At 34.3% G+C, this 55,546-nt stretch carries 45 protein-coding genes and 4 pseudogenes; 36 read left to right on the top strand and 13 right to left on the bottom strand.

The window, feature by feature from the left end:
* Window positions 1-248 precede the first annotated feature (248 nt).
* Window positions 249-1,457: an MFS transporter gene (locus tag KFD70_RS22000; RefSeq protein ID WP_336453866.1), complete on the top strand. Its 1,209-nt coding sequence runs from the start codon at window positions 249-251 to the stop codon at window positions 1,455-1,457.
* 171 nt (window positions 1,458-1,628) lie between these two features.
* Here KFD70_RS22000 and KFD70_RS21995 read toward each other — a convergent pair whose 3' ends face one another.
* Complete coding sequence (locus KFD70_RS21995; protein ID WP_336453867.1) at window positions 1,629-2,531, bottom strand: LysR family transcriptional regulator; 903 nt, start codon at window positions 2,529-2,531, stop codon at window positions 1,629-1,631.
* A 151-nt stretch (window positions 2,532-2,682) separates the two neighbouring features.
* Between KFD70_RS21995 and KFD70_RS21990 the strand changes: the two genes are divergently transcribed.
* A complete protein-coding gene (locus KFD70_RS21990) occupies window positions 2,683-3,372 on the top strand; it encodes an MOSC domain-containing protein (protein WP_336453868.1) in 690 nt (229 codons plus the stop codon).
* 182 nt (window positions 3,373-3,554) lie between these two features.
* On the top strand, window positions 3,555-4,457 hold the full coding sequence (gene gnd / locus KFD70_RS21985) for a phosphogluconate dehydrogenase (NAD(+)-dependent, decarboxylating) (protein WP_336453869.1): 903 nt from the start codon (window positions 3,555-3,557) through the stop codon (window positions 4,455-4,457).
* 152 nt (window positions 4,458-4,609) lie between these two features.
* Here the strand turns inward: gnd and KFD70_RS21980 are convergent.
* Both KFD70_RS21980 and zwf read right to left on the bottom strand, forming a co-directional pair.
* A pseudogene (locus KFD70_RS21980) lies at window positions 4,610-4,803 on the bottom strand (cyclase family protein); the annotation flags it as partial.
* Entirely contained in the window at window positions 4,790-6,310 is a 1,521-nt protein-coding gene (zwf, locus tag KFD70_RS21975; RefSeq protein ID WP_336453870.1) for a glucose-6-phosphate dehydrogenase, read from the bottom strand. The pseudogene KFD70_RS21980 and the gene zwf, both read right to left, overlap by 14 nt.
* Before the next feature lie 239 nt (window positions 6,311-6,549).
* Between zwf and KFD70_RS21970 the strand changes: the two genes are divergently transcribed.
* The 5 genes from KFD70_RS21970 (at window position 6,550) to KFD70_RS21950 (ending at window position 12,283) form a co-directional block, all read left to right on the top strand.
* The gene (locus KFD70_RS21970) at window positions 6,550-7,434 is read left to right on the top strand and encodes a GNAT family N-acetyltransferase (RefSeq protein WP_336453871.1); all 885 of its coding nucleotides are present in this window, start codon (window positions 6,550-6,552) and stop codon (window positions 7,432-7,434) included.
* 99 nt (window positions 7,435-7,533) lie between these two features.
* Window positions 7,534-8,136: a DUF1349 domain-containing protein gene (locus tag KFD70_RS21965; RefSeq protein WP_336453872.1), complete on the top strand. Its 603-nt coding sequence runs from the start codon at window positions 7,534-7,536 to the stop codon at window positions 8,134-8,136.
* 251 nt (window positions 8,137-8,387) lie between these two features.
* A complete protein-coding gene (locus KFD70_RS21960; protein WP_336453873.1) occupies window positions 8,388-10,142 on the top strand; it encodes an ABC transporter ATP-binding protein in 1,755 nt (584 codons plus the stop codon).
* Complete coding sequence (locus tag KFD70_RS21955; protein ID WP_336453874.1) at window positions 10,135-11,931, top strand: ABC transporter ATP-binding protein; 1,797 nt, start codon at window positions 10,135-10,137, stop codon at window positions 11,929-11,931. The genes KFD70_RS21960 and KFD70_RS21955 overlap by 8 nt, the downstream gene beginning before the upstream one ends.
* A gap of 148 nt (window positions 11,932-12,079) precedes the next feature.
* Window positions 12,080-12,283, top strand: a complete 204-nt coding sequence (locus KFD70_RS21950) for a hypothetical protein (protein ID WP_336453875.1) — start codon at window positions 12,080-12,082, stop codon at window positions 12,281-12,283.
* Between the two features lie 43 nt (window positions 12,284-12,326).
* On the opposite strand, the pseudogene KFD70_RS21945 reads toward KFD70_RS21950, so the two are convergent.
* The 3 genes and pseudogenes from KFD70_RS21945 to KFD70_RS21935 all read right to left on the bottom strand — a co-directional run.
* Window positions 12,327-12,434, bottom strand: a pseudogene (locus tag KFD70_RS21945) (CsxC family protein); the annotation flags it as partial.
* Window positions 12,435-13,285: 851 nt separating this feature from the next.
* A pseudogene (locus tag KFD70_RS21940) lies at window positions 13,286-13,510 on the bottom strand (recombinase); the annotation flags it as partial.
* A gap of 87 nt (window positions 13,511-13,597) precedes the next feature.
* On the bottom strand, window positions 13,598-14,323 hold the full coding sequence (locus KFD70_RS21935) for a MurR/RpiR family transcriptional regulator (RefSeq protein WP_431613344.1): 726 nt from the start codon (window positions 14,321-14,323) through the stop codon (window positions 13,598-13,600).
* A 262-nt stretch (window positions 14,324-14,585) separates the two neighbouring features.
* Between KFD70_RS21935 and KFD70_RS21930 the strand changes: the two genes are divergently transcribed.
* Window positions 14,586-16,022, top strand: a complete 1,437-nt coding sequence (locus KFD70_RS21930) for a glycoside hydrolase family 1 protein (RefSeq protein WP_431613343.1) — start codon at window positions 14,586-14,588, stop codon at window positions 16,020-16,022.
* Between the two features lie 922 nt (window positions 16,023-16,944).
* Here the strand turns inward: KFD70_RS21930 and KFD70_RS21920 are convergent.
* Window positions 16,945-19,269: a S9 family peptidase gene (locus KFD70_RS21920; RefSeq protein WP_336453878.1), complete on the bottom strand. Its 2,325-nt coding sequence runs from the start codon at window positions 19,267-19,269 to the stop codon at window positions 16,945-16,947.
* A gap of 391 nt (window positions 19,270-19,660) precedes the next feature.
* Here KFD70_RS21920 and KFD70_RS21915 point away from each other — a divergent pair, with 391 nt between their 5' ends.
* The 7 genes from KFD70_RS21915 (at window position 19,661) to KFD70_RS21885 (ending at window position 27,569) form a co-directional block, all read left to right on the top strand.
* A complete protein-coding gene (locus tag KFD70_RS21915) occupies window positions 19,661-20,377 on the top strand; it encodes a response regulator transcription factor (RefSeq protein ID WP_336453879.1) in 717 nt (238 codons plus the stop codon).
* The gene (locus KFD70_RS21910; RefSeq protein ID WP_336453880.1) at window positions 20,367-21,797 is read left to right on the top strand and encodes a HAMP domain-containing sensor histidine kinase; all 1,431 of its coding nucleotides are present in this window, start codon (window positions 20,367-20,369) and stop codon (window positions 21,795-21,797) included. The genes KFD70_RS21915 and KFD70_RS21910 overlap by 11 nt, the downstream gene beginning before the upstream one ends.
* A gap of 545 nt (window positions 21,798-22,342) precedes the next feature.
* On the top strand, window positions 22,343-22,651 hold the full coding sequence (locus KFD70_RS21905; RefSeq protein ID WP_241817078.1) for a luciferase domain-containing protein: 309 nt from the start codon (window positions 22,343-22,345) through the stop codon (window positions 22,649-22,651).
* A 237-nt stretch (window positions 22,652-22,888) separates the two neighbouring features.
* On the top strand, window positions 22,889-23,392 hold the full coding sequence (locus KFD70_RS21900) for a GNAT family N-acetyltransferase (RefSeq protein ID WP_336453881.1): 504 nt from the start codon (window positions 22,889-22,891) through the stop codon (window positions 23,390-23,392).
* A 239-nt stretch (window positions 23,393-23,631) separates the two neighbouring features.
* Window positions 23,632-25,272: a family 14 glycosylhydrolase gene (locus KFD70_RS21895; protein ID WP_336453882.1), complete on the top strand. Its 1,641-nt coding sequence runs from the start codon at window positions 23,632-23,634 to the stop codon at window positions 25,270-25,272.
* Between the two features lie 126 nt (window positions 25,273-25,398).
* Window positions 25,399-26,682: a phytoene desaturase family protein gene (locus KFD70_RS21890; protein WP_336453883.1), complete on the top strand. Its 1,284-nt coding sequence runs from the start codon at window positions 25,399-25,401 to the stop codon at window positions 26,680-26,682.
* Window positions 26,683-26,699: 17 nt separating this feature from the next.
* Window positions 26,700-27,569: a sigma-70 family RNA polymerase sigma factor gene (locus KFD70_RS21885; protein ID WP_336453884.1), complete on the top strand. Its 870-nt coding sequence runs from the start codon at window positions 26,700-26,702 to the stop codon at window positions 27,567-27,569.
* 54 nt (window positions 27,570-27,623) lie between these two features.
* Here KFD70_RS21885 and KFD70_RS21880 read toward each other — a convergent pair whose 3' ends face one another.
* Window positions 27,624-27,782 carry a hypothetical protein gene (locus tag KFD70_RS21880; protein ID WP_098492135.1) on the bottom strand — a complete coding sequence of 53 codons (159 nt, stop codon included), beginning with the start codon at window positions 27,780-27,782 and terminating at the stop codon, window positions 27,624-27,626.
* Window positions 27,783-28,100: 318 nt separating this feature from the next.
* Here KFD70_RS21880 and KFD70_RS21875 point away from each other — a divergent pair, with 318 nt between their 5' ends.
* From KFD70_RS21875 to KFD70_RS21860, 4 genes are all read left to right on the top strand, one after another.
* Window positions 28,101-28,682, top strand: a complete 582-nt coding sequence (locus KFD70_RS21875; RefSeq protein ID WP_420792375.1) for an O-methyltransferase — start codon at window positions 28,101-28,103, stop codon at window positions 28,680-28,682.
* 39 nt (window positions 28,683-28,721) lie between these two features.
* The gene (locus KFD70_RS21870) at window positions 28,722-30,158 is read left to right on the top strand and encodes a class I adenylate-forming enzyme family protein (protein ID WP_336453886.1); all 1,437 of its coding nucleotides are present in this window, start codon (window positions 28,722-28,724) and stop codon (window positions 30,156-30,158) included.
* A gap of 212 nt (window positions 30,159-30,370) precedes the next feature.
* On the top strand, window positions 30,371-31,480 hold the full coding sequence (locus tag KFD70_RS21865; RefSeq protein WP_336453887.1) for a toxic anion resistance protein: 1,110 nt from the start codon (window positions 30,371-30,373) through the stop codon (window positions 31,478-31,480).
* A gap of 24 nt (window positions 31,481-31,504) precedes the next feature.
* The gene (locus KFD70_RS21860) at window positions 31,505-32,338 is read left to right on the top strand and encodes a DUF3974 domain-containing protein (protein ID WP_336453888.1); all 834 of its coding nucleotides are present in this window, start codon (window positions 31,505-31,507) and stop codon (window positions 32,336-32,338) included.
* Here the strand turns inward: KFD70_RS21860 and KFD70_RS21855 are convergent.
* Window positions 32,325-32,801: a hypothetical protein gene (locus tag KFD70_RS21855; RefSeq protein ID WP_336453889.1), complete on the bottom strand. Its 477-nt coding sequence runs from the start codon at window positions 32,799-32,801 to the stop codon at window positions 32,325-32,327. The genes KFD70_RS21860 and KFD70_RS21855 overlap by 14 nt on opposite strands.
* A gap of 195 nt (window positions 32,802-32,996) precedes the next feature.
* On the opposite strand from KFD70_RS21855, the gene KFD70_RS21850 reads away from it, so the two are divergent.
* Together KFD70_RS21850 and KFD70_RS21845 are read left to right on the top strand one after the other, a co-directional pair.
* Entirely contained in the window at window positions 32,997-34,307 is a 1,311-nt protein-coding gene (locus KFD70_RS21850) for a WD40/YVTN/BNR-like repeat-containing protein (RefSeq protein WP_336453890.1), read from the top strand.
* A gap of 22 nt (window positions 34,308-34,329) precedes the next feature.
* Complete coding sequence (locus tag KFD70_RS21845) at window positions 34,330-35,466, top strand: DUF6688 domain-containing protein (RefSeq protein WP_336453891.1); 1,137 nt, start codon at window positions 34,330-34,332, stop codon at window positions 35,464-35,466.
* 65 nt (window positions 35,467-35,531) lie between these two features.
* Here KFD70_RS21845 and KFD70_RS21840 read toward each other — a convergent pair whose 3' ends face one another.
* On the bottom strand, window positions 35,532-37,091 hold the full coding sequence (locus KFD70_RS21840; RefSeq protein ID WP_336453892.1) for a glycoside hydrolase family 10-like protein: 1,560 nt from the start codon (window positions 37,089-37,091) through the stop codon (window positions 35,532-35,534).
* Between the two features lie 252 nt (window positions 37,092-37,343).
* On the opposite strand from KFD70_RS21840, the gene KFD70_RS21835 reads away from it, so the two are divergent.
* From KFD70_RS21835 to KFD70_RS21805, 7 genes are all read left to right on the top strand, one after another.
* Window positions 37,344-37,649 (top strand): PTS sugar transporter subunit IIB, encoded by a 306-nt coding sequence (locus tag KFD70_RS21835; RefSeq protein ID WP_336453893.1) that lies wholly within the window; start codon window positions 37,344-37,346, stop codon window positions 37,647-37,649.
* Between the two features lie 13 nt (window positions 37,650-37,662).
* Complete coding sequence (locus tag KFD70_RS21830; protein ID WP_336453894.1) at window positions 37,663-38,952, top strand: PTS sugar transporter subunit IIC; 1,290 nt, start codon at window positions 37,663-37,665, stop codon at window positions 38,950-38,952.
* Window positions 38,953-39,074: 122 nt separating this feature from the next.
* Window positions 39,075-39,341 carry a hypothetical protein gene (locus KFD70_RS21825; protein ID WP_336453895.1) on the top strand — a complete coding sequence of 89 codons (267 nt, stop codon included), beginning with the start codon at window positions 39,075-39,077 and terminating at the stop codon, window positions 39,339-39,341.
* 20 nt (window positions 39,342-39,361) lie between these two features.
* Window positions 39,362-40,516: an anhydro-N-acetylmuramic acid kinase AnmK gene (anmK, locus tag KFD70_RS21820; protein ID WP_336453896.1), complete on the top strand. Its 1,155-nt coding sequence runs from the start codon at window positions 39,362-39,364 to the stop codon at window positions 40,514-40,516.
* A gap of 18 nt (window positions 40,517-40,534) precedes the next feature.
* Window positions 40,535-41,434, top strand: coding sequence for a BadF/BadG/BcrA/BcrD ATPase family protein (locus tag KFD70_RS21815; protein ID WP_336453897.1), 900 nt, complete (start codon window positions 40,535-40,537; stop codon window positions 41,432-41,434).
* Between the two features lie 396 nt (window positions 41,435-41,830).
* Window positions 41,831-42,379: a glycerol-3-phosphate 1-O-acyltransferase PlsY gene (gene plsY, locus KFD70_RS21810; protein ID WP_336453898.1), complete on the top strand. Its 549-nt coding sequence runs from the start codon at window positions 41,831-41,833 to the stop codon at window positions 42,377-42,379.
* A gap of 13 nt (window positions 42,380-42,392) precedes the next feature.
* Window positions 42,393-43,970: an aminotransferase class V-fold PLP-dependent enzyme gene (locus KFD70_RS21805; RefSeq protein WP_431613342.1), complete on the top strand. Its 1,578-nt coding sequence runs from the start codon at window positions 42,393-42,395 to the stop codon at window positions 43,968-43,970.
* A gap of 46 nt (window positions 43,971-44,016) precedes the next feature.
* Here the strand turns inward: KFD70_RS21805 and KFD70_RS21800 are convergent, their stop codons facing one another.
* The gene (locus KFD70_RS21800; protein ID WP_336453900.1) at window positions 44,017-44,346 is read right to left on the bottom strand and encodes a YkvA family protein; all 330 of its coding nucleotides are present in this window, start codon (window positions 44,344-44,346) and stop codon (window positions 44,017-44,019) included.
* A gap of 182 nt (window positions 44,347-44,528) precedes the next feature.
* Here KFD70_RS21800 and KFD70_RS21795 point away from each other — a divergent pair, with 182 nt between their 5' ends.
* From KFD70_RS21795 to KFD70_RS21765, 7 genes are all read left to right on the top strand, one after another.
* On the top strand, window positions 44,529-44,798 hold the full coding sequence (locus KFD70_RS21795) for a hypothetical protein (RefSeq protein ID WP_336453901.1): 270 nt from the start codon (window positions 44,529-44,531) through the stop codon (window positions 44,796-44,798).
* A 74-nt stretch (window positions 44,799-44,872) separates the two neighbouring features.
* Window positions 44,873-46,183 carry a DEAD/DEAH box helicase gene (locus KFD70_RS21790; RefSeq protein WP_336453902.1) on the top strand — a complete coding sequence of 437 codons (1,311 nt, stop codon included), beginning with the start codon at window positions 44,873-44,875 and terminating at the stop codon, window positions 46,181-46,183.
* Between the two features lie 262 nt (window positions 46,184-46,445).
* Window positions 46,446-47,081 carry a TetR/AcrR family transcriptional regulator gene (locus KFD70_RS21785; protein WP_336453903.1) on the top strand — a complete coding sequence of 212 codons (636 nt, stop codon included), beginning with the start codon at window positions 46,446-46,448 and terminating at the stop codon, window positions 47,079-47,081.
* A 66-nt stretch (window positions 47,082-47,147) separates the two neighbouring features.
* A complete protein-coding gene (locus KFD70_RS21780) occupies window positions 47,148-48,410 on the top strand; it encodes an MFS transporter (RefSeq protein WP_431613341.1) in 1,263 nt (420 codons plus the stop codon).
* Window positions 48,407-50,746, top strand: coding sequence for an ABC transporter permease (locus tag KFD70_RS21775; RefSeq protein ID WP_336453905.1), 2,340 nt, complete (start codon window positions 48,407-48,409; stop codon window positions 50,744-50,746). The genes KFD70_RS21780 and KFD70_RS21775 overlap by 4 nt, the downstream gene beginning before the upstream one ends.
* Window positions 50,747-50,758: 12 nt before the next feature.
* Window positions 50,759-51,526, top strand: coding sequence for an ABC transporter ATP-binding protein (locus KFD70_RS21770; RefSeq protein WP_336453909.1), 768 nt, complete (start codon window positions 50,759-50,761; stop codon window positions 51,524-51,526).
* A 156-nt stretch (window positions 51,527-51,682) separates the two neighbouring features.
* A complete protein-coding gene (locus KFD70_RS21765) occupies window positions 51,683-52,093 on the top strand; it encodes a VOC family protein (protein ID WP_336453906.1) in 411 nt (136 codons plus the stop codon).
* A 638-nt stretch (window positions 52,094-52,731) separates the two neighbouring features.
* On the opposite strand, the pseudogene KFD70_RS21760 reads toward KFD70_RS21765, so the two are convergent.
* Together KFD70_RS21760 and KFD70_RS21755 are read right to left on the bottom strand one after the other, a co-directional pair.
* Window positions 52,732-53,196: pseudogene (locus KFD70_RS21760) on the bottom strand (hypothetical protein).
* Between the two features lie 464 nt (window positions 53,197-53,660).
* Window positions 53,661-54,233 (bottom strand): DJ-1/PfpI family protein, encoded by a 573-nt coding sequence (locus KFD70_RS21755; RefSeq protein WP_431613340.1) that lies wholly within the window; start codon window positions 54,231-54,233, stop codon window positions 53,661-53,663.
* Window positions 54,234-55,546 lie beyond the last annotated feature (1,313 nt).

The raw sequence follows: 55,546 nt of genomic DNA, 5'->3' as shown, positions 1-55,546 counted from the left end.
TGCAGGGTTTTTACAAGAAAATTGTAGCTGTTTTACTGCTGAAGAAGAACAAAAGCTGCAAGAACTATTGTTAAAATGGAAGCATCATTTAGTTTAAGTGCGATATATAAGAAAAAGTGTAACACTCTGTTACATTTTTTTTTATATAAATAGTTCACATATGAAATAAATTGACATGTATAAAATTGGAGGTGTAAGGGTAATTTTAAATATTTATTTCATATATGAAATAAAGGGGAGGAATCAAGATGCAAGTAAAATCAACGTTACGTATTTTAGCAATTATCGCTTTTTTTATCGGTTTAGATTCTTTAATTGTTTCACCATTATTGCCTGCGATTTCACTAACAACAGGAATACCTACTGAAAAGGGTGGGCTTTTCATTACAGCGTACGCACTATTCTATGGGATAACAGCTCCATTTTTTGGACCATTATCTGATAAAGTCGGTAGAAAGCAAATGATTGTCACGGGTCTTATCATTTTTTCGGTTGCTACATTTTGCACGGGACTTACGAATCATTTTGGAACCCTCTTATTGTTCCGTGGACTGACTGGTTTATCAGGAGCAATGATAATGCCAAGTGTATTTGCATTAGTAGGAGATAAAGTACCGTACCAGTCACGAGGAAAAGCAATGGGTATGATTATGGGAGCTATGGTTGGATCAACAGTATTAGGTGTCCCTATCGGTGCTTTTTTATCTGAGGTAGGGAACTGGCAATGGACATTTTCTATCATTGGATTACTAGCCGTGCTTGTTACGCTAATTGCAAGTCAAGTGTTAGAAAAAGAGATTCCGAAAAATCAGTTATCAACTTCTGCAACGAGAGCAATGATTCAATCATGCAAAGTCGCATTTACAAATTTCTCTGTTTTCTTTGCGTTATTATCAACGCTTTTATGGACTGTTGGACTACATGGTATGTTCTCATACATAGGTGTGTACTACGATAGGAATTTTGGATTTACAATTGGACAGATTGGAATTGTTATTTTCTTTGCTGGTTTAGGGAGTGTAGTTGGTAATATAGGTGGTGGAAAATTAGCAGATAAAATGGGGAAAAAAGTAGTGGTTTCCATTGCAAGTATCATTACTTCAGTTAGTATAATTACATTTTCACTCTATATTGATAATATAAAAATCGCGATTATGGCACACATGGTTTGGAGTATATTCATTGGATTTGGTCAAGCATCATTAACAGCTTTGATTTCTGAATTAAGTTCAGCAGTAAGAGGGACTGTTATGGCGTTGAATAGTTCTGCAATGTATGTTGGAATGACGATCGCTTCGAGTGTGGCATCGTTTGCTTTGAGTAAAGGGTTTTCATTTGTTACTTTAGGGATTTTTTGCGCATTTGCTAGTTTGCTTGTTTTGCCGATGGTTCATTTTCTTATTAGGGAGAAGGTTGCACCTAAGAAAAATCAGATCGGCATGATGGAAAGAGAATAGGGGGTATGTCTGATAAGTTAAGGAATTAATGGAATTTCAAAAAGAAAAAAGAGTTGATTGTCTCTAGTGAAGGACATCAACTCTTTTTTCTTTCATCGACTCACCTACGTTTATTCACCTATGCGTTCTTCTAATAGAATAAGGAGAGATTGTAGTACGGGAGATATCTATCTAGATTGGAAAAGAATCTACAATGTTTTTTAACTGCTCAATAAAAGCTCGTGTAGCAGCCCGCATATATTTATCTTTTCTATAAATAATCCCGATTTCTATCGTGGGCGTAGGATTCTTGATTTTAATAGCTTGAATAGAGTCACTCTGTAGAAAGTCTATATATGGTTTAGGCAAAACTGTTATTCCCATTCCTTTTGAAACCATGTGAATTAATGATTCCATTGTACTTATCTCTAAAATTGGTTTTGGTGTAAAGTTAAAGTTTTGGCAATGTGAATTAATAAGCTGTGTTAAAAAGAAATTTTTGGGTAGGAGGATAACAGGATATTTCTGTAATACTTCCATCGTCACGGTAGTGTGTTGTGTTAATTCGTGCCCAGTTGGTACTACTAAAGTAAGTTCGTTTTGATAAAGCGGAATAGATATGATTTCTTTATTTTGAACAGGAAGAAATGTAATGCCAATATCTAATTCATTTTGCAATAATTTTTCACGGATTTCGCTAGTACGAAGACCTAATATAGAAAGTTCAATATTAGGATATAACTCATTAAAATTCAAAATGGCTGGTGGTAATAAGTAGTTTACGGTCGTCAATAGGGTGCCAACGGTTAACTTTCCTTGCTGGAGCCCGTTTAAATCTTGAATTGCAGCATGCGCTTGTTCTACTTCGTGAAAGACTTTTTGACTATGTGAAAGTAAAATTCTTCCCGCTTCTGTTAAAGAGATTTTTTTGCCAATTCGATCAAAAAGAGGCATACCAATTTCATATTCAAGTGAACGAATTTGTTGACTTAGTGAAGGTTGCGAAATATTTAATTTTTCAGCTGCTTTTGTAAAATGTAATTCGTTTGAAACAGCTACAAAGTATTCTAACTGTCTTAACTCGATAAGAATCACCTCTAATGATAGGTTTTACCTATCATTATCATACAAATAATTGAATTGAACAATGAATGTTTTGACATTATACTCACATTGATAAGGAATTTGAGATAATAAATCAAAATTTTGAAGAGCTTTGTCAAGAAAGTGAAAGGAGTCGGGAATGATGCTAAAGTCATATAACTTAATGTCTCTTAATATAGGTATGCCAAAAGAAGTGTCATATGGCGGGAAATTAATTCAAACGGGTATGAATAAATCGCAAGTAAGTGAGCCTGTCTTTTTATCATCATTAAAATTTAATGGAGATGGTCAAGCTGATTTAGTCCATCATGGTGGAATTGATAAAGCAGTTTGTGTTTATTCCTATAATCATTATCCGTATTGGGAAAAAGAATTGAATCAAAAGCTTGTATATGGTGCTTTTGGAGAAAATATGACAGTACAAGACATGCTTGAAGAAGATGTTTGTATAGGTGATATATTTCAAATTGGCGAAGCAATAGTACAAGTAAGTCAACCAAGGCAGCCTTGTTTTAAACTAGCAAAAAAGTATGATATACCGCAATTACCACTTTACTTCCAAAACACAGGATATACGGGATTTTATTTTCGTGTTCTAAAAGAGGGGTGGGTATCACCAACAGATTCTCTCACACAGCTTGAGACTAATCATCAAGGTATTTCAATTGCTTTTGCAAACCACATAATGCATAAAGAAAAACGTAACTTTGAGGGAGTACGAAGGATTTTAGGAGTAGAGGCTCTTTCAACAAGTTGGAGAAAAACATTTGAAAAGCGTTTAAAAGGAGAAGAAGTAAATACGAAGGAGAGGTTAGAAGGGATTAGTGAATAACGAAGGCGGAAACTACAACGCTTTTATAAATATTAAGTAGCTCCTATGCATCTACCAGAGCAGATTCGTGCAAAATATATCTGTAGTGGAAAAATTTTGGGGTAAATATCGGTTGTTGAAATGCAGCAGGATAAACAAAGGATGAGCGAATCTACTTAGGTATTTTTTAGGAGGAATGAAAGATGAGAATAGGGTTAATTGGTTTAGGGAAAATGGGGTTGAATTTAGGTCAAAATTTAATGGATAAGAATCATGAAGTAGTGGCGTATGATGTAAATGCAGATGCTGTACAAGAAATAAAAGGATATGGTGCTGTAGGCACATCTAGTCTAGCTGAACTTATTCAATCTCTCGAAACACCAAGAGTTTTATGGATTATGGTGCCACATGCTGTTGTTGATAATGTAATTAATGAAATTACACCGCTTTTAAGTGGGGGAGATATTGTGATTGAAGCGGGTAATTCTTATTATAAGGAATCCATTCGTCGCTATGATGAGCTTAAAAAAGCTGGTGTGCATTTTATGGATGCGGGAACATCTGGTGGGACAGAGGGTGCTCGTCATGGTGCTTGTTATATGGTTGGAGGAGATCCAGAAGCGTGGGGAACTGTAGAAACTGTATTTCGAGATACAGCTGTAGAAAATGGATATTTATATGCAGGAAAAGCGGGAAGTGGTCATTTTTTAAAAATGGTTCATAATGGGATTGAATACGGTATGATGGCTGCTATTGGTGAAGGATTTGAAGTGTTAGAGAAAAGCGAGTTTGATTATGACTATGAAAAAGTAGCAAGAGTATGGAATAATGGTTCAGTTATTCGTTCGTGGCTCATGGATTTAACGGAACGCGCATTTTCAAAGGATGCAAAGTTAGATGACATTAAAGGGATCATGCATTCCTCAGGGGAAGGGAAATGGACAGTTGAAACAGCTCTTGATTTACAAACAGCGACACCTGTTATTGCACTTTCCTTATTAATGCGGTATCGTTCACTAGAAAATGACACATTTACAGGTAAAGTAGTAGCTGCACTACGTAATGAATTCGGCGGCCATGCGGTAGAAAAAAGCGATAAAAAATAAGTTATCATCACAATGTAATCGGAAAATCTTTTCTACATAAAAACAACCTCGTTCTTATAAGGACGAGGTTGTTTATTATTTATTTCTCTATTCGCGGACAAGAATGTAAAAGTGAAGAAGTTAGGAAGGCGATCATGACCTGTAAAACTCCCAATACTCTCAAAGGCCGCTCCTTCAATAATCATATGTAAAGATTAATATGTGTACCTGTACGGACGTCTAATTTGATACGTGACTCGGTAACATGCGCATTTGTTATTCTTGAAAACTGTGGTTGTTTTTTAGGCTTATTTTTGTAAATAGTCATTCCTTCAAATATAGGGACTGTAATATCATATATTTTCATTGTAGCTTTCTCCTGTCAAATGAGAGGTTATCGTTGGCCACCAATGAAAACCATCTTTTTCTAATAAAGCATCAGATTCTTTAGGACCCATTGAGCCGGATTCATAGTTAGGAAAATGTTTAGCTGATTTATTACTCCAAACATTTGAGATTGTATCAACGAATTTCCAAGAAAGGGATACTTCATCCCAATGAGTAAAGTTAGTTGAATCACCACGCATACAATCGTATAGAAGTATTTCATATGCTTCCGGTGTATTCATTTTATCCATACAGTTATTACAATAACTTAATTGTATAGGTGTCGAAGTAGTGCCACTATCAGTTTTTTGTGCATTTAAATGAAGTGTGATACCTTCTTCTGGTTGAATATGAATGACCAATAAATTAGGATGAACTTTTTTTTCCTTATTAAAATATAGATTCATTGGTAAATTTTTGAATTGTATGACAATCTCGGTTGATTTTTCTTGCATACGTTTCCCAGTTCGAATATAGAAAGGAACGCCTGACCATCTGAAATCTTCAATCATTAGCTTACCAGCAACAAATGTTTCCGTATTTGATTCTGAATTTACTGCGTTTTCTTCACGGTAACTAATTACTTTTTGCTCGTCTACGATTCCTGATCCGTATTGTCCCCTTACAAAATCACGTTCTACCGTCTCTTCTGAAAGTGGTTGTAAAGCACGAAGTACTTTCACTTTTTCACTTCGAATTTCATTTGCAGTTAGCTTGATTGGTGGTTCCATTGCAAGGAGTGCTACCATTTGTAACATATGATTTTGAACCATATCACGTAGTGCGCCTGAATCTTCGTAATAGCGGCCGCGCTCTTCTACTCCTAAAGTTTCACTTGAAGTAATTTGGATGTTTGCTATATACTGATTGTTCCAAAGAGGTTCAAAAATCGCATTCGCAAATCGAATAACTTTAATGTTTTGAACCATTTCTTTCCCTAAATAGTGGTCAATACGATAAATTTGATCTTCTGTGAAGGCATGACGAATTTGATCATTTAATGCTTGTGCTGATTCATAATCATGTCCAAATGGTTTTTCAATTACTAAACGAATCCAACCTTCCGTTGAAGTTAGCCCTTCTGATTTTAAATTTGTAGCAATTGTGCCAAAAAAATCAGGAGCCATAGCTAAATAAAACATACGATTTCCTTCAGTAGCATACTTTCCATCTAGAGTGCTTAACAAACTGTTTAGCTCCTGATAAGAAGATAAATTTGTTACATCAAAAGGATGATAATAGAAATGGGAAGCGAATGTATCATGAGTTATATTTTTCTCTTGTAAATTGTGAATAGATTGTTTAACATTCTCACGAAATTCCTCATTAGATAATGGCCTTCTTGCCACACCAACAACGGCAAAATTTTCGGAGATTTTCCCTTGTCGAAAGAGCCTGAAAAGAGAAGGGAATAATTTGCGATTTGCTAAATCGCCTGTCGCACCAAAAATAACGATAATACATTTAGGGGTAGTATAATTTTCCATAGTTAAATAGCCCTCACTTTTTACGAAATTAGCTCTCACTTAGTATGTTGATTATTGAATAATACATGTAAGAGGAATATAAAATAATTTTTATTGGAAGTTGTATTCGCAGTTATCTTGAAAATCTTAACTTATTTTGGTATATTTTGTGAGGGTATGTTGACCTGAAAGAAACTTCTTTCATTTAAACACAATAGAAAACGATTACACTAATAGGAATGAACTTATGGAGGAACAATATGGGGAATCTTATTCTTTCTGAAAACTTTTTTGTGGAAGAACCGAAAAAGGAATTGTTGTTTCAATTATTTGAAGAGGTGTTTCATATTCCTGTTCAAACGTTACAAAATTTTGAATCCAATGGATTTTGGGACAATACATACAAACCTTTTTCCTATTTACAAAAAGGTCAAGTAATAGCAAATGTATCTATGTTTGCGCTACCAATGTTAGTAAATGGAGAGGAAATTCATGCTGCTGGTATTCAATCTGTCATGACACATCCAGAATATCGTAGAAAAGGCTTGATGAAGCAGCTATTTTGTAAAGTATTACAAGAAATAGATACAAAATATGAATGTGCAATATTATTTACAGAGAAGCCGGAATTATACGAGTCATTTGGTTTTCGAGTCGTACAAGAACATCTGATGACATTATCTTATGATAATAAGCAACCTTGTTCATCTTCACTTCGAAAATTAAACTTTCATGTTGAAAAAGATATGCAACTTATAAAAGAAATAATGGAGAACTCTCAACAGCTTTCAATGGAATTTTCCACACTAAACTATCAGTCTTCTTTTTATTTTAATATGTACGATACGAAATGGAATGGAAAACTATACTATTCAGAGAAGTTAGACGCATTGATTGTATATGAAGTGAAAGATAAAGTGCTACATTTATTTGGGGTTTTTGCACAAATTATGCCGATTTTAGATGAAATATGTGCTGAAATAGCTGAATCATTTACAGCGATTGTATTTTACTTTTATCCTGATGAACTAGGGATAGAAGCGGTAACATGTAAAGAGTTTCAACCTGAAACATACTTGATGATTCGCGGTGGTGAAAAGATTAATTTTAAAGGATATAAATTTCCAATTGCAACTGAATTTTAACCCCCAAATCGCCATTAGTAGATTCTTTATGATTGGATTGCAGCAAATAATCATGAGTGAATCATGAATGCTTAAGAAACATATTTTTATGGAGGTCCTATGAAAATATCCTATATACCAAATCATATGAAACAACTAAATATTATAAATGAACCAAAAAATTATGAGATACAAGAAAAAACTTTTCTCGTTCATTCGAAAGAAGAAACCGATTTTTGGTTAAAAACACACTATGGATTCGAGGTAATGAACGGACACGTTTTTTATGAAGAACTGTCTACGGATTTTGTAGCTGAAGTATCATTACGTATGGACCCTAAATCTACATACGACCAAGCCGGACTTTTTGTTATGTTATCGGAGAAATGTTGGTTAAAAACATCTCTTGAATATATTCCTGAAGGACCATCACATTTAGGGGCCGTTGTAACAAATAGTGGATATTCTGATTGGTCGACGCAAAATTTTTCGAATGAGCTTGTCAAACAACAGCTAAATTTTCGAATAATTCGAAAGGAAGGTGACTATACGATTTATGTAAAGACTGAACAAATGGGTGATGAATGGGAACAGATTCGAATTGCTCATCTTATAGAAGATCAGGGGAATTATCCTATAAAAATAGGATTTTACACTTGTAGTCCATCAAAAGGTAATGGTTTTGAAACAGAATTCATTAATTTTACAATTGAACATATATAATTGAGCTTGGCCGCATTCTATTATAAAAGAATGCGTTTTTTTATGATTGCCTAGAAATAAGGAAGATGTATTTTCTATAAAGGTAAGGCGCATTGATTGACGGATGGAAGATTAATATTTATCATTTAATAATGTTAAATATTAATCTTTGGAATATAAATAGTAGTAATGGAAAAGTCCGTATGAATGAATAAAAAGAAGGTGGTATTTGAATTATAAAATGACAATTTCATAAGAAAAGGAGACAATGTATGAAATCATTCCGCAAATTGTTACAGTATTTAAAACCATACATGTTCTTCGCTATTATTGGACCACTGTTTATGGTACTTGAGGTTGCGATGGACTTAATTCAGCCGACGATTATGCAACATATTATTGACGTTGGAATAGCAAATCAAGATTTTCAGTATGTAATTAAAATGGGAATTCTGATGATAGGAGCAGCAGCAATTGGATTAATTGGTGGGCTTGGATGTATGATGTATTCTACGAAAGCGGCTGTTAACTTCGCGACGGATATAAGAAAGGATGTCTTTACAAAAATTGAGACGTTTTCTAGTGAAAACCGGGACTCATTTGGAACTGGAAAGTTATTAACAATTGTCACAAATGATATTACATCCATTCAAGCAGCTATGACGATGACATTGCGTGTTCTTGTTCGTGGCCCCTTATTATTTATAGGTAGTATCATTATTGTTTTTGTAACAGCAAAAGATTTATTTTCTATTTTACTTGTTGTTGTACCTATTCTTTTAGTTGCAATTATTTTCATCGCTGGGAATGCAAGCGGATCATTTAGAAGGGTTCAAGAAGCTTTAGATAAAGTAAATACAAAATTACAAGAAAACCTATCTGGTGTCCGCGTTGTAAAGGCTTATGTAAGACAGAATCATGAAATTTCCCATTTTGAAAAAGTAAATAAAAACTTAACATGCATCAACATTCGTGCGGTACAAATTGTTTCATTAATGATGCCGATCATTATGCTAGTTGTAAATGGTGGTATTGTAGCGACGTTATGGATAGGCGGCGTGAAAGTGTTTAATGGCACATTACAAGTTGGAGCAATTTTAGCGTTTATTAACTATTTAAATATTATATTAATGTCGCTTATGTCAATCAGTATGGTATTTATTCAAATTGCTCGTGCTTTTCCATCTGCTGATCGTGTACAACAAGTACTAGAGACGAAAGTTGATATTGAAAATGAAAAAAATGCGTATCAACCGGAGAAAGTAAATGGAAATATCGAATTTAAGCATGTTAGTTACAGTTACAGCAAAAATAATGAATATGTTTTAAAAGATATTTCATTTACAGTAAGAAAAGGTGAAAAAGTAGGGATTATCGGTCCTACGGGAAGTGGGAAATCTACTTTAGTTAAATTACTTCCACGTTTATATGATGTTGATCAAGGAGCAATTTTTGTTGATGGTGTCAATGTCAAAGAGTACGATTTACCTGTGCTTCGTTCTTCAATCGGATTTGTTCCGCAAAAGGCATTGCTGTTTTCAGGAAGTGTTGAAGAAAATATGAGATATGGTAAAGAAGAAGCAACACAAGGAGAAATAGAATCTGCGTCAGAAGCAGCTTGTGCGACGGAGTTTATTCATAAGTTTGAAAATACATATCAATATAACTTAACACAAGGAGCAACAAACCTTTCTGGTGGACAAAAACAGCGTCTTTCAATCGCGAGAGCACTTGTTCGAAAACCATCTATCCTCGTGCTTGATGATTCTACATCAGCTGTTGATGCAAAGTCAGAAGGGATTATACAAGAAGCATTGAAAGAAGAACATACAGAAATGACAACATTTTTAATCGCCTCAAAAATATCATCTGTTATAGATGCTGATCAAATTCTTGTTTTAGATCACGGTGAATTAGTTGGAAGTGGGACACACGAACATTTAATAGAAACATGCGAAGTGTACCAAGATATATATCTTTCCCAAGGTGGTAGTTTAGATCAAGAAGGAGGGAAAGAACATGCGTAATTTTCAAGGGCAGTTCGGAAATAAAGGTGGACGTAGCAATTCCAAACCAGGAAAACCGAAAGATACAAAAGGAACTGTAATGAGAATTTGGAACTATATGGGGTATCAAAAAGCAGCTCTTATGTTCGTTATTGTTCTTGTATTTGTTACAACATTACTTGGTTTATTAGGACCATATTATATGGGAGTTATTATTGATGAATATATCGTACCAAGAGATTTAAATGGGACAGCAAGAATGTGTATGCTTCTCGTTGGGATTTATGGCATTACGGTATTATTAACGTGGCTGCAAACATTCCTGATGGTTAATGTAGCATTAAAAACGATACAAAAAATACGGCAAGATATTTTTGGGAAAATCCAAACGCTTTCCCTTCGTTTCTTTGATGTTCGTTCACAGGGAGATTTAATGAGTCGCGTTACAAATGATATTGATAGTTTAAATCAAGCGTTAACACAAGGCGTCGTTCAAATCATTTCGTCTGCCTTAACATTTATCGGTGTGACAATCGCAATGTTCGCACTAGATTGGATTTTAGCAATTGTGACACTCATTACGATACCAATTATGTTTTTGGTAACAAAAAAACTGGTTGCATATAGTGGTAAAAATTTTGCGAAGCGTCAAAAAGATCTAGGAGAATTAAATGGTTTTATTGAAGAAGCAATTACAGGTGCAGATGTTATTACGCTATATGGAAAAGAAAAAGAAACAGTAAATAAATTTCATACGATCAATGAACAACTTAGAATTTCTGCTACAAAAGCTGATACATTTTCAGCGTTTATCTTCCCAAGTATGAACTTTATTAATAACTTAGGTATGGGACTTGTTATATTAGCGGGTGCCATTATGGTTTTAAATGGTATGACAACAGTTGGTGTTATCGCAGCATTTATTAATTACTCTCGTCAATTTTCAAGACCACTTAGTCAGTTTGCAACGCTTATGAATACAATTCAAGCTGCAGTTGCTGGGGGAGAGCGAGTTTTTGAAATTATGGATGAGGTACCAGAAATTCAAAATAAAAAAGATGCAATTATTGTTGAGAAGCTAAAAGGAAATGTTTCTTTCGAACGTGTATCATTTGGATATGCGAAAGAAAAAGAAATTTTAAAAGATGTTAACTTACATGCGTATCCAGGAGAAACGATTGCACTTGTTGGACCAACGGGGTCCGGAAAAACAACAGTTATTAATTTGTTAACGCGTTTTTATGATATTCATAAAGGGCAAATTAAGATTGATGGAAAAGATATAAAAGATTACGATATTAGCTCTCTGCGAAGTAAAATAGGAGTCGTCTTGCAAGATACATATCTTTTCGCAGGTACAATTATGGATAATATTCGTTATGGACGGCTAGATGCAAGTAATGAAGAAGTTATTGCGGCAGCAAAGGCAGCATCTGCACATTCATTTATTAAACATTTACCAAAGCAATATGAAACAGAAATTGCTTCGGAAGGGTCAAATTTAAGTCAAGGGCAAAAGCAATTGCTTGCAATTGCACGAGCAATCTTAACAGATGCAGACATTCTAATTCTTGATGAAGCTACATCTAACATTGATACAAGAACAGAACTTCAAATTCAATCTGGATTAAATTATTTGATGAAGGGACGTACAAGTTTTGTGATTGCTCATCGATTAAAAACGATTGAAAAAGCAGACCAAATTCTTGTTATTCAAGATGGAGAAATTATTGAGAGAGGCAATCATGAATCTTTAATTGAAAATCAAGGATTCTATTATGGACTGTATACGAGTCAGTTTAAGATTTAACTATAGATGCTGATGTAATGCGGTTTCTTGTATTTGAGAAACCGCATTTTTTTGTAATTGCAAACATTTTGCAAACATCCATTATCCAAACTTAGCATAAAGGTGATTAATTAATAAAAATTTCATTTTGTAGCAAAGAAGGATGACTATGAAAACATGTAACAATCTAGTTGATAAGTGTCAGGAAATTCGTGATAGAAGATGGACCTCGGAAGCAGTTTATGGGTGGATAAAAATTCTGGATGGGCTCCTGACAGTATCATTAATGCAAGTGATGAAGCACAAAAAAGAGCAGCTAGCAAAAGCTAACAGCTCGACCACAATGAGTACTAGAGATTTATTTGAAAATTAAATTCTAGTTGACTCGGATTCTTTTTGCACCAGAATCTACGTTTCTAACAAATATTGTTTGTACCAGAACCAACTTCCGCTTGTTGTATTTGTAAAACTTTCAAAGTGAGATCCAATACTACTTTTTCACAAATTGTATCAAATTCTTCATTTTTAATAACTATTTATGATTATCAAAAAAGAGCACCTGTTATGGATGCTCTTTTTTGAGTTGTATATATTACATAGTAAATTTAATTCTAAATAAAGTGAAAACTCTATTTGTTTTTACCGCAATTACATCCTTTCTTCTTTACATACCCTTGGCGATATAGATTTTGTGATGATTGGTAATTGGAAGATTGTGAAGATGAAGTGCGGATATCTTTATTGCCAGAATCTTTGTTAGAATTGTACTCTTTATTCATGATACCATCACCTCCAGTTTGATATATAAATATTATATGTGAATACTCTAGTAATCGTTACGATAGTTTAAAGTATATATTAATTGTGATTAAACACTGATATCTGTGTTCGTCTTCATATATTTGCACTAGAACCTTTTGGAGGCTATTTTAAATTATAGTAATCAACTACTACTTTAGAATCATTACGACCACTCCGAAGATAAAACATACATGCCGAAATTCCTTAACGTAGGAAAATCGGCTTTTTATTTGCTATAAAATGTCCTAGCGTTGGTTTTATGTCATTTGGTTGGCGGGACCCCTTTTAGTCTTTAGCATATGTTCCGAAAAAAAGTCCACTTCCTCAAGGAGCGAGAAGGGCGTGGCCCAGCGAGTAGGTGGGGGATGAATTTTCGGTAGGCGGTAGCTTACATGTTTTTTGTACGTGATTTTGATCATATACGATATAATAAATGCGGTAAGGGACGCCGCGAATATAAGGCTTTGGACATGAGCGAGTAGGCTTGTGGATGAATGAGCAATAAAAGAGAAAGTCTTGGCTTTTGAAGCCCCCCCTTCAAACAGACTGTAAGGTCGTTAAGTGGTGGGTAGTTCACTTTCTTCTCTTCATATTCTTTCAGTATCTTATAAAAAGTATTTTTCTTAAGTTCTAGTAGTTCCATAAATTTAGTGCCCGTTATTTCTCTTTTTTTCCACTTTGGATAGGTTTCTGCTATTATCAATAGCTGCTTTTGGCTTAATGTTAAAAGGTTAAATAAAGGACGCCCTAAATGTTTTCCTTGAGTTTTAGCCACCGCAATCCCTTCTGCTTGTCGCTGACTCCCATAATTAAAATCACGAGTGTTCTCAGCTCATTCATAAAGTTTGTTCACATTCACAGCATGCATTTCATTAGGGATTTCAGCCTATTGATTAAGTTCATGTATTTCTCGAGCCATAGATTCTAAAATATAAATAACAGGTACTTGCGTAGTAATATTAGATTCTTCGAAAAATTCCTCTGTTACATAATAGGGAATGTTTATATCAGAGATTTTTGCAATGGTTGAGAGTGTAGTGTTTGTAATACTAATGATTTTACTTCCCTCTTGTTTAAGTTGGTTAAGATGAGTGACCGTAAAATTATTTTCTCCTGAGACAGATAAGGCAATTGTTACGCTATTATTACGAAGGTTGGAATGAATAGGAAAGTGAGGATCTTTAATATATAGTGAGAATTTACCTAAGCTCGAGAAATATCTTGCACCATATTCGGCAAGAATACCAGAGCTGCCGATCCCAATAAAAATAACGTTATCTGCTTTGGTAACGAGACTTGCGGCTTCCTTAATTTTTTCTTCTAAGTCACCTTTTAATGTTCGTTCAAAAAACTCTATTACTGAATGTTGAGAACTTTTTATAATTGTCTTTTTATTCTTTTTTAAGTGCATTTTAAGCTTTACTTTGAATTCAGAAAACCCCTCGCAATGTAGCTTTCTGCAAAAACGTAAAATTGTAGCTGTTGACACATGTGTTTCATCTGCTAGTTCACGAATTCGCATATAAATCACCTTAGCACTGTTTTGACAAATATAGTTGTATAAAGAAGTTTCTAATTCATTAAAAGAAGCGATTACGTCGTTTGTAAACATTGATCCAGTGTCTCCTTTAGTAAAAAATATCGTAACCTGCAAAAAAATGATAACTACATTTTAACACAATTTTTTCACAAGAAACATAGTGTTACATTTATGTAACAAATCACTTTCTCCGGTATAAAAAACTAAATACTCTTCATTTATTTACTATCCCACTAAACGTAGTTATGATTTTTTTGTAGTTACTTATAAGAAAGAGATTTTTATAAATTTAAACAAATAGTTATAATGGCATAAATTTCTGGAGGTAATCAAAATGAAAACATATCAATTCCCTGAAGATTTTTTATGGGGAGGAGCTACTGCAGCTAATCAAATAGAAGGTGGATTTAATGAAGGGAATAAAGGACTAAATATTGCCGATGTTCTTCCAGGTGGAAACGAGCGTTATAAAATATTAATGAATCCAGGTTTTGATTTTGAAATCCATGGTGATCAATATTACTATCCGAATCATGAAGCTATTGATTTCTATCACCGGTATAAAGAAGATATTGCGCTGTTTGCAGAAATGGGTTTCAAAGCATTCCGTATGTCGATTGCCTGGACACGAATTTTTCCAAACGGCGATGAATTAGAGGCAAATGAAGAAGGGTTGGCCTTTTACGATCGTGTTTTTGATGAATTGCATAAAAACGGTATTGAACCAGTTGTAACTATTTCTCACTATGAAATGCCTCTACATTTAGTAAAAGAATATGGTGGTTGGAGAAACCGTCAAGTGATAACTTTCTTTGAAAGATATGTAAAAGCTATTTTCAATCGTTATAAAAATAAAGTAAAGTTTTGGATGACTTTTAATGAAATCAATAGCAGCTTGGTGATGCCGATTCAAGGTCTTGGTTTTTCAATTCAAAAAGAAGAAGATAAATACGAGCCTACCTTCCAGGCATATCATCACCAATTTGTCGCAAGCTCCCTTGCGGTCAAAGCATGCCATGAGATCATTCCTAACTCCCAAATTGGTTGTATGATTCTCTTTGCACCTGTATATTCTTTTGATTCCAATCCAGAAAATATAATGTATGCTCTTCAGGAAGAACAGCTTTTCAACTACTATTGTGCAGATGTACAAGTACGAGGTGAGTATCCAGCTTTCATTAAGAGATACTTGAAAGAACATAATATCGAATTGGAGATTCAAGATGGTGACTTAGAATTAATAAAGGAAGGCACTGTTGATTATATTGGCTTTAGTTATTACATGTCCCGCACTGAGAAGAAAGTGAAGACAGATGCGGAAGCAACGCAAGGGAATATTATTGGCGGTATAAGAAATCCGTTCTTAAAAACAAGCGACTGGGGCTGGGAAATCGATCCTGTAGGATTACGCATCAGTTTAAACAAATTATATGATCGCTATCAGAAACCACTATTTGTTGTAGAAAATGGGTTAGGAGCCTATGACAAAATAGAAGAAGATGGCACAATCAACGATGACTATCGAATTGACTATCTTCGTGAGCACGTTAAGGAAATGGGTGAAGCCATTGAAGATGGTGTTGAATTAATCGGCTATACAAGCTGGGGCTGTATTGATATGGTAAGTATGTCAACAGGCGAGTTCTCCAAACGTTACGGTTTCATTTATGTTGATAAACATGACGATGGCAGCGGAACATTAGAACGGAAAAAGAAGAAATCCTTTTTCTGGTATAAAGGTGTAATTGCAACCAATGGGGAAAGGCTATAAAAATTTATTACTATTAATTTTCTTTTACAAAGGAAATTCTTTTGTTGAGAGCTACTGAGGTAGCTCTTTTTTATTAGTAGGAAAACCTTATGATAAACTATCAGGTGCTTCTATGCAATCAGAATTGATTTACTACATAACGGAAACCCCTTGGATATTAAGAGGTTCTCATTTTCTTTTCTATATAGAAATTACACAATAAACTAGTGAACACTTTACTAAGACAAGCATTATGATAAATCTGTGTGGGGCAAGTTTTCTATTAGGACAGAGAAAAACTGATTATCGAAGTGAGTGAATTTGAAAAACTATGGTCATTATTAAAGATTTTAGAAAATCCTATGGGGGATGTTCGTGAAAATATGCATGAATGAAAGAATAAGAATGGAATGCTGTTAGAAGACATTGCGAAATTCACAGATTTAAGCATAAAAGAAATTCGTAAATTGTTATTATAATGCATGGAATTATAAAAGTCTTTTATCTTTAAAGGTGAAAGTAAAAATTAGAAGGGGGTATGCAACAACTATACATATGCTAAAAATAATAAGGGTAGTAAGCGTACTGAGCTAACGAGTGTAATCAAATTAAAAGGTCAACTGGATTTTTTTGGTTGACCTTTTTTGTTTTGCTAGGCCGATTTTAGTATTAGCCAGGAGTATCCAAACTTCAACTTTAGCCCTTTTAAGCTAAAAAACTGATCCATCCAATTCTCCAACGTTTTTTCGTCAGACGGTCCTACATCTATGCTAGTCGCATATGAAGGGACAGGAACGAGGAAAGAAATGAGGAAAGAAATTATGAACAGAATGATAACATTAAAATAGAATATCTATTCATAATTATCCTCCTAACTTAATGCATTATTTTCTATATAAGTTAGCAATCTCATCAGTTAATAATAGATGATAGTATCTGTTCATCATCCTGGAAACATAGGATCTTTAATCGCATACTCTTTTGGTGGCTCTACCCCCATTAGGTTTTGTATAAAATAGTCCCATCGTCGCCGTATAAAATACACATCTTCTGAAATCCCATGATGCCGATTAGGAAGTATTAGTAGATCAAAGTCTTTGTTTTCTTTAATCAAAGCATTTACCATTCGCATGGTTAAAGCAGGATGGACATTATCATCGAGGTCTCCTGTTACCAAAAGTAATTTTCCATTTAGGTTCTTAACCAATCTAGTATTATCTTGTTCACGGTATAGTTCTGAATTGAAAAGTCCTTGAAAGCGTTCTCCCCAAGCTGCTAAGTACAAGCGCTGATCATGGTTCCCGCACCCAGATACTGCTACCGTATATACATCCGGATATGTCAGTATAGCTCGAACAGCTGCATACCCACCTCCAGATTCGCCGTAAATACCTACTTTTTCTGAATCTAAAAACGGATACCGCTCCGCAAGCTGCTTAATAGCTACTACATGATCTTCAAGTCCTGCAGACCATTCCAGCCTTCCATCAGAAAAATCATGAAAGCTCTTTGACCTGTAAGGAGTGCCTCTTCCATCCATTAAAATAACAGCAAAGCCAAGCTGTGCAAAAGATTGAGCACAGCCCACTTGATTAACTGGTAGTCCTACTGAATACTCTCCGCCCCAAGTAAATTCTTTCGGTGTGTGAGTTATTTGAGGACCACCGTACATGTAATCTAGGATGGGATACTTACACTCTTTGTTTATTGTTGCAGGAGGAATCAGTACTCCGTACAAATCAGTTATCCCGTCGGCAGCTTTGACAGTAAAACGCTTTGGTATTTGATATCCATTTGATAAGAGAAGTTCAATATCAGCTTGCTCCAGTTCACAAACTAATTTTCCATTTGTGGAACGCAACACAGATTTAGGTGGCATATCCACTCGTGAAAAAGTATCTACAAAAAAACGATAATCGGGGGAAATAGACACATTATGCTCTGCATCCTCTGGCGTAAGGAGTACTAAGTCTGATCCATCTAGTCGAACGCGATAAAGATGCTGAAAATAAGGATCCCGTCCCAGTTCTCGGCCGCTAGCAGTAAAGTATACCCAACCTTTTTGTTCATCAACCCCCATTAGTCGACGAACTGTCCAAGGTCCAGAGGTAATTCTATTTTTAAGTCTCCCTGTATTACTGTCATAAAGATAGAGGTGTGACCATCCGTCACGCTCCGAATGCCAAATAAAAGAGTTATCATGGCATAGCCATTGGACATTTATACCTCCTTTGCCACTTTTGATATTGTAGAGGTCTGTAAATAGGAAGCTTTCACTTTTTTCCTTTAACAAATTTTGAACTTCACCATTCTTTGCATTAGCGACAACAAATTGTATAGATCGATAATTGCGAGCCATTCTTGTGAAATAAACAAAGTTGCTGTCGTTTGTCCAAAAAGCCGTTTGACAACTAGAACTGAGTGGTGATACTAATCCAGTAATCACAGGTTCTGTATCTAATTGAATCATCGATTGCTGTTCAATATCGCAAATTACAAAATGGGCTACTGGAAGATGTTTATCTCCGACTAGTGGATAGCGATACGAATGGATTACAGGCGCTTTTGCTTCTTCATGAGGAACTGACTGTAGAAGAGACATTTTTCGTACTTTGCGTTGATCAAGCCGATGCGTCAAGATTTGTTTGGAATCCGGTGACCAGAGTACTGCCGGTGGAAATTTCGGATTATATAATCGTTTAATGACAGCGGAAATTTCTGATTCCGGTTGAGTCCCATAATCATAGTATCGCTTGCCATCGTGGGTTAGTTGGATTAGTTGTCCTGTTTCTAAAGAGCGTACAAATAAATTATACCCCTTGATAAATGCAGACCAACGCCCGTCAGGAGATTGAAGTTCATTCGCAGGTACTTCTTTAGCCCGGATTTTTTCACAATGATATTTAGTTAAATCACAAATCCACGTGATTCCATCTACTTCAAATTGAATCGCTTTCCCTTCATTTACATAAGTAAAAGAGTTGAAGGGAAGATTATCTGAATCGACCTGATGGTTAATTACATTAGAGAGGGACTTTGCAAGCCTAGCATGATTGAAAGCGGGTTCTTTAGTATTTAACCGTGGATTAACTATCACAAATTGCTTACCGCGTTCATTTTTTTTTCGTATATCCATTTGATACCAAAAACGGCTTCCTGTATCTAACCAATTAGGAAAAACCTTACCGTTAAATACATCATTTACAGTGTTCCAAGAAAGCAGACGCTCTGCTTTCTCATACTGTTCATAGGTTACTGATAATGACATGTCTATCACTCCTTTAACGATTTAAAACATCCGCTCTAGTATACTAGAAACATAGAGCATTCATTTTTCTAATATTCAAGGATTTGATTATGATCCTAATCTAAAAAGCTTATAGGTGAATTCTTTTTCCTTTGGGCAGATTGTATATATGCTGGTTCATCTACCTTTTTAGTCAAATATATAACCTGAGGCCATTTAACATGCAAGTATCATGATGTGCAAGTTTTCTCGATATATTTGGTAGTTGCAGAGTTTTTTCAGTTGTCTTTCGTTTAAGATAACTCCATCTTAAGGTGTTAATCTTTCTCTGAACTGTCATTTACCTTACAATAATCTTACAAAAGGGAATTTTAGTTTTAAGCAAGATTTTAAAGTGGAAACAGGGGGAGAAATGGTGAGAACGATTATAATCGTTGATGATGAGCCTGAAATCATTGAGATACTAAGACTTTTTTTAGAAATGGAAGGCTTTTCTATACTGGAAGCGTGTGATGGTAAATCAGCTTTAAATCTTATACAGAAATTCAAAATTGATCTAGCCATTATTGACATTATGATGCCGAATATGAATGGATACGAATTGATTAAAATAGTTCGGAAAGAGTATAAAATGCCTATTATTATTCTTTCTGCCAAGAATCAGGAAATTGATAAAATTATGGGACTAGGGCTAGGAGCAGATGATTTTATATCAAAACCATTCAGTTTGTTGGAGGTATTAGCACGAGTCCAAGCTCAACTTCGAAGAACATATGATTTTAATACTGACTCGCTAAATCAAGAGCATTCTCAAACGTGCCTGAATGACCTGGTGTTGGATCACCACTCTTGTATTCTTTACAAGCGGGGACAAGAAATTAAACTTAGCGCCCTTGAGTATAAATTATTGAAGCTATTTATGAGTGAACTAGGTCGTATTTTTACAAAAAAACAAATCTTTGAGAACGTGTGGTCCGATCATTATTATTCGGATGACAATACTATTATGGTTCAAATCAGTAGATTGAGAGAAAAAATTGAAGATCATCCGAGAAATCCAGTATATTTAAAAACTATAAGAGGATTAGGTTATCGATTTGCTAAAAAGGAGGAGTTGAATGAGCGGTAAAAATAAAATATTCAACACCTTAATTAAAACTTATGTTTTCTTCTCATTGACCGTTGGAATTACAGTCGTTATCTTGCTGGTCATTTTAAACTTTCAATTGATACAGAAATTCGATAATACTATGTTGTCTAATTTAAGAGCGACTGAAATCATACGACAGAACTTTGCAGACATTCCTTCTAAGTCAATTGAGTCATTTGATGGTTGGGTAGAAATTCTCGATGAAAATTTGCACGTTATTTATATCAAAGGGAAAAAACGAGATGAATTATCTGCCTATACGGAAAAAGAATTAAACACCCTTTTTTACGACCAAGAGGAGAATCCGTATTACTCTTCTCTAGCACCATTTAAAACGAAAGACGGGAAAATGGCTTATTGTCTCGTTAAGATTCCCAAAACATATGTAAAGCAAGAGTTCTCGGTAACAAGTGCAGCGAAAGAACATATTACAACTTTTACAAAATTGTTACTTCAAACCTTTCTCCTTTTCCTCCTTTTATTTGGGCTGAATGTTTATATATATAGCCGCTGGATGGCTATGAAAATAACAAATCCTTTACGTTCAATCGCTGATGGAATTAGAAACATCACCAAGGGCTATTACTACAAAAGGCTTCGTTTTAAATCAAACTATGAATTATTACAAATACAGAATGACTTTAACCTTATGGCTGAAAAACTAGAAAAAACAGAAAAAGAGAAAAAACAATTAGAAAAAAGCAAGCAGCGTATGCTGGTCCATATCTCTCACGATTTAAAAACTCCTATTACAACTATTCAGAGCTATGTTGAAGCACTGCAATTGGGTCTTATTAAGGAGGAGGCGAAGAAACAGCAAGCTTTACATATTATACATACAAAAGCACGTCTCGTTACAGAATTGATTGAGGATGTCTTTGAATTGTCTAAACTTGAAAGCCATGACTATCCATTTCCAACTGACTCATTGGATATTTTAGAATTCGTTCGTGAAATAGCTGCAGAATATTATGGCCTGTTTGAAGAAAAACAACTTAACTTTCAATTTGAAATCCCTTCTCAGAAAATATTCGTTTCATTTAATTATACATTGTTATATCGTGCCGTTTCTAACGTACTGTCCAACGCCTTAAAATACAACCCAGAAGGAACAAATATTCTCATTTCACTAATTGAAGATACTCAAATGATACATATCAATATCATTGATGATGGTATCGGCATTCCTAATGCGATAAAAGAAAAAGTATTTGAAGCATTTTTTAGGGGAGATCAGTCAAGAAAAAGTGACGGGGGAACAGGTCTCGGTTTAACCATTTCAAAACATATCGTGGAGAAACACGGAGGCCAAATGTATTTGCATACAGACGAAGAGAAAACAAGATTTCAAATCACCCTTCCTAAAGCTGGTTACAATAAGAATCTGGTACAAAAATAATCAAGTTCATTTTAAAACAAGAGTATGAACGTTTTTTTTGAATATTGTCTAAATTAGATTAACAAAAAGGGAGTATTGGGGAGTGAGGTGATGTACTTTTGAAATTACGAATTATGTTTGTTAAGTATACAATTGATACAGAGAAATATATACTAGACTTTGTTTTGAATAGAAAATAAAAAAATTGTTATGAAAAGCGACAACGTGATTCGAGTGAAAAATATCAAAAGACACAACTTCATTAGCCGGTTATAAGGGAATGTATGTTGGGATGGTTTCTAAATAAATAGTAAAATGCTTTGTAAATTGATACAAAGCATTTTTATGAAGACATCTTTCGTTTTTCAGAAACAGAATTGTTACATTTTGTGCTTTTTTAAATTCCTCCACCATGTTCACTATAAGCAGGAGCGCCAGTATCAGGTATATATATTTCTAGGTTTTCAAACTATTTTCGTAAATCCATTCATACCTTTGAGTGATGTAACGTTTAAAGAGAAAAGGTATATTATTCTTACATCCAAATGATAAAGGAGTGAATGGCCATGTCGTATAGTGAAATGATTAGAAAAGAAGTGCTGAGCTGGGAGGGTGTTTCTGAAAAGCCACATCGCTTTGGTGGTATTGAATTAAATTATAAAAAGAAAGAGTTAGGTCATCTTCATGGTGACAAATTAGCCGACCTTCCATTTCAAAAATCAAAACGGGATGAATTGGTAAATAAAGGATTAGTGCAACCGCATCATGTATTACCTGAGTCAGGATGGATCAGTTATCATATAAAAAGTGAAGAGGATCTTCCGTTTCTCATTGAACTTTTTCGGATGCAGTATGATAGATTCGTAAAAAATTAGAGAAAAGTTGAAGTTGGGCCTTCATAAAAAAATAACTAGGTATAAAAACCTAGTTATTTTTTATGACAGAGGAATTCTGATTATTTTTTGATTCTAGAGTGTAAGAATAAATATGATACGTAAATACTTGAGATAAAAGAAAAAACATTAGATCTATTACAATCATGTTTGAATTGTATGTAAGAATTCAGTTAATATATGAAAAAATAGTATATTTACCAGGGGGATGAGTTGTTTATGAAAGAAGATATTAAGATTAGAGATGCAAAAATTAGTGATTTATCTAGTATAGTGGATATATACAATTCAACTATTTCAAGTAGAATGGTAACTGCTGATACAGAACCTGTTACTGTTACGAGCAAGGAACAATGGTTTCATGAACATTCACCTTCTTTTAGACCTTTATGGGTAATAGAATCTCAAGGTGAGATATGCGGATGGGTTAGTTTCCAGTCCTTTTACGGTCGACCTGCTTATAATGGAACAGCTGAAATAAGTATATACATTCATCCAATGCATAGAGGTAATGGGATAGGTAAATATATTATACAAAAAGTGTTAGATACTTGTCCGAAGCTTAAGATTAAAACATTATTAGTGTTTATATTTGCTCATAATAAAGCTAGTCTTCAGTTATTTTCGTGTTTTGATTTTGAAAAGTGGGCACATTTGCCTAACGTTGCAGAATTAGATGGAATAGAAAGGGATTTAATCATTCTTGGTAAAAGGATTTCATAATATTTTAGTGAACTATTATAAAAGTAGTGTAACAAGTTCAGAAAAAACGAGAAATGATATTGTTAGATAAAAGTGAATAATCTGTAGTCGATTTTAAAATAAACAAGTTAATTAACCTAGCTTGTTTATTTTAGTTTAATATTATGCAATATTTCATGCAAGCGATTGCGTTTTTCGTTTATAATGAAAACGGATACATAAATGTTTTATAAATTTAAAAAGGGAAAAGGAGAAAAGAGATGAAAAAACAATTTCAATATTATTGTAGTGTCATTTTACCTGTCTTGATGTTATTTGTATCTCTATTCATTCCACAAATAAGTTATGCGGCTGTAAATGGAAAGGGAATGAATCCGGATTATAAAGCTTACTTAATGGCACCATTAAAAAAAATTCCGGAAGTAACAAATTGGGAGACATTCGAAAATGATTTAAGATGGGCAAAACAAAATGGTTTTTATGCTATTACCGTTGATTTTTGGTGGGGAGATATGGAAAAAAACGGGGATCAGCAATTTGATTTTTCATACGCACAGCGTTTTGCTCAATCGGTAAGAAATGCAGGTATGAAAATGATACCTATTATTTCTACGCATCAGTGTGGTGGAAATGTTGGAGATGATTGTAATACACCAATTCCTTCATGGGTTTGGAATCAAAAAAATGATGATAGTCTTTACTTTAAATCTGAAACCGGAAGTGTTAATAAAGAAACATTGAATCCACTTGCTTCAGATGTAATTCAAAAGGAATATGGTGAACTATATACAGCATTCGCAGCTGCTATGAAACCTTATAAAGATGTAATTGCAAAGATATATTTATCTGGGGGGCCAGCAGGAGAGCTAAGATATCCTTCTTATACATCTGCTGATGGAAGCGGTTATCCATCACGTGGAAAGTTTCAAGCATATACAGAATTTGCAAAGTCAAAATTCCGTTCCTGGGTATTAAATAAATATGGTTCCTTAAATGAAGTGAACGAAGCGTGGAGTACAAAACTTACTTCTGTTTTAGAAATTTTACCACCAAATGATGGGGAACTGTTTCTAAAGAATGGATATAATTCTTCATATGGAAAAGATTATTTAGAATGGTATCAAGGTGTTTTAGAAAGTCATACAAAATTAATTGGTGAATTGGCACACAATGCTTTTGATCCAAGTTTTCAAGTACCAATCGGCGCAAAGATTGCAGGAGTACATTGGCAATATAATAATCCAGTTATACCTCACGGAGCAGAAAGGCCAGCAGGCTATAATAATTATAGCCATTTACTCGATGCTTTCAAAAGTGCAAAGTTAGATGTAACATTTACTTGTTTAGAAATGACAGACAAAGGCAGTTATCCAGAATATTCAATGCCTAGAACATTAGTACAAGATGTTGCAACATTAGCTAATCAAAAGGGAATTGTACTAAATGGTGAAAATGCTTTAAGTATAGGAAATGAAGCTGAGTATAACAGAGTTGCAGAAATGACCTTTAATTATAATTTCTCTGGATTTACGTTACTTCGTTATCAAGATGTAATGTACAACAATTCATTAATGGGGAGATTTAAGGATTTATTAGGTGTGACCCCTGTTATGCAAACGATTGTAGTGAAAAATGCTCCTACAACAATAGGAGATACTGTTTATATTACTGGAAATCGTGCGGAATTAGGAAGTTGGGACACGAAACAATATCCAATTCAATTATATTATGATTCTCATAATAAGGATTGGCGAGGAAATGTTGTATTGCCAGCTGAAAGAAATATAGAATTTAAAGCATTTATTAAAAGTAAAGATGGAACGGTCAAATCATGGCAAACAATACAACAAAGTTGGAATCCAGTCCCACTGAAGACTACCTCTCACATGAGTTGGTGGTAATTATATTATGTAAACAAAAAGATCCTTTATCAAATAGTAAAGGATCTTTTTGTTTTTTCTTCAAAGATGTCACATTCCTCTTTCTTCATCCGTCTTGTGTGTAGGAACAATAAGGAGGGAATTTATATGAAAAATTTTAATGTCGCAATTATAGGCGGGGGACTTGCTGGATTAACAGCTTCGATTTATTTAGCTAGGGAAGGGAAAAAAGTGGTGGTATTAGAAAAATCAAATCGTTTTGGCGGAAGAGCAATGACTACGAATAAAAACGGCATTCTTATGAATCTTGGGGCACACGCTTTATATCGCGGAGGAGAAGCACTATCCACTTTTGAGGAACTTGGAATCAATATTCCAGGAGGTATACCTTCAACTACGGCGCATGGTATATGGAAAAATGATGTGTATACAGTACCGACAGATTTTCGATCAATTTTATCTACACCATTACTCTCATGGTCTGCTAAAATACAATTTTCTCATTTGATGTTAAAGCTAGGAAAATTAGATTTGAATACAATTCCGAAAATGAGCCTCAGTGTATGGGCAGAACAAGAAATTAAAGACCCCATGGTAAGAAATATGTTTTATGCGTTATGCAGAACAACAACCTACACATATGCTCCCACAATACAGCTAGCATCTTCCGTATTAAAACAAATACAACGATCAATGAAAGAAGGAGTTTTTTATGTAGATGGTGGCTGGGAGACAATTATAACAAAACTAAGAGATGAAGCTATGAATGCTGGAGTCCAATTTATGATTAATAAAAATGTAGTTGAAATTGAACACTGTAATGATGTTCAAAGAATACGCTGTTCTGGTGATGAAATATTTGAAGTCTCTACGATTGTCATTACCATACCACCAAAAGAGGCTTGTAAAATTGTAAAGGGTGCAAAAGAGACTGCGCTGCATATATGGAAAGAACAATCAGTGCCAATTACAGTAGCCTCACTAGATCTTGGTTTAAGAAAATTACCTAATTCATTACATCAATTTGTTTTAGGATTAGACCAACCTGTATTTTTTACGAATCAATCGAGAGCGGCTAAACTAAGCGACGATGGAACTGTAGTTGTGGGATTGATAAAATATCATAATCCTACATTACAGGTTAGTAACTCTAATGAAGATAAAATTATGTTAGAACATATAATGGATTTATTACATCCGAATTGGCAACAGGAATTAGTTGTAAAACAATATTTACCTAAAATAACGGTTGTTTATGATTTTCCTCATATTGGTCGTACTGAAAATCCAGGTCCTATTGTTCCAGAAATGCCAGGGATATATGTTGCAGGAGATTGGGCTGGCCATGATGAATTATTAGCTGATGCTACGGTTTCTAGCGGTAAACGAGCAGCACTACAAATTCTAGAACAAAGTAAAGTCACAAATTGAAAGAGGGTCATGCGAGTGTGGAAACGGAACAATTGTATCAAGTATATAAACCTTTATTATTTTCTTTAGCCTACCGTATGCTTGGGAGTGTTATGGATGCTGAAGATATTGTTCATGATACATTTCTTTCATTAAGTAGGATAGAAGATTTAGAGTCTGTTGATAATGTAAAAGCTTATTTGTGTAAAATGGTTACAAATCGTTCAATCGATAAATTACGTTCAGCGGTCCATAAACGAAATGTTTATGTTGGTATGTGGTTACCAGAACCAGTTGTTGACGAGAGTGATGACCCCTCAATGACATATATAATGAAGGAGTCTATGTCTACGGCGTATCTTTTATTATTGGAACAGTTATCTGAAGTTGAACGGGCTGTATTTATATTACGAGAAGTTTTTGGTTACGATTATGATGAAATAGCATCAATCGTTGAAAAAAGTAGCGTGAATTGTCGTCAAATTTTTCACAGGGCTAGAAAGAGTATAGTAGATAAACCGAAAGCTTCAAAGTTAAGTACAAAGCAGATGGCCACATATGTAGAACAATTCGTTGCTTCGATACAGCGAGGAGACGTGCAGGCAATGCTAGAAATTTTAAAAACAGATGCGATATTGAAGTCAGATGGTGGAGGGAAGGTTACAACGGCTCTTAAACCAATTTACACTTCTGAAAGAATTGTACGTTTATTCTTAGGAATTACTAAGAAGTTGCCAGAAGAACACTCCATCACATTTAAAATGGTAAATGGTGTTCCAGGTATTATTGTCAGTTTAAATAATCGCGATGTGTATGTAATTTCATTTGAATTTAAAGAGGAAAAAATATCATCTATTTATATGATGATGAATCCAGAGAAGCTTATGCATTTAAATCGGAATGTATAGGACGAGAAAGACGCATTTTAAAAGAAATGCGTCTTTCATTTAAAATCATGTGATTTACTTCTCTAACATTTCAAGAGGAACATCTTTTTCACCTAATACCTCGAATTTGATTTCTCCGTCCTCTTCGTAAATACGTTTAATAATCGGTATAGTTATCATTTGCTTTTTATGCTGCTTACGTTTTCTAGCAGCTTCTAAATTAATCACGTTCATGTTTAAAGCATCCTTTCCTATTTACAGTAATAAACAAAAGAAAATGCGTCCCAAAAGGGCGCTTCTTTAATGGAAAATACCGATTAAAAATGATTTTATAATTGCGTTTTGATTGTAAAATAATGTGAATGGAATAATTACACGTAGAAATTAACTTTACCAAAAAACGTAACAATATGCTACAAAAAAATTCAATTCTTTGTCTTATAACAGGAAAAACGGATTCATTTAGCATATAATGAAAGGTAGACAAACATAATCGAGTTTCTCATCAATTGTGATCATTTATTAAATTTGCTTGGAAAGGCGATGAATAAAATGCATCATATAGAATCATTGTTGCTAGAACTTGAAAAATACGGAAAAAACTATGATCGGACAAAAGAAAAGCGAGAAGAAAGATTGAGAAATATTTCTCGAGAAATGGGACAGTTTTTATCCATTTTAGTGAAAGGATGTAGCGCTCAAAGGATATTAGAAATTGGGACATCGAATGGATACTCCACAATATGGCTTGCGAATGCTGTACAAGAAACAAATGGAACCGTTACAACAGTGGAACTGTCTTCAGAACGTGTTGCAGAAGCGCTTGTGAATTTCGAAAAAGCCAATCTTAGGCACCGCATTGATATTCATAACCAGGAAGCTGGTGCATTTTTTGATGCACAAGTTAATCGGTCATTTGACTTTATTTTCTTAGATTCAGAGCGTACGCAATACATGTGGTGGTGGGAAAATATAAAGCGTATATTAGAGCCTAAAGGATTTCTGGTAATTGATAATGCAATTTCACATACAGAAGAGTTAGCGGAATTTATTCAGATGATTGAAGAAGATGAGACATTTGAAACTGTGTTACTAGCTTTTCAAAAAGGAGCGTTTGTAGCAAGAAAAAAATGAAGAGATACAGTCATACTCAAAAAGGAGATTTAATAAAAAATGCGTATACATTCTTATTTCTATGAACAGGCGCAAAAATATCCTGATCGCGTTGCGCTTTCGGAACAACATAACAGATGGACTTATAAAGAATTGGCGGAATGTGTTTCAAATCGCGCATCAGCTCTTATGCAAGACGGAGCGATACCAGGACATATTTTTATTATCAAGTTAGAAAATTGTATGGAATGGATTCAAGATGCACTTGCGGTTTCAAAAATTGGTGGAATTATATTGCCGGTTCATCCAGACGTTACAGAAATTGAATGGCAAACAATTATAAGTAGTACGGAGCCTAATTGGATTATCACATCCAAAGAGACTTTATGTCAAACAATTGAGCCTAATAGTATCCCATTTCCTTTTAGACATGTGAGTAGTAAGGATGAGTTATACTTCTTTGGTTATACTTCAGGTTCAACAGGTACACCAAAAGGGTTTGTTAAAAGTCATCAATCATGGACTAGTAGTTTTGAAGGGTGGAGTAAGGCATTTTCACTAACTGAAAGCGAACGTGTGGCAGTTCCGTTACACTTATCTTATTCAGCCCAGCTATATCCGGCACTTCATGCATTAGCTATAGGAGCTGAGATTGTTTTATTATCTAAATTCTCACCGGAGGCATTTTTCAAAGCAAAAGGATCATGTGCTTCTATCACACCGGCTTTAATTGAACCTTTAATTCGCCATGCAAAGCAAAAACGAAGTGTGCAGGAAATGATTCCGAGGTGTATAATTTCAGTTGGGACAAAATTATCGCCTATACAAAGACAAAAATTTGAGGAATGTTTTCCTAAATCATTTCTGTATGAATATTACGGGTCATCAGAAATGGGCTATGCCTCACTGTTAACACCAGAAGATGCAAGAACTGCACCTGAAACAGTAGGGATATCATTCCCAGATGTAGAGATTGCCTTTTTTAATGAGAAAAAAGAACGAGTAGTAACTAATAAAGAAAATTTCGGGAAATTATTTGTTCGATCCGGTCAGGCTTTTGAAGGATATATTGAAAATGAAAAGCAAACAAAAGCTACTTTCATAGAAGATTGGGTAACATCACATGATATTGGTTTCCAAAGAGAAGATGGGAAAATTGTTTTAGTAGGTAGAGACCGAGACATTATAAAAGCTGCTGGAAGCTTTGTGTACGCTGGTGAAATAGAGGATGTATTACTTGGAATCACCGGGGTTACAGAAGCAGTAGTGTTTTCGGAAAAAGATGAGAATCGTGGAGAAATAATACGGGCTGTTGTCGTAAAGGAATGTTTTCGGGAATTAGTCGATATTCAAAAAGAGTGCCGTCAAAAATTAATATCGTATAAGCAACCAAGAAATTGGACTGTACTATCTCATTTACCCAAGAAGCCGAATGGGAAGGTAGATAAAATGAAATTGAGGGCTGAATTGTTAAGCGATAAACTGTGTAACATGTGAAGAATCCGTCTTCAGCACGTAGCCTTCTAGGTCTTAAGTCCGAGGAAAATAATGCGCGAAACAGGTATACTTATGGTAAGAAACAGGGAATGACTGCATAAGCAGGAATTCATTGTTCGGTTATTTTAAATAGGATACTTTAACTGGAAAATACATGGGGTATCAAATATAGTGCAAATAAATTCGCACATATAAATAAAGGAGCGATTTTTTTGACTGAATTAGAGAAAAAAGAACCTGTATCAGTAGTAAAAGATAATGTAGAAGTGGTTGTTGATACAGTTATTAAAGATGACGAACTTATTGAATTGAATAAAGAAGCTGATTTATATGTACAAAAGTTAAATAGTGAACAAAATACAGATCTTTCAAAAGTATTATCACAGCTTGGAGATTTAGGCGATAAGGAACAGCAAGCAGCCGGGCAAACATTATCTGCACTTAAACGTCCTGTAACTGCGATGATGAACGGGAAGAATGAAGAGATTCCAAATACATTGTTAGAATTACGTAAAGTCGTATCAGAACTCGACCCTAATTCATTAAAAGCGTCAGGTATGAAGAAATTTATGTTTAAAGTTTTCAAGAAAAATCCACTTGAAACATATGTTCATAAATATCAATCCATAGATAAACAAATTGAAGAGATTATAAGATCATTACTTATTGGGCGTGACAATCTCCAAGAAGATACAGTCGGTTTAGAAATGTTAAAAGAACAATCACACGATAAAATTCATGCTCTTGATAAACAAGTGTATCTAGGACGAAAGCTTGCTGGGATGCTTGAGGCTGAAAAACAAAATCCAGATCGTCAAAAGGATATTCCATTAATCAATGATGCGTTAGAAAAAATTCTTGTACGTACGCGTAACATGCAACAGGCAAAAAGTGTATTACTACAATCTATCGCATCTGTAGATATCATTAAGAAAAATAATGAAAAGTTAACAGAAGCGATTCGTAACGCGATTACAATGACGCAAAATGTTGTTACTGTTTCAGCTGCGATTCAGCTTGCATTAACAAACCAACGAAAAACGATTGATGCAGTGAATGCAACAAACGAAGCAATTGAATCGATGGTATTAAGTAATTCACAAGCTTTAAAACAAAACACAGAAGAAACGACGCAGCTGCTTGAAAATCCAGCGATCAGCATGGATAAATTGCGTGAATCATTCCAAAATGTATTTGCGGCGATTGAAGCATCTGAGAGATCGTCAGAGCGCATTATTGAATCTAGTAAGAAGTTTGTTATTGAACTTGACACATTTAATGATGAAATGAAGCAGAAGCTCATTCAGCGTCCAAAGAAATAAAAGTGCATTAGAGGAGGTGAAAAAATGGGTTTCTTCGAATTTGTTTTAATGATTGGTGGGATTTTGCTTTTACTAGGATTTACAGCTGTAGTTTTACTTGTTTATTTTGGCAGGAAATTTTACTTGTCATGGGCGAAACCGTATAAACGAGCACATGAATCAATTGAAAAGTTATCCAACAAATCAACGCCGTTTTTACAAGAGTTTACGCAACATCCACTTTTTTATCGTTGGATTCGTACTGAGGGGAAAAAGGAACAAAAAGCATTTAATACCCTTTTCTGTACAGCAAATCAACGTACAAGAGAACAAGTCTTCTCTATGTTACCGAAGGATAAACAAAAGAAAGTACACGCTATGGCAAAAACAACAAAAAAAGTGACGAATGAAGATATTGATGCAGCAGTAATGAAAGTGAAAGATTTTTTAAGACAAGAATCACAACAATCATCCAAGCCAACAGATCTATCGTTTTATAAATTGTATTTTTATGACCGTTATCCAGATGCATTAAATACAATTCAAGCGTATAAACGCTCAATCAATCCGTCACTACAAAAAACAGTTGATGACATTACAGTTTCTGTATTGAATGCTCTTCCATATTACCAAGAACATCGCATGTTTGAACAACAACACAAACTTGAAACGTTCTTAATGAAAGACTTAATCGATATGTTATCATTGGTTGCACAACTTCCGCCTTCACAACGTCCAGAAAAAGAAGAAGAGTTGCAAGTTTACTTACAAAACTTCCAAAAAGAAATGGAAGCAGTAGAACGTGATATTCGAGACTCCATTGATCATGATTTGAATGTGAAGATGAGAGCGGCGAAGGAGAAATTTAGGAATAAGTAAAAGAAAGCCTGTCGGGTACATTACCTAGCAGGCTTTCTTTCGTTTTTATAATCAATTGGTGCAAACTTAAAGCGCTTTTTCCCCAGTCAATTACTAACCGATCTTTTAAATCATCAAATCCTGATAAGGGTGTAAGGTGATAATAAAAATTTTTACCTTTTCCTATTTCGGGTGCCATCCAATCTAGTTTCTTGTCGGATTGAAAATCGGTAACAGCCTGTTTAGAAATAACTTTATATACACCGATAAACTTAGCTTTTGAATCATTGTTACCAAGAAAGCTCACTATGTATGTGCAATTTTTAAAGATATCTTTTTCTTGATGTTGCTGATATAACTCGAATTCTCCTTTTTCATATAATTCAGCTAGATTAATTCGTGAATCCTTATGTCGAACTAGTTTTATATCAGTTCTACTGCAATCTAAACCGTACATTGTTAGAAGTGTTTTTAATGTTAACATATGAAAACTCCTTATTCATTCATAGTGTATATTCTATTATACATGGAAGATAAGGGATATATTGGTATGTTTTTCGTTCCATAAATGATAGAATATAAAATGCTATATCAGAATTTTAAAATAACCGATGAGACAGATGATAAATTTCATATTGAATGTAGTGATGTAAGAATTATATAGAATGGAGTATTTAAAATGAAAAGAATTTTTAAAAGGAGCGGAAAAAAAGAGAATAATCGTTTTGAGAAAACATTAATTATAATGATAATCTTCCTTGTAGAAATAGCAGTTTTTTGTACAATTTTTTATTACACAAGTGAAGAAAATAAAAAGAAAGAGCCTGAAAATATACCAATAAATCATGCAATCAAGATAGAAACAACTGGAACAAACATATCCTTTATCGGGAGAGATATTTTTTATCAATATGTATCGAAGATGACTAATAAAGAAAATGGGGCTGAGAACTGGAAAGGCTCAGTGCAAGTAGTAGATCAAATGTTAATTACTGAAGAAGAAAATCTTTATTCTGTAGCTATTAAATTTAATGTAGACTCCTTACCAGAAAAAAACAAATACTATGCAGAGTGGGATGCAACTGCTCATGATGGGAAAATTATCAACAATCAATGGATTATAAAATTTAACAAAGTAAATCCGTATACTTATACATTTTTAAGTAAAGAGGTGGCATCTGCCAATTTAAAATGGGAGAACGGTCTGAATGATAGTCAAATAGAAAATGTAAAGGTGAAGCAATATGATAAAAATTATGTAATTGAGAATTCTATTTTAAAAGTGACGTATGATGGGAAGAAAACATTTAAAAAGGTTCCTGTTGATATGAACCAGTTTGTGCGTGAGGATGGTCGAATTAATGAAGTGGAATTGCAAGAAGGGAGTTATTATATTACAAAAGAAAAAACTGCTTTTGTACATGGTGGGCATCATACTCCGGTAAAAGTGACGATGTCTGATGATGAAGGAAAGAAATGGGAGACTGTAACAGTAGGAAATGATATTGATAGCCGCAGACTTAGTTTTATTGGGTTCACATCACAAAAACATGGTTACATTGTCATAACGGGCGATAGAACAATGAGCTTTGAAACGAATGTTGTATATCAAACAAATGATGGTGGAAAAACGTGGACAAAAATGGGAAGTACGGGAGATCTTATTCAATTTCTTGCGACAGGAGTAAGCTTTGCTACTGATCAAATTGGATTTATTGTGTTTAAGACTACAAATGGAGATCCTAGCGTGTATCGTACTGAAGATGGTGGGAAAACATGGGTGAATCTAGATATTAAATTGCCAAATAAATATCATAGTGTTTTTACATATGTAATACCTCCTATCTTTGAGGGAGCAAGAGGTACATTACTCGTATCGCAAGACGGAAGCGGAATAGACCAAGAAGGAAAAATGGCAAGGTTTAGATCAGAAGATTTTGGCGCTACATGGACATTTGAAAAGGTAGTAAATATTTCTTATGAAAAATAGATTTTAAGGAGAGTATTGTACGGTGTTCATTATTATATTTCTTGTATTACTATGTATTATCCCGTTTGGGAGAGTTTATAAAAGTTTTTTATCAAAACGAGAGATTACCTCAAGTGTATTAAAAATTAAGAAACTAGAATTTATATCTTTTTGTGTAAGCTATTTTACATTCTGGTTAGGCATAATGGGGACACTAAGTGATGTACAAGCAGGACTACCTCTGCACAAATATGCATATAGTGGAGCAATGCAAGATCAATATGCTTCCCTAGCTTCAGATCATATTTTTATTGTCGTCGTTTTATTTATTTTAGGAGGTATTTCCTATTGGAAATTAAGTTTAGATATAGAGAAACTTTCGCCTATTATGTATATTGTTTATAGTTCGTTATTAATCTTACATGTTGTATTTACAGTTGTTTATATAACACATACGGGTATTTCTATTTATGCAGAATTTCTAAAACTTAGATACCTTTCAGTATTGTGTATGCAAGGAAGTGCTATTTCAATTAGTCTTTTATTTATATCTAAATTAAAAGATTCCTTGAGTTATTTTCTTCAGTGTCAGCGAAATAGAGATAATAAACCAAATAACAAATTTATGAAGTTTTTATATCGTATTTCTTTTGGATATGAAAAGATGTCAAGGGTTTGGATGATTAGTTTATTTCCAATTTTATTAATCGTTCAATTTATATTAATACTTTTTGGACAAAGGCCTGGTAGTTTTATTCGAGTGTTTTTGGACACGAGTAATTTTAATTATTCAAAAATCGCTGCACCTAGTCCTGAAATACTTTCTGGTGATGGACATTACTTGTGCACAGTTTCAGTGAAAGGGCATAAAAAGATTGTTAAACCAATTAGGGCTGGTATTAGGCACGGAGAAAGAATTACTGTAAATCGGCAGTTATTAATTGCAAATGCTTTTGAAAATATAATTGAGGAACGCGCTCCAAAATGTCATAAGGTTATTCGTGACTTTTACGATAAATATGGTTATCCAATTAGCAAACATATTAACTCAAAGTGGTCAGCCGATTTTATTTATATGATAATGAAGCCACTAGAATGGTTTTTCTTACTCGTATTGTATACAGTAGATAAAAATCCTGAAAATAGAATTCACATTCAGTATAGCGAATTAAGAAAATAGCAATTTGTTTTTTAAAACATATGTAAGATAAAATCCCCCACAAATGGAATGGGGGATTTTAATTATTACTTAGCTTTAATAGTTGCTTTACTTGATGGGGCACTTTCATTATGTAAACGATCTACAGCTGTCACTACATACGTATATGTCTCGCCAGAAACAGCGGTTTTATCTACATAAATTTCCCCAGGTTTTGTTTTTCGTACAGTAGTAAGTAAATTCTCAGGTTTTTCAACATCAACTCCATTCTTTCCGTTTACTCGGTAAATGGCATAATAGACAGAGTCGTTGTTTCTATCATCAATAATGCCTAAAGCGATACCTTCATTTCTTCGAATAGCCCCTTTTAAAGTGGGTTGTTTAGGTGGATTGTGATCTAGCCAAGGCATTGGTGGGATTAATGCAGGGTGTTTATAAATGTCATTTTTTAGTCGGTCTTTTATCCCTAATGGATTTTTATTTATATCTTTTAAACTAAAGTGCATGCTACCTTTTATTTGTGAATTTTGATGATTTAGCGCAATTTGTCTTGGGTATTCTTCAGGGTCTGACCATGCAGGTACTGAGTTATTATTAATTTTATATGCTGCTTGCCCGATATATAGGTGAATAGGTTTGTTTACAGTTTCTTTTACCCACCAATTTAATAATATGTCATATGCTGCAGGTGCAAATCCGATATTCCAATAAATTTGTGGTGTAATATAGTCGATATATCCTTTTTGAATCCATTCTCGTGTGTCAGCATATAGATCATCATAATTTCTTTGTCCAGCAGTTGTATTAGAACCGGTTGGATCGTCAGCTATATTCCGCCATACACCAAATGGACTAATTCCAAATTTGATATACGGTTTTTCTTGTTTAATAGCGGTATTTAAACCACTAACAAGTTGGTTGACATTATCGCGACGCCAGTCTTCAATGTTAGAGAATTTTCCATTATTGTAAGCTTCATAGGTATTCTGGTCTGGAAATTTCTCCCCGACTATCTTATAAGGGTAAAAATAATCATCCATGTGAACGGCATCAATGTCGTAATTTTGTATAACTTCTAATATTCCGTCAGTTATAAAATTTTTCACTTCTGGAATACCAGGATTATAGTATAGTTTTCCTCCATAGGATACAATCCAATCGGGATGTTGTTTTGCGGGATGATTTTCTGCTAGTCGGTTTATATCTGTATGGTTCATCGTAATTCTGTACGGATTAAACCATGCGTGAAATTCAAGGTTTCTTTTATGGGCTTCTGCAACCATAAATGCAAGTGGATCATAGCCAGGGTCTTTACCTTGTACGCCTGTAAGATATTCGGACCAAGGACCATATTGGGAGGGATAAAAAGCGTCGGCGGTTGGCTTAATTTGCACAACAACTGCATTCATACCTACATTTTTTACATCATCTAGTAGTTTGATAAACTCTTGTTTCTGTTTTTCGATAGGTAGACCAGCTTTTGAAGGCCAATCAATATTGAGCACAGATGCGATCCATGCGGCGCGTAATTCATGTTTTTGATACGTAGTGGGTACTTCAGCTTGTGTGGGGCTAGAGGTTATGGACAGGAAGGGAATAATCAAGATGACGCTACAACAACTCATTAATAATCTTCTAAAAATCATCGTACGCCTCCTTACATATTCTATTATCGAGACTACTATATCACGTGAATATAAGATTCACAATTGAGAAAGTAGGATACTGAAACTTTTATTTTATATAAAAAATATTTTTTCTGAAATTTCATTTCATCAGAACTAATTTGTCTACATTCTTCATATGATTTTTAATAACGTGAAACTTCCTTTCAGTGGTGGTTTGACAGTCCTTGAAAAAGGATGGAAATTACTTAAAGCATATAGGAGGATTATGAAATGAAAGTTCTGTTTGTATGTTCTGGAGGAATGTCTAGTTCAATTGTTGTAAACGCTTTAAAAAAAGAAGCCGAGAGGAAAGGAATCAGTATGGACGTGCATGCAATTGGTACGAGTGAAGTGGAAGGAGAGGTGAAAAATGGCTGGGACGTTGTAATGGTTGCTCCGCAAGTAAGACATAGATTTGATGCAGTGAAAAAAATAGCAGATGAGCAGTCTGTTCCTTGTGGTGTGATTCCACCGCAGGCTTATACACCACTTGGTGGTCCGACGTTATTAAAAACAGTGCAAGAACTTATTCATTAGGAGGGAGAGTAGTATGAATAAGTTTATCTCGTTTCTTGAGAATAACTTATCTAGCCCAATGGCGAGGCTTTCTGAACAAAGGCATTTACAAGCAATTCGTGATGGTGTAATTTCAGCATTACCGTTTATTATTGTAGGAAGTTTCTTTCTAATAGTAGCGTTTCCGCCTCTTCCAAAGGATAGTTTTATTTCACTATGGGCAGCCAAGCATCAGACGAGTATTTTAATACCGTATCGGTTAACGATGTTTATTATGTCGCTTTATATCGCTTTTGGTATTGGATATAATTTAGCGAAAAGTTACAAATTAGATGCATTATCAGGAGCGCAGCTTGCAGTTTGTTCCTTGCTCCTGACATTGACACCTGAATTAATCGATAAGAAAGGGTTTATGCTCCCAATGACAAACCTTGGGGGACATGGGTTATTTGTTACAATGATTGTTTCCATTTTATCGGTTGAGATTTTAAGATTCTGTAAGACGAAAAATGTGATGATTAAGATGCCAGAGCAAGTACCACCGTCTGTATCTCGTTCTTTTGAAGCACTTATACCTGCTGCTTTTGTTATTATTATTATGAGTATTATTACTGTTGTTTTTAGCATTGATTTACACCATTTAGTTGATAAGCTAGCTGCACCATTAGTAAAAGCTGGTGATAGTTATTTTGGAGTTATTCTACCTGTGTTTCTAATTACATTCTTCTGGTCATTTGGTATACATGGTGTTTCTGTTGTTGGGACAGTTGCCCGTCCTTTATGGGAAGTTTATCTTGGTAAAAACTCTGCTGCAGTTGCAGATGGAGCAAGTGGTATACCATTTATTGCACCGGAACCATTATATCAATGGTTTATATGGATTGGCGGTTCCGGAGCTACGTTAGGGCTTGTATTAGCCATGATTGTCTTCGGTAGATCAAAATATTCTAAAGCGCTATCAAGAACGTGTATTGTACCTGGGATTTTTAATATTAATGAGCCAGTTATATTTGGACTTCCGATTGTATTAAACCCGATCTTAATTATTCCTTTTATTATTACGCCGCTTGTGACTGCAACCATTGCTTATATCGCAACTGCAATGGGACTTGTAACTGCGACTTATATTATGCCGCCGTGGACATTGCCAGCTCCAATTGGTGCATATTTAGCGACGGGTGGGGACTGGAGAGCTGTTGTATTAGTCTTCATTAATATAGCAATCTCATTCCTTATTTATCTGCCATTCTTTAAAATGTACGATAAAAATATGATTGAAATCGAAAAAAGCGGTGATGACGAACAAGATTCTGTGAATGTGTAAGAATGAGAAATGTGAAGAAATCATACAGACATGTATTTGAGTGATAGGCAACGAGTCTATCACTTCTTTCATGATTAAAGGTGAAACGAATTCATTTTATCAATAGAAGAAGGTGAAATGAAATGGGGATAAAATTCAGCTATAAAGGTGTGTTTTTGCTACTATTTGTAGTGATCTGTTCAAACCTTCTGTTTACGCCTCTATTAAGAATGTTAGATGTATCACAAATGTATAGTATATGGATTGTGACGAGTATTTCGGCAAGTATAATGCTAACAATTGTTATATCTTTTATAGATGGTACGTATTCATCAAAAGTACAAATAATTGTTAGATTTGTATCTTTTCTAGTTGGTTGTACGTTTCTTACCTATATGATTGTCTTTTAAAGAAATGAAGGAGTGATACTATGTATATTGTTGGCTTAATGTCTGGTACTTCTTTAGATGGCATAGATGCTGCCCTTGTCCATATTGAGGGAGATGGTAAGGATACAAAAGTGGAACTCATTCATTTTATTACAGCACCGTTTTCAAGAGAAATAAAAAGTGAAATTAAGCAAGCACTGTCCATAGAAACTTCTAATGTAAAACTTATATGTAGTTTAAATTTTAAACTCGGACAATGTTTTGCCGATGCAGTGAAAATAGTTTGTAAACAATCTAATTTTCCAATAGAACAATTAGAATTAATTGGCTCACATGGTCAAACAGTTTATCATCATCCTGTTCAAGAGGGGAAGATGGTTCCATCAACACTACAAATCGGAGAACCTGCAGTTATAGCCTATGAAACAGGAACAACAGTCATTTCAAATTTTCGAACGATGGATATGGCGGTTGGTGGTCAAGGAGCTCCGCTTGTTCCATATTCAGAACTCATTTTATATAGAGACCAAAATAAAAATCGAGTACTCCAAAATATTGGCGGGATAGGGAATGTAACCGTCATTCCAAGCCGAGTAGCTAAACAAGAAGCGATTGCCTTTGATACGGGGCCAGGAAATATGGTGATAGATGAAGTGTGTCAGCTATTATTTCAGCAGTCTTTTGATAAAAATGGGGACATAGCAAAACAGGGAAATGTGATAAATGAAATGCTTTCCTATTGTATGAAACATCCGTTTTTAGAAATTTCACCACCCAAATCAACAGGAAGAGAACAGTTTGGAAAAGAGTTTACAGATGAATTGTTAAAACGATTTAATGGGCACAGTAAGGAGGACATTATAGCTACTGTAACAATGTTTACAGCAAGCTCGATTGTTTATCATTATCAACGATTTATTTTTCCTTATTATCATATCGATGAAGTTATTCTTGGCGGAGGTGGAAGTTATAACAAAACACTTGTAGAAATGATAAAAGAAAGTTTGAAAGAGGAATCTTGTAAGGTATTGAGACAAGAAGAACTTGGATATTCATCGGAAGCAAAAGAAGCAATAGCTTTTGCTGTGTTAGCAAATGAAACATATCATCGTAATCCAAGTAATGTACCAAGTGCTACAGGGGCAAGACATTCTGTCGTTTTAGGTAATGTAACATTCCCTCCAATTGTGAGGTAAGAAAAAGAGGGTGGAAAGATGAAGTATATGATCGGTGTAGACGGTGGCGGGACAAAAACAGAAGCGATTGCATTTGATCAGAATGGTAGAGAAATAGCAAAAAGTATGAACCGTTTCGGAAATGTTTTACTAGATTATGAGAAAGCTGTATCGCATATTATGGAGGCAATTAATCAATGTCAACAAAGCTTATCTAAAGAGAACTGCGTTTGTATTTGTTTAGGGCTGGCAGGTGTGAAAAGTATAGATATGAATGTGTTAAAAGAGCGTTTAAAAACGAAATATCAAACAAATATTGAAATTTATGATGATGCAGTAATTGCGCATGCGGCTTTATTAGGAGGAAACGATGGTATTTTAACAATAGCAGGAACAGGTGCTATCTGCTTAGGGAAAAAAGGAGAAAAATATAAGTATAGCGGAGGATGGGGCCATATATTAGGAGATGAAGGAAGTGGGTATTGGATTGCTTTGCAAGCGTTAAAAAAGATGACAATCCAGTACGATAAAGGTGCTCAATTTTGCAATCTTAGCACAGCAATACAAAATGAAGTTCCTATCCATACACCATTTGATATAAAACAACTTGTATATTCCTCACAGAAAGATCAGGTTGCTGCGATTGCTCCTCTTGTAATAGAAGAAGCAAGGAAAGGTAATGATGATGCGCTCAAAATTATATTAAAAGCTAGTGAAGAATTAGCCAAAATTACAGTTGATGTGTATAAAAAAATGTCATTTGAAGTACCAATTTCAATTGCGGTGAAAGGTGGAATTTTATGCTCTGCACCAGAAATATATGCTGAATTCAAGAGGTGTTGCAAAAAGTATATGAATGAAATAAATTTTATTCAAAATGAAATCTCATCAGCAAAAGGAGCTTATTTTTTAGCTGCAAAAAAATCTACGTTATTTTAAACATAGTTTTCAATATAGCAGTCTCGTTTTAAAAATGAATATTTGGTATTATTTACAAAGTTAGGTGTTATATGGATTTCGGGATTAAAATATGGATTTTTTTATTTAGAATGTTATTTCCGATTTTCTTGCTTGTCGTATGTATAAATATTATAGCCAGTATAGGAACCGATAAGGTTCCATTGCATAAACCGCAAGTTATAATACTTGTAAGTTTGTTTATAGCTTGGTCAATAGGATATATTTTACAATATATTAAATCTGTACGTCTTATTGCATGGAAATTGATAGGGATTACAACGGTAGCAAGTTTCATATTTTATTGTATCGCTTACTTCTATGCCACTTATGCTTGAAGATTGTATTGAAAATAGTAAATAGAAAGCGAATGATTATATGATTCATATCAACCAGTTTCTGTATGTAATAGGTGCTTATATGGTTGGAAATGTATTAACAGCATATATGATTATAAAATGGAAATATAGGATAGATATTCGAGAAGCTGGTAGTGGGAACCCTGGTGCACGGAATATGGGGCGTTTATATGGAAAAGAATATTTTATTGCTACATTTTTGGGAGATGCGCTAAAAGGGGCAATTGTTGTTTATATAGCGAGAATCTTATTTGGGGAGTCTATATTTCCATTACTCTCGTTACTAGCAGTTATTGTAGGTCATATATATCCAATTTCCTTTAAATATAAAGGTGGAAAGGGAATTTCGACATTTATTGGCGGACTGCTTGTGTTCAACTATTTAATAGTGCTTACTCTGATGTTTGTATTTATTTTGTTTTATTTCATTTTTAAGAGTTTCACAAAGGCTGGTTTAATTACAATCGCTTGCTTACCACTTTGTATGATTGCATACTCCTATTCTATGGTAGCAATTGTATTAAGTGTTTGCATGATTCTATTGATTTTGTACGCACATAGAAAATAAAGGAGAGTAAAACATGGGGTTAATGTATAAAATTGCTAATCAAACTTGGGAGTTTGAAAGTATTCATAAATTAAATTATAAAACATTTGTAGAAGAAATTCCGCAGCATGAACAAACAGAAGAGCGCAAACGTATAGATTTGTTTCATGAAGAAAATACGTATTTAATATGTTTAGATGGTCGAAGATTAGTAGGAATGGTTGCGGTAAGGGGGACACGGCCATTCTCCTTAGATAATAAAATACTTCATTTAGATAAGTGGTTACCAGAACGTGGTGATCGTGTATATGAAATCCGTTTATTAGCTGTAGAGCAAGAATATCGAAGCGGAAGAGCTTTACTCGGATTGATTCGATTTTTACATCGCTATTTGCTTCTAAATGGGTATGATTTAGCGCTCATTTCAGCAACAACACGTGAACTTGCACTTTATGAACAAATAGGTTTTCGTCCTTTTTATACATTAGTTGGGACAGAGCAAGCAGCATTCCAGCCGATGTATATCACCCCAAAAATGTTTGAACAATCTAGTATTATAAATGTAGTAAAAAAAGAATATACATTTTTACCAGGACCTGTCGATATTAGTGAAAATGTCCAGCAAGCATTTGCTTCTAATCCAATTTCGCATCGTTCCAATCAATTTAAAGCTGCGATGGAAAATGTGAAAAAACGACTATTGCAAATGACAAAAGCCAAGCATGTGCAAATCATGCTTGGGACAGGTACATTAGCAAATGATTCCATTGTTTTACAGCTGAAGTTATTAAAGGGGCATGGATTAATTTTAACAAATGGTGAGTTCGGGAATCGTTTAATCAAGCAGGCAAATCGAGTAAACTTATCATTTGATACATATGAACGAGAAATGGGAAAACCATTTATATACAATGAAATAGAGGAGTTAGTGAAACATCAAGAGTATGAATGGATATGGTTTGTTCATCATGAAACGTCCACCGGCATGTTAAATGATTTAGAAGCGTTAATTGGAATTAGTAAAAGGTACGGCATTAAATTATGTGTAGATTGTATTAGTTCTATTGGAGCAATCCAATTCTCTCTAGAAGATGTGTATTTTGCCAGCGGAGTTAGCGGAAAAGCGATTGGAGCATACACGGGATTATCTTTTGTATTTTACAATCATATTGTGAATGCAAATGAAACGTTACCTACCTACATGGACATCGGGATGTACGCGGAAAACGGGAGTGTACCGTATTCACAATCTTGGAATTTAATATATGCATTACAAGAAGCGCTAAAGAAATTTGAAGATGAAGCCGAGTATAAGAATATATATCAAACATATGCTTTTCTTGAAGAAGCTGTTACCAATATGGGATTACAACTTGTATCTCCAAAAGAGCATGCGTCATCTATCATTCTTACAATTGCATTAGATAAAGAACTTTCTTCTAAGGAAATAGGCGATTCATTAGCCTTACAAGGATTTATTATTCATTATAAATCATCCTATTTACAACAAAATAACTGGATTCAAATTGCTTGCTTAAATCAGTATAAAGAACGTGAAATGAAAAGGATGCTTGATTGCTTACGAATGTATGTAGAACAACTTCATGTATAGTTAACAGAGAAGACGGTTATGAAAACCGTCTTTCTTATTTTTTGCACTATGCATGTGCCGTCCCAAATAAGGATTCCATTTTCACTTTTCCCTTTTTTCGAATTTCTGCATTTGTATGTACCATGATATATTTATGTGCCCAAGCAATTGCAATAACGTCATCTAACAAGCCGATTCCAATAATAGCTGCTAAATCTGGGATGAAATCGATTGACCATACATAATAGGACAGCGCAGCTAATATAATTATCTTGGCTTTAGCAGGCAATCCGGTCTTTTTTAAGGTGTAATATAAAATAATGCTCTCATACACACCGGACTTACCTAACTTGGTTGCACCTTTTTTTAGTTTTTTCCATAGTTTCTGCTTCTCCATACAATCACTCCTTATTTGATTTTTTCGTTCATATTGTAAATGTATAGTTAACATTATGTAAAAACACGTGAAAATATAGATTTTTTAAAAGGATAGACAAATAATCGACAAAATAACCCTTTTTATCGTTTTTTCTTAATGTTCATTTTCATAAGAATAAAAAAAAGATAGGAGGAGAAAACATGTGGCTTTTGTTTGATGTAATAGCAGATATTATCTTGTTTTATCCGAGGACTGACGCGAAGTTAAAACATTATATTGCGAGGCTAAGTGAACAAGAATGGTTTCGAGATGTATATGAAGATACTAGGTATACAGGGCTCATTTGGAATAATCGAAAAATCAAGAAGCTTATTTTGGCGCCTGCTAATATGAAATTGCTAACAACATCAAAAGAGAAACAGGAAGAACTAATCCAGTTGATTCATAGCGAGTACGAAAAAAGGAGATAAGAATTATCTTATTTTTCATATTTAGTGAAACAAATGGTACAATGAGAGCTTAATGTGAAAAATAAGGAAAAGAAGTGATCTGTTTGAAAAACTTTTTAGAATTAGGAATTAGTGAAACGTTTAATCATACACTACGTGAAAATGGGATTGCTGAAGCAACGCCAATTCAAGAGCAAGCAATTCCTGTTGTTATGGCTGGAAAAGATATAATTGGACAAGCAAAAACTGGTACAGGTAAGACACTTGCATTCGTCTTGCCAATTTTAGAAAAAATTGATCCTGAATCAAGTGAGGTACAAGCTTTAATTGTTGCGCCGACTAGAGAATTAGCACTGCAAATTACAACTGAAATTGAAAAGATGCTTGTTCATAAAGAAGATATCAATGTTCTTGCGATATATGGTGGTCAAGATGTTGCACAGCAAATGAGAAAGTTAAAAGGAAATACACATATTGTTGTAGCAACACCAGGACGTTTATTAGACCATTTACGCCGTGAGACGATTGTATTATCCAATGTTTCTATGCTTGTGTTAGATGAAGCAGATCAAATGCTTCATTTCGGCTTTTTATACGATATAGAGGACATCTTAGAAGAAACACCGGAGAGTAAACAAACGATGTTGTTTTCAGCGACGATGCCAAAAGATATTAAAAAGCTCGCAAAGCGTTATATGAAAGAACCTGAAATGATTCGAATTCAAAGTGAAGAAGTAACGGTGAATAACATTAAGCAACGTGTGATTGAAACGACAGACCGTGCAAAGCAAGATGCACTGCGCTATGTAATGGATCGTGATCAACCGTTTTTAGCAGTTATTTTTTGCCGTACAAAGCGGAGAGCAAGTAAGTTATATGATGATTTGAAAGGGTACGGCTATAATTGTGATGAACTACATGGTGATTTATCTCAAGGAAAACGCGAACGAGTGATGAAGAGCTTCCGTGATGCAAAAATTCAATATTTAATCGCAACAGATGTAGCAGCTCGTGGATTGGATGTAGAAGGTGTAACGCATGTATTTAACTATGACATTCCAGAAGATGTAGAGAGTTATATTCATCGAATTGGACGAACTGGACGTGCTGGTGGATCAGGTCTTGCGATTACATTTGTTGCACCAAAAGATGAAATGTATTTAAAAGAGATTGAAAAGGGCATTGGTACAACACTACAAAGACAAGTGATCGAACAACCTGTTAAACAAAAAAATGAAGCGAATGAAAAAAAACAAAAGAAGCCAATGAAAAAAACAATGAAAACAGGCCAATATCGATCAAAAGATAACCAAGGGAGATCGAAGAATACAAAGCAACAATCATTGCATAAACCAAGTAAAAAGAAAAATAGTACAAAGCAAGGGCAACAAAGACGAGGTCGTTAATATAGAGTAAGTGTTAAGTATAAAAGTCGTTTTCTTTTAAAGAAGGAAACGACTTTTTTATTTTGTGTTTAGAAGGTGTATAGATGCAAAAAGTCTTTTTTCGATTAATAAAGTGGAAGGATAATTTAATTGGGGTGTTGTATAGAATAGGTAATAGCTTGCGAAAGGAACAGGATTAAATTAAACTTGCATGAAACTTTTTTACAGGATACACATATATTTATATTAGACCGACAGTCGGTCTAGGGGAAAGGAGTTCTTTATGAGGACCGTCAAAGAATATGAGGAACGAAGAAATGAAATATTAGATACAGCCGAGATTTTGTTTACTTCTAAAGGGTATATGAAAACAACTGTAAATGATATTTTACGAGAAATTGGTATTGCAAAAGGAACATTTTATCATTACTTCAAGTCAAAGGAGGAAGTGATGGACGCTATTATCATGAGGATTGTAACTGCGGATGTAGCGGCAGCAAGAAAGATTGCTTCAAATCCCAAGATTCCAGTAGTTGATAAATTGTTTCAAATTTTAATGGTGCAAGCACCAAAAGCTGGTGGGAATAAAGAAAAAATGATTGAGCAATTCCACAAGCCAAATAATGCAGAAATGCATCAAAAAAGTTTAGTGCAAGCTATTTTGCATTTAACACCTGTTTTAACAGAGGTAATTGAGCAAGGGATTGATGAGAAGATTTTTGTGACTGCGTACCCAAGGGAAACAATAGAATTTTTAATTGCTTCTGCACAAGTTATATTTGATGAAGGATTGTTTCAATGGCAGCCTCATGAAGTAATACAAAGAGCAAAGGCTTTTATCAATATGATGGAAACGACTCTTGGTGCTCGAAAAGAAACTTTTAATTATATGCTAGACATTCTGAACAGACAGTCTTAGCATAATTTTTTTGAAATTTATTAGACCGACTGTCGGTCTAATGTTCTGCTGAAAGGTGTGTATACGATGAAAAACAATGCGAGTATAAAATCTTTCCCTAAAGATTTTACCCTTATGGTAATCGGGCAAATTGTATCAATATTAGGCGCTACTCTTTTACGTTTTGCTTTATCGCTCTATGTGCTGGATATAACGGAACGTGCAGATGTTTTTGCTACCTTATATGCCATATCGAGCATACCTCTTTTGTTGTCACCTCTTGGCGGGGCTATTGCTGATAGATTTAACAGGCGTAATTTGATGGTAATCTATGATTTGATAAGTAGTGCCGTTATATTGTGTTTTATTTGTGCGTTATCGATTGGAAACGTTTCTGTAATACTTATTGGTGTTGTTATGATTTTGCTAGCGTTTATTAGTTCGATGTATTCTCCCGTTGTTATGGCGAGCATTCCGCTGCTCGTTGCGGAAAAGAAATTGGAACAAGCCAATGGTATTGTGAATGGGGTGCAAGCATTGTCGAGTGTAGCAGCTCCTGTTTTGGGCGGGGTATTGTATAGTGTTATAGGTTTAAAAATCCTTGTCATAATAAGCTGTATTGCCTTTTTCTTGTCAGCTATATTAGAGATGTTTATCCAAATTCCATTTGTAAAAAGGAAGCAGTATGGTCATATTGTACCGACAATTATAAAAGATATGAAAGACGGGTTTACTTATGTTGTCAGAGCACCTTATATTTTGAAATCTATGATCCTTGCAGCAGTGCTTAACTTAATTCTTACACCACTTTTTGTTGTTGGAGGCCCCATTATTTTACGGGTAACGATGCAGAGTAGTGATACACTGTATGGCATTGGGATGGGACTGATAGATTTTGCTACAATTTTAGGAGCTTTGTCTATTGGCTTCTTTGCGAAAAAGATGAAAATGAACACAATATATCAGTGGCTACTTATGATTGCTTTACTCATTGTACCGATGGCTGTCTCCGTTATGCCTATTATGCTAAGACTTGGAAACTATTCGTCTTTTATTCTTTTTATTTTATTTGCGATCCTGATAGTAATGGTAATGACGATTATTTCTATCTTTGTCATTACAGTTGTGCAAAAGAAAACGTCAAACGAAAATTTAGGGAAAGTCCTGGCAATTATTACAGCAGTTGCGCAATGTATGGCACCTATAGGGCAGGTTATATATGGATTCATGTTTGAAACCTTTAGTATAAAAGTTTACGTACCTATATTATTTGTAAGTCTCATAATGATAGTAATAGCAATCGTAGCAAAGAGAATATTAAAAAATGAAGGAGAGAGTGGTGTGATATGATTGGAAGAATGCTCAAAAGAGATTTTTTACGAAATAAAGTTATAACTATAACCTTATTTGCTTTTATGATGTTATCAGCTCTATTAATTTCCAGTGCTGCTACGATTATCATAAATTTATTTAGTTCAATGGATAAGCTCTTTACAAACTCTCATGCACCTCACTTTGTACAATTGCATACTGGAGAATTGGATCAAAGATCTATTGATCATTTTGTTTTGAACAATAACCTTGTTAAAAAGCAGCAAACAGTTGAAATGATTCGTATTAATGGTTCTAATATTTTTCTTCATGATAGACAATATGCTGAAAATGATAGTGTGATGGATATTAGTTTTGTAAAGCAAAATCCTTCTTTTGATTATTTACTAAACTTAGAAAATCGAGTGATTGAAGTTGAGCAAGGTGAAGTAGGTGTGCCAATCTACTATATGCAACACAATAATTTAAAGATTGGAGATAAGATTTGGATAGCAGACGGTGATTTTGAAATGGAATTTAAGATAGCTGCATTTGTCCGAGATGTTCAGATGAATCCTTCTATTGTTAGCTCAAAACGATTTGTCATTCATGATGCTGATTGGAAGAAATTAAAGAGTAACCTCGGAGAAAGGGAGTATCTTATAGAGTTTCAATTAAAGGATTTAGATAGAGTTAATGAATTTCAAAATATGTATCAATCATCTCAATTACCCCAACAAGGAACCGCAATCACTTATTCCCTCTATAAGACATTAAACGCTTTGAGTGACGGCATCTTAGCTGTTGTTATTATTTTTATAAGCTTTTTGCTGATTACTATAGCCATCCTTTGCATTAGATTTACTTTGATTACCACAATGGAAGAAGATTACCGTGAAATTGGTATCATGAAAGCAATTGGTATTTCTAATAAGGATATTCAAAAGCTATACTTGATAAAATATATTGTTATGACAGCAATTGCTAGTATTTTTGGATATATCCTTTCATTATTTGCTAGTGAGATATTTCTAACTAATATCGCGTTATATATGGGTTCTACTGAACAAAATATTTTATATTTTGTTTTACCGTTCATGAGTACGATATTGATGTTTATAACTGTTGTTATATTCTGTAAGCTAATTTTACGGAAGTTTAGATATGTGACCTCCATAGAGGCTATACACGCAGGGTATTCATCAAATCGTGTACGCAACAGAAGAACGTTTGCACTATACAAAAGTCGATTCCCTTATGTGAATTTATATCTTGGTATGAAAGACGTATTTGAAAGGTTTAAGATATATGGCTTATTATGTTTGGTTTTTATAATTTCCACTTTTATCATTATTGTTCCGATAAATTTTCTGCAGACAGTCCAATCTCCTAAATTTATCACATATATGGGAGCAGGAAAGAGTGATATGAGGATAGATTTACAACAATCTGAGCAAATAGGACAAAGGTTTAGCGAAGTGATCTCCTACATTGAAAGAGATAATGATGTAGAAAAATACGCTGCATTTGTAACCAGCTCGTTTAAAGTAATGAATCATGCTGGAGTTTACGAAAGTATGAATGTTGAAACCGGCAATTTTACGGTATTTCCTTTGAAGTATTTAAAAGGTTCAACACCGCAAGATGAAAATGAAATCGCACTTTCTCAGATGAATGCGTATGAACTAAAAAAGAATGTTGGAGATGTATTGATACTCATTGTAAATGGAAAGAAGATGGAATTAACTGTATGCGGTATATATCAGGATGTAACGAATGGTGGTAAAACAGCTAAGGCACATGTACCGTACGATTCTGATCGTATTTTATGGCATGTTTTGAATTTGGATATGAAATCTAACGTTGATAAAAAAGTTAAGATGGAAGAATACAAACAGGCCTTTTATCCTGCGAAAGTGACGGATATGGAAGAGTATTTGTCACAGACATTGGGAGGAACCATCGATCAGTTGAAACTAGTTACAGGATTAGCGATTGTAATAGCCATAGCTATCGTCGTCTTGATTGCAGCCATGTTTTTTAAGATGCTGATTGCAAAAGATTCTTCACAAATCATTATTATGAAGAGTCTTGGATTTTCTTACCGAAATATTCAGGTGCAATATATTACTAGAGCGATTTTGATTTCACTAATTGGCATTGTATTAGGAACATTTATAGCGGGTACGTTTGGAGAAAAACTTGTTAGTGGATTTGGTTCGTTCATGGGTGCCTCAAATATCCAGTTTGTTATTAATCCTGTCATTTCTTATATTTTCTGTCCATTATCGCTTGTGATAGCTGTAACGATGACAACATTTATAAGTAGTATGACAATGAAAAATACAGGCGATTTAAAAAGAATGGGAGACTGAGAGGTGAATGGAATGAAAAGCATTTTACAAGTGAGTCATTTAAATAAAGTGTATTCATTGGGAAAAACAGATAAACAACATGTGCTTAAAGATATTAATCTAGAAATCAAAGAGGGGGAATTTATATCTGTTATGGGGCCATCTGGCTCTGGAAAATCAACATTGCTTTATACGATTAGCGGTATGGATAAAATGACTTCAGGAAGTGTGGTATTTAAGAATAGAGAAATCTCTAGTTTATCTGAAGAAGAATTATCAAAACTGCGTCTTCATAAAATGGGCTTTATTTTTCAGCAAAGTAACCTGCTTAAAAATCTAAATATTTTTGATAATGTTATTTTATCTGCCTATCTAGCAAAAAATGAAAGTCGAAAAAAGATAAATAAACGGGCGAGTGAATTGATGAGAAAGACAGGAATATCAGAGTTATCAAATCATGATATCACACAGGTATCAGGGGGACAGCTACAAAGGGTATCTATTTGCCGTGCACTAATCAACAATCCAGATATTGTTTTTGGTGATGAGCCAACGGGTGCTTTAAATTCAAAGGCGACTCATGAAATAATGGATATTTTAGCTGACATCAACCGTTCTGGAACTACGATTATGTTAGTAACCCATGATGCAAAGGTGGCTGCTAAGACGGAACGAGTACTTTTTATGATGGATGGGAGTATCGCTGCTGAAAAGTATCTTGGCAAGTATAAAAAAGAAAAAACTGACATCAAAATACGTGAAGAAAAGTTGCTAACCTGGCTTGGATACATGGGGTTTTAACAATAAAAATGGGAAGGTATGTATTTGAACAAAAAGAAGGAATTAAATTAGTTGACAATTCTATACTTTTCAAAGAGAATACAAGAAAGGGAATGTACGTTCGTTTCGCTAACGAGCAATTTCATATGTATCTATATAAAAGGAGGATACTTCTAATTGAAGAATTCAAAACAAAAAATTACTACTTTTTTAATGTTTGACGGTAATGCCGAGGAAGCAATGAATTTATATACTTCCTTATTTGAGCAGTCAGAAATTATAGCTATTTCTCGTTATGATGTAAATGGACCAGGCAAAGAAGGAACTGTCAGGCATGCTGCATTCACATTAAATGGGCAACAGTTTATGTGTATCGATAGTAATATGAAGCATGACTTTACATTTACTCCTTCAATGTCGCTATATGTAAATTGTGATACAGAAGAGGAGATTGATGAAGTTTTTCATAAGTTAGCAGAAGAAGGAGAAGTTCTAATGCCGCTAGCAGCTCATCCATTCAGCAAAAAATTCGGTTGGGTTAATGATAAATATGGTGTTTCTTGGCAGTTATCTCTTTCTGCAGAGTAGGTCTTCTTTTGTAAATAAAAACGTATCCTCAGTATAATGAGAGATACGTTTTTTATTTTTTTAGGATGTTGCTTATCAATCGATTTGTACGTTCTACTTGTCATTTTGGTTAATCTCTTGACCCGTTACATTTTCGATTGATAAGTGTTGCACAAAAAGATTTAGTGAAGAAGATTGTAAGAATCGAATGGATATGAAGTAGTATAAAATTTGAATTTTATTTGAAAAGGAGAACAATATAGCTAAGAAAATCCGTTTAATACGAACAATGGTAATTGAATACGTTCCGGATCCAAAACATTATGAGGAAGGCATGACAATTGAGGAAATGGCAAAATTTGATGCTGAAAGTGATGATTTAGAATCCATTTTTACAGAATTAGAGTCCGATGTGGTTAAGTGGGAGATTATTGATAGCGAAAAAGCTTAGGGATCCATGAATAACAAAAAACTGAACAAAAGCGTTATTTTATTATAGTAAAATAGGTGACTCAGCAATTGTGCCAGCCGAGTCACCCAGTACTATCGATCCAAATAATGTTCTTTTTCTATATGTAGTTATATTGATTTCCTAATGGCTAGCTCCAAAACTTCAGTTAAAGAACAAAGAAAATTATTTTAGAGAGTATTAGATTTTATTATGTTAATGCTACAACAGCAAGAGTTAAGCCTAATGTATTTAATGGATTAGAATATGGTCCTACATTAACAGTAAGAGTACTTGTTATACCTGGAGGTGTAGTAAAAATTGCGGGTGCTGATACAGAAGTGAATCCTGCAGTATATCCTAGAGAAGTACCTGAGCCAATGATTGCATTATTATTAAGATACATAGTGATACCTGCAGAATTACCTCCTGATTGAATAATAACTTGCACTTCATAGATTGCCAAATAGGTTCTTCCACCTTCAAGTAAAACAGTTGTTGGTGGTGTGAATGAGATTGCCGTACCATTAGAATTTACCACGGTATCTAGTGGAATCGCAGAATTTACAGAAACTATTGTTGGGATAGTTTAAACAACATTTAAACTATTAGCCGTGGGGGATGGACAAGAGCAAGGTTTGTGAATTTTAGAATTGTTATCATTTTGGTAATTCACAAATAATCAAACTCCTTTGTGTAAGTTGATTTTTTATCCCATATAAAACGTAGCTTTTTTGTGTATCTATGTTATTTTTAATAAGTTTGTAAAGATTAGCCGAATAGTATTGGTCAGTCAACTCTTAAAAGTATTTGATACTCTAGGGATTTCAAAGTACATCCAATAAATATATATGAATGTTTTTTCAAGGACATTACTGTAAGTTAGGAAACGTAATAAAATAGTTATTTGAATAAGAAAGTGTTTATGTAAGAAAGAGCGTGCAACAGTTCACGCTCCTTCAAGAGGAGATTCGGTGCCTTTAGAATCATTTCTCTCTCCATACACTCTACGAATGTTTGTGGAAAGTGTGCAAGAAATTGATTTAGAAGAAGTGTTTTCTATATATGCAAGAAATTAATACAAAAACGCTATTTTATAAAAAAATCAAGTCAGAAATAAATATCTAACTTGATTTGAAATTAAAAATATAAACCTTTGCCCACTGGCTGAACAGTTTCTAGCACAGTATCAACCATTTCTTCATTAATTAGGGTTCTTATAATCCAAGCTGAGAGGTCTTGTGCAGCAAAGCAACCTGCAGCAGTCGAAATATTGCCTTCGTTTACGAAACTTTGTTCAATAACGTCTACATCAAATTCTTCAAGTTGTTCTACTACGGATGGATATGTAGTTGCTTTTTTGCCAGTTAACAATTTTTTAGCTCCTAGTAGTAGTGAACCAGAACACATAGAGCCTATTAATTGTCTTTGAGGATCTACATGGATGTTATTAAGATATTTTTGATTTTTATATAAATCTTGTACACCCTTACCACTTGCAAATATTACAGCGTCAGCAGAAGGGATATCGGGTATGCTTCCTGTCATGGGTATACGTAAACCAGACATGGATACATGAGTTTTTTCTGTTCCTAATAGTTGGACCTCCCAATCAGAAATACCACCAACTAGACGTACACGATTTAATAAATCCCATGGTAAAAAAACATCTATATCAGTGAAGTTATCGAAACAGACTATTGCAATTTTCATTCTCTAACCCTCCGTAATCGAAATGTTGAAAACATTCAAATTATAACACTTTCAAGTATATTTAGTGAGGTTTAAGTTTTTTACTAACTATAGTAGATAGGAAAAAGTGTATTGGATTGTAGAGAAACACCACAAAAATTTCATTTTAAACAAAAGAGCAGCTAGCAAAAGCTAACTGCTTAACGACTCCAAGGGGGTTGGAGAAAGATTATTGTATCTACATTATTGACGGAATATTCCTTAAACAAACATAAGGATATATTTTTAATAGTTATATTTTAAAACGCGTTTAATTTAAGGTTGATTCCAAAAAAGAGAAATATTAACAAAGTACCAAGTTATTAAAAGAGCGGTTCCTATGAGAATTCCTATGAGAACACCTATAAAAATCTTTGTCTATATATTCTTCATCAATAGACCTCCTTTATGAAGAATATTAACATTTATCGGAAATTTGAACAAAATAATCCTTTGTGCGACACGTTTCCCTATAAGTGTATAAACAAGAAATGGGAGGGTTATCAAACTTGATAACAACAACTGATTGACTGAAAGTAGGAATGAAAGCCGTCAGGTTGAGCTGAAACTATTTATCTAATACTCCTACATGCAAGGCGTGATAGTAGTTACAAATTGTATGAAGCTAGGTGAAGTCGACTGAACAAAACCTAAGTGAGAAATCATATGGTAATGGATAGGTCGGGATGCTACAAAATATCTATGGTGAGAATGTCCTAAATAACGGACTGGCGAACTTGCGAATGTACGGGTCTAAATTATTAATACACAAGAAATGTGTATGTCGTCAATGACGATGTTATCTACCGAAAAGTAAGATTAAAGGATATGAAATTCGGAACATCTAACGATGAGGGTGTAAAGATAACAGGCTTACAGTAAGCGCCTAAGGATATATGTACAGCTAAGTCAAATCGGAACGTGGTAAGCAAGAAACTGTCACCAACGCCTACTAGCGGACAGATGCATATAAGGTTCTAACGAACCGAAATTGCTTCATTCTTGTGAAGGTGGGGATACAGTACCGACGAAGCATGTAACGAATGTGGAGGGATAGTCCCTAGTCTTGTTCTTTGAAAACTAAATCAACTGGATGTAACTCACAGGGTCGAGTAAGATAATGTGACTTTTCGTAAGAAAAGGGAATGAATACGTTGGTGAGTACAACATTGTTTGTAATCTAGTTGCTTTAGTATAAAAGGATAAGATGGGGCGCTGTATGCGATGAAAGTCGCACGTACAGTGCTAAGCGGGGGAAAAGATGGAGATAACTTCAAAGTCTTACCTATCGCAAC

The sequence above is a fragment of the Bacillus pfraonensis genome, assembly GCF_050768835.1.
GTDB lineage: Bacteria > Bacillota > Bacilli > Bacillales > Bacillaceae_G > Bacillus_A > Bacillus_A pfraonensis.
The sequence above is the reverse complement of the archived record's forward strand: the minus strand, read 5'-3'. Positions and strand labels throughout refer to the sequence as shown.

Excerpts from the sequence above, each read along its gene's own strand:
- KFD70_RS22000 (WP_336453866.1), top strand. The coding sequence starts at position 249 with ATGCAAGTAAAATCAACGTTACGTATTTTAGCAATTATCGCTTTTTTT.
- KFD70_RS21990 (WP_336453868.1), top strand. The coding sequence starts at position 2,683 with ATGCTAAAGTCATATAACTTAATGTCTCTTAATATAGGTATGCCAAAA.
- gnd (WP_336453869.1), top strand. The coding sequence starts at position 3,555 with ATGAGAATAGGGTTAATTGGTTTAGGGAAAATGGGGTTGAATTTAGGT.
- zwf (WP_336453870.1), bottom strand. The coding sequence starts at position 6,310 with ATGGAAAATTATACTACCCCTAAATGTATTATCGTTATTTTTGGTGCG.
- KFD70_RS21970 (WP_336453871.1), top strand. The coding sequence starts at position 6,550 with ATGGGGAATCTTATTCTTTCTGAAAACTTTTTTGTGGAAGAACCGAAA.
- KFD70_RS21965 (WP_336453872.1), top strand. The coding sequence starts at position 7,534 with ATGAAAATATCCTATATACCAAATCATATGAAACAACTAAATATTATA.
- KFD70_RS21960 (WP_336453873.1), top strand. The coding sequence starts at position 8,388 with ATGAAATCATTCCGCAAATTGTTACAGTATTTAAAACCATACATGTTC.
- KFD70_RS21955 (WP_336453874.1), top strand. The coding sequence starts at position 10,135 with ATGCGTAATTTTCAAGGGCAGTTCGGAAATAAAGGTGGACGTAGCAAT.
- KFD70_RS21950 (WP_336453875.1), top strand. The coding sequence starts at position 12,080 with ATGAAAACATGTAACAATCTAGTTGATAAGTGTCAGGAAATTCGTGAT.
- KFD70_RS21935 (WP_431613344.1), bottom strand. The coding sequence starts at position 14,323 with ATGTTTACAAACGACGTAATCGCTTCTTTTAATGAATTAGAAACTTCT.
- KFD70_RS21930 (WP_431613343.1), top strand. The coding sequence starts at position 14,586 with ATGAAAACATATCAATTCCCTGAAGATTTTTTATGGGGAGGAGCTACT.
- KFD70_RS21920 (WP_336453878.1), bottom strand. The coding sequence starts at position 19,269 with ATGTCATTATCAGTAACCTATGAACAGTATGAGAAAGCAGAGCGTCTG.
- KFD70_RS21915 (WP_336453879.1), top strand. The coding sequence starts at position 19,661 with ATGGTGAGAACGATTATAATCGTTGATGATGAGCCTGAAATCATTGAG.
- KFD70_RS21910 (WP_336453880.1), top strand. The coding sequence starts at position 20,367 with ATGAGCGGTAAAAATAAAATATTCAACACCTTAATTAAAACTTATGTT.
- KFD70_RS21905 (WP_241817078.1), top strand. The coding sequence starts at position 22,343 with ATGTCGTATAGTGAAATGATTAGAAAAGAAGTGCTGAGCTGGGAGGGT.
- KFD70_RS21900 (WP_336453881.1), top strand. The coding sequence starts at position 22,889 with ATGAAAGAAGATATTAAGATTAGAGATGCAAAAATTAGTGATTTATCT.
- KFD70_RS21895 (WP_336453882.1), top strand. The coding sequence starts at position 23,632 with ATGAAAAAACAATTTCAATATTATTGTAGTGTCATTTTACCTGTCTTG.
- KFD70_RS21890 (WP_336453883.1), top strand. The coding sequence starts at position 25,399 with ATGAAAAATTTTAATGTCGCAATTATAGGCGGGGGACTTGCTGGATTA.
- KFD70_RS21880 (WP_098492135.1), bottom strand. The coding sequence starts at position 27,782 with ATGAACGTGATTAATTTAGAAGCTGCTAGAAAACGTAAGCAGCATAAA.
- KFD70_RS21875 (WP_420792375.1), top strand. The coding sequence starts at position 28,101 with ATGCATCATATAGAATCATTGTTGCTAGAACTTGAAAAATACGGAAAA.
- KFD70_RS21870 (WP_336453886.1), top strand. The coding sequence starts at position 28,722 with ATGCGTATACATTCTTATTTCTATGAACAGGCGCAAAAATATCCTGAT.
- KFD70_RS21860 (WP_336453888.1), top strand. The coding sequence starts at position 31,505 with ATGGGTTTCTTCGAATTTGTTTTAATGATTGGTGGGATTTTGCTTTTA.
- KFD70_RS21855 (WP_336453889.1), bottom strand. The coding sequence starts at position 32,801 with ATGTTAACATTAAAAACACTTCTAACAATGTACGGTTTAGATTGCAGT.
- KFD70_RS21850 (WP_336453890.1), top strand. The coding sequence starts at position 32,997 with ATGAAAAGAATTTTTAAAAGGAGCGGAAAAAAAGAGAATAATCGTTTT.
- KFD70_RS21840 (WP_336453892.1), bottom strand. The coding sequence starts at position 37,091 with ATGATTTTTAGAAGATTATTAATGAGTTGTTGTAGCGTCATCTTGATT.
- KFD70_RS21835 (WP_336453893.1), top strand. The coding sequence starts at position 37,344 with ATGAAAGTTCTGTTTGTATGTTCTGGAGGAATGTCTAGTTCAATTGTT.
- KFD70_RS21830 (WP_336453894.1), top strand. The coding sequence starts at position 37,663 with ATGAATAAGTTTATCTCGTTTCTTGAGAATAACTTATCTAGCCCAATG.
- KFD70_RS21825 (WP_336453895.1), top strand. The coding sequence starts at position 39,075 with ATGGGGATAAAATTCAGCTATAAAGGTGTGTTTTTGCTACTATTTGTA.
- anmK (WP_336453896.1), top strand. The coding sequence starts at position 39,362 with ATGTATATTGTTGGCTTAATGTCTGGTACTTCTTTAGATGGCATAGAT.
- KFD70_RS21815 (WP_336453897.1), top strand. The coding sequence starts at position 40,535 with ATGAAGTATATGATCGGTGTAGACGGTGGCGGGACAAAAACAGAAGCG.
- plsY (WP_336453898.1), top strand. The coding sequence starts at position 41,831 with ATGATTCATATCAACCAGTTTCTGTATGTAATAGGTGCTTATATGGTT.
- KFD70_RS21805 (WP_431613342.1), top strand. The coding sequence starts at position 42,393 with ATGGGGTTAATGTATAAAATTGCTAATCAAACTTGGGAGTTTGAAAGT.
- KFD70_RS21800 (WP_336453900.1), bottom strand. The coding sequence starts at position 44,346 with ATGGAGAAGCAGAAACTATGGAAAAAACTAAAAAAAGGTGCAACCAAG.
- KFD70_RS21795 (WP_336453901.1), top strand. The coding sequence starts at position 44,529 with ATGTGGCTTTTGTTTGATGTAATAGCAGATATTATCTTGTTTTATCCG.
- KFD70_RS21785 (WP_336453903.1), top strand. The coding sequence starts at position 46,446 with ATGAGGACCGTCAAAGAATATGAGGAACGAAGAAATGAAATATTAGAT.
- KFD70_RS21780 (WP_431613341.1), top strand. The coding sequence starts at position 47,148 with ATGAAAAACAATGCGAGTATAAAATCTTTCCCTAAAGATTTTACCCTT.
- KFD70_RS21775 (WP_336453905.1), top strand. The coding sequence starts at position 48,407 with ATGATTGGAAGAATGCTCAAAAGAGATTTTTTACGAAATAAAGTTATA.
- KFD70_RS21770 (WP_336453909.1), top strand. The coding sequence starts at position 50,759 with ATGAAAAGCATTTTACAAGTGAGTCATTTAAATAAAGTGTATTCATTG.
- KFD70_RS21755 (WP_431613340.1), bottom strand. The coding sequence starts at position 54,233 with ATGAAAATTGCAATAGTCTGTTTCGATAACTTCACTGATATAGATGTT.